Source organism: Streptomyces sp. NPDC006872, assembly GCF_040635845.1.
In the GTDB taxonomy this organism is placed as follows: Bacteria; Actinomycetota; Actinomycetes; order Streptomycetales; family Streptomycetaceae; genus Streptomyces.
Window position 1 is genome coordinate 1 of sequence record NZ_JBEYIL010000030.1, and the last position, 57,671, is coordinate 57,671.

Genomic DNA, 57,671 nt, shown 5'->3' on the forward strand with positions numbered 1-57,671 from the left:
ACCCGCTGGAACAACTCCCAAAGCCCGTCCGGTACCAGGCGTTCGACCATCAACACACAACCAGGCTACCGGTAACCCCAAATGAGATGGCCTCTAAGGCTTCCGCAAGCTGGACTTCTGGCACTGCGATCTCCACGCCGGCCTCCCGTGCCCCCACGGCGTCCGCCGCTGCGGCAAGTACCACGCCACGCCCGTCTCCAAGGATGTCCTCTTCGACGACCTGGTCCGCGACACCGCAGCCGGCACCGTCGTGCCGGTTCAGTTCCGCACCCCCAACAAGACCCACCGTTTCTGGGCCACCCGCGCAGACCACAACCGCTACCAAGACCTCCTCGACGACGACGGCCAGCTCCCCGCTGTCCCTGAGGACGTGCGAACGCCGTCATGGGCCAGTCACAACCGCCCCACCTGTCGCCCCGAACTCATGGCCACGTCATCCGTGGCAGTCACACCGAAGGCGCCAGAGACGCCCACCGTCTGTCCTCCGTCCTCCTGGCCGCACAGCCCACTGCTCCAGCCCTGGAAGCGATCGCTCCCCAGGCCGCCGGAAAGACCGCGCTCCAGACGCCGAACCGTGTGCCGACGCAAGCCCCGAGTCGTGGGAAGCGCTCGTTGAACGCCAGCGTGCGGCCAACGCTGCGCGGGACGCCCTTCACCAGCTGAGCGATCACGAGGAGCGCAAGCGGCAACGGCACGTCACGTCTGGTTCGAAGCCGCCCAGGCCGCGCAGGCCGCTGTCACGCGATACGCCTTCTCCCGAGGCCTCAACCGGTTCGACGTCGAGCAGGCCGTGCGAGGCGCAGCGCGCGATCCCCAGGCGTGAACGGATCCGACGGCCCTGCACAAGTACGAGTACGTCACCCACGTCGGATTCGCCTTACGGTTCGCCGCTGCCAGCCGGAGCGCTGCCGAGGCGTGCGATCACCAGCTGTATTCGTCGGGTTCTGTCTGACCTACGATGACGCGGTGAAGTTCGTGATGGTGCCGGGTGGCTGGCAAGGCGGATGGGTGTTCGACTCGGTGGCCGCCGAGCTGCACCGAGACGGTCACCGAGTCGAGGCGGTGACCCTGTCAGGGTTGGAGTTGGACGGCCCAGCCGATTGGGACCGTCCGCCGAACCTCGACACCCATATTGACCAGGTAGCCGAGATCATTGACCGTAGCGACGACACGCCCCTCGCACTGTGCGGGCACAGCTATGGCGGGATGGTGATCGCTGGTGTCGCGGATCGGCTCGGCGACCGCCTCGATCAGCTCGTCTTCATCGACGCCTACGTCCCGGACGACGGGGATTCGTGTTGGTCTTTGACCAGCGACAGCTTCCGGGAGTTGTTCATAGCAGGCGCCCGCGCCGACGGTCGATGGGTCGCAGTCCCTGATGGGCTCGACCCGCGCGCGCGACCGCATCCAATGGCGAGCTTCGTCCAGTCGATCAGGCTGGGAGGCAACCCCGGCCGCGCGCTCGGCCGAACGTTCATCAGTGGTGGCGCGTGGGCAGGCAGCCCGTTCGTGACCCTGACCGAACGGTTGCGCAGTGACTCAGGCTGGCGGGTTCACGAGATTCCCGTGGGTCACAACATCGCCCGTCGCGACCCGCATAGCCTCGCGGCCGTTCTCGGCGCATTGCCGCCCGACTCCTCCTGACGCACAGCCGCTCACTCCTCTGTGTCGTCGTCCTCGTCGAGGTGCACGTCGCCGGGTCGCGCCGGGGCCGCAGGCCCTCGCGCCGCGGGCCGGCGACGAAGCTGTAGCGGCCCAGGCAGTTGAGGTTGGCGTGCTTAGAGGCCATCTCATTTGGCGAGTCTGCGGTAGCAGATGAGGGTGCAGGCGATGCTGGTGAAGGCCAGGAAGTGAGCGGCCTTGCGTTCGTAGCGGCGGTGTAGGCGTCGGCATCCGGCGAGCCAGGCCATCGTGCGTTCGATGGTCCAACGATGCCGACCCAGCCTCTTCGAGGACTCGATGCCTTTGCGGGCGATGCGATGCTGGATGCCGCGCTGGCGTAACCATCGGCGCAGGTGGTTGTAGTCGTAGCCCTTGTCGCCGTGGAGCTTGGCCGGTCGGCGTCGGCGAGGTCCGCGACGGGAGCGGATGGGCGGGATACCGCGCACGAGTGGTTCGAGGGCCTGGCTGTCGTGGAGGTTGGCGCCCGAGATGCCGATGGAGATGGGCAATCCGGTCCGCTCGGTGATTAAGTGGATCTTCGAGCCCTTCTTGCCCCGATCCACAGACATCCCACGCGGGTAACGCGTCAAGCGGCTTGTGCTGGGAGGTCTCCTCCAGGTTGGTTGGGAAAGGCCTTCTCCTCGTCGTAGTACTCGCTGTGTTGGAGGCAGTGGAAGAGCATCCCCATGAAGCGGTTGAAGAGGTTGCGCTGGGCGGCGGTGTGGCGGTCGCCTGCTTCTTTGCGACGGTCGTAGTGGGCTCTGGCGCCCGGGGAGGCGGTCAGGGAGGCAAAGGCCCAGACGTAGCCGACGGCGGCCAGCCGCTGGTTCTTGACCCGGCGGGCCATCACCGTGCAGCTTTTGCCGCTCGCCCGGGTGACCGGTGCACTGCCGGCGTATGCCTTCATCGCTCCGGCGGTGGTGAAACGAGCCCGGTCATCGCCGATCTCGGCCAGGACCCGGGCCCCGGTGAGGGACCCCAGGCCCGGAAAGCCGGAGACGATCGGGGCGTCCGGATGCTGCTCGAAAGCCTCCCTTGTGGCGGCTTCGAGCTGGTCGGCATTGGTGCATGCGGCTTCCAGCTGACGCAGCAGGGCGGTGGTCTGCCGGCCGAAGGCCTCCTCGACCCGAAGTGGGTGGTGGAGGTAGTCGCGGTGGAGGACCTCGTGCAGCCGGTCGGCCTCGGCTTCGATGCCGCGCAGGCGTCCGGCCTGTCTGAGCAGGGACTGCAGACGTCGGCGTGTGAGGCGGGCCGCCGCTGTGGGCGTCGGCGCCGCAGCCAGGATGGTCCGGGCCTCAGACGAGCAGATGCCCTCGCGTTTGCTGGCGAAGGCAGTAAGGATCGCGGGGTAGAACTCACGCAACTGAGAGCGGAGTTTGTTGTGTGCCTGGCCCCGGTCCCAGACCGCGTCCTGCTGGGCTCGCGCCAGCACCGCAATCGCCTGGGCCAGCTCGGAATCCTTCGGCAGAGGCCGGTGGGCGGCCATGTCGGTGCGCAGGATGTTCGCCAGGGCAGCAGCGTCGATGGCGTCCGACTTCTTCCTCGCCACTGAGTGCCGGTCGCGATAGCGGGCCACGGCCAGCGGATTGATTGCGAACACTGGATGTCCCGTCGCGCGCAAAGAGGCGACCAGTAATCCCCGGGATGTCTCGATCGCGACCGGGATCGGGTGATCCTTGCTGTCTCCGTGCTCGGTCAGCAGAGCCGTGAGCTGGGTGAATCCAGCGGCATCGTCGTTGATTCGCAGCTTCGCCAGCCGTGTTCCGCCAGCGTTGACGAGAGCGACATCGTGGTGGTCTTCTGCCCAGTCCACCCCGCAGAACACCGGCAGTGGTAACCCTGCGATTTCCATCATGGCCTCCCTGAGATTCAGCTGTTTCTGCAGGCCAGAGCCTGTGCAGGGTGCGCGTGCTCCCTAATGGAAGTGCTCGAGGCACAACATCCCACCAGCCGTTCGCAACCCCAGCGAACTGCACGGTCCTTTGTCTTCGTGAGAGCTCTCAGACTCGCGACGCGATGAAAGGTGCTCCGTGCGGTTGGCTCAGGCCACGACCATTGAAGCGCTCGGTGCGTACCGTCTGGTGACGTGATCCGACCTGGGCCTGCTGAGACCCGCTCGGACGGTCTTTCGTCCTCGCGAGATACTGCTGTGCTCGCGAAGTGGGAGGCTGTAAACGGTGCCGGCCGGAACCAGATCGCTCTCAGTAAAGAACTTCCTGCCCAGGTGGCGGATGAGATCTTCGTCCTGACCGGAACCGCTGCTGAAGCGAGCCTCGCGGTCTGTCGAAAGAGCTCTCGCTCCGGATTCGGATAGCGATGACTCGCTTCGCCGCCCATTAGGATTCGGACCTGTCAGGTCCCCCCTTTCAGGGCCCGCATGTTCACCGAGTCGATCACGCATCGAGACCAGTCCAGCTCGCCGCGCGAACCGAGCTCGTCCAGGACCAGGCGATGCAGCTTCGCCCACACCCGGGCCTTCGACCACTCCGTTAAACGCCGGTGAGCCGTGGCTCCCGACGGTCCGAACGAGGCGGACGGCAGCTGCTGCCACGTGCAGCCCGACGTCGCCACGAACACGATCGCAGCCAGCACCTCCCGGTCACCGGGCCGACGCCGGCCGCCTCCCTGTGGCCGGCTCGGCACCTCCGGCACCACCCGCTGGAACAACTCCCACAACTCGTCCGGCACCAGCCGCTCAACGATCCCCATCCCGGAAGCCTACCGAACCCTCCAAATGAGATGACACACGACCAGCACGGTTCTGTGCTTGGCCTGGAGTTTCGCGAACAGCTCGCGGAGCTTGGGTTCGGTGTTGGGCAGCCGTTTGTCGAAGGCTTTCTTGCCGGCCGGGGTTACGGCGGTGGCCTGGTGTTCGCTCTTGCCGACGTCCAGACCGAGGAAAACGTCGATGTCGCCGGTGTCGATCACGCGCAGGCCCCTCCATCACGCTTTCGTCCGGCCTTGCCTGGGCACCGAGCTGCCACATCCACGTTACGGAGAGCTCTTCCGGCCTTGGGCGAGGCCGGTGCTCAAGCCCCTCATCAGCGGTCCGTCGATGCCTCCGGACCCGGTGACACCACCCCCCCCGGATCATGAACAACAGGAGGGGAAGTCATACCGGACCCGAAGGCCGGAGGCCCGTTGCGGAGCCACGAAAACGGTAACGGGGGGCGGGTCGTTGTCGCTGGGTGGCTACCCGATCCAGATGATGTCGAGGACGGACAGGTGCCGGGTGAGCCGGTTGGTCACGTAGACGACGGAGAGCTGCCCCATCGACGCGGCGCGGACGTCTTCACCCTCCGGGTCGCCGGTGTTCCACTGGGGCCAGCCCCACGGTAGTTACCCCCTGCGCGCGGCCACGACAGAAGGTGTGCGAGCGCCACCGGGGCCGGGGACCCTAATTTCTTCAAGGCCAACGGGAGCCACCTCTCCGCCGACATCCGGAGCCACCTCAGCCGAGGGCTTCCTGCAGACGGCAATGGTCTGAGCTGGGCACCTGCCTTCTCCTGCTGCCGGCTTGAGGTTCGGAAGGTGGCTCCCGAATTCGCCGGAGAACTGGCTCTCGTTCGTGTCGATGAACTCAGGTCCTTGATCCAGCACGGCATCCGAGACCCTTGATCACCACTTGGGCCATGGCCTGACTGCGCGTGTTCGCCGTGTGTCGGCGCGGCGTGTTCCGGGCCCGGCCGTGCCTGCCCGCGTTCCGGTGAGCGCCGCAGCGCTCGCGACGCCGAAGGGCGGCGCCCGGCCGCCGGGCGCGACTGGGCTCACGCGGTGAACCTCGCGTCACAGCGCACGGCGACTTCCGCGGACCGACCGGAGTCCGAGTGCCTTCTCCGGCCCGCCGCCCGCCGGGTGGGGTGGGACAACCGCACGCCGTGCGCCGTACGAGAAGGCAGGTCGGCCGTCACTGCCGTGCGCCGCCGTCGCCGTCGCCGTTCTGATTCCGGTCCTGTCGGGATGCTCTCTCAAACCGGACGGACATGGGCGACCAACCGGTCGGCGTTCCGCGCCTCGACCGGGCTGACCTGGGTGTTGATCAGATCCCCCCGCTCCACGAGACCGGTACCCGCCAGGTCGACGTGGACCCGGAGCCCGTAGGTGTCGCGCGGGTCGAGGTCAGGGATGACGACGGTGAAGGGGATGCGCCCCCCGGGTGTCAGCGGTACGCCCGTCTGGACCTGCGAGCCGACGACGACGGAGGGCGCGTCGGCCACGGACGTGTTCCGGACTTCGACCAGGACCCGGGCCGTCCTGCCTCCCGGTGCGTCGACGGGCAGGACGATGACGCCCCGGACGGTGCCGGTCATCCCGTGCTCCCCGCCAAGTGCCGCGGCGCCGCGACCGGTTCGTGGTCGAGGCGGTCGAGGCGTGAGAGGAGTCCGGCGACCTCGGCTGTGATGGGCAGTCCCGTCCGCTCCTCGACGAACAGCCATTGCCCCGCCGGATTGACCTCGAGGAAGACGTACTCCCCGTCGGGGCGTCGCCGGAGGTCGATCGCGCCGTACACGAGTCCGAGGCGGCGCATGAAGCGCAGGAGGGTGTCGGTGAGCGACGGCGGGAGCGTCCCCCGCCGGACCGCCGCCTCGTCCAGGACCATCCGCATGTCGACCGGATAGCTGGTGGCCGAGGCGTCGATCTCGGCGGCGAACACCCGGTCGCCGACGACCGTGACCCGCAGGTCCACCCCCGGCACGAACTCCTGGAAGATCACCGGGGCATAGCGCACGGTCTCCAGGTGCGCGAGATCCTCGGGCCGTACGAGACGGGTCTCCCGCCAGGCGTCGGCACGGGCGAGGAAAGCCTTGAACACCGTGCGGCCCAGGCCGGTTTCGCGGATGAAACCCAGGGCCTGCTCCGGCTCGTTGGTGACCAGGGTGTGCGGCAGTGCCAGACCCAGGCGGCGCGCCACGTCCCACTGGTACGGCTTGTGGTGTGCCGCACCGTCGCACGCCGGAGGATTGACCCAGGCGCAGGTGAGCGAGTGGAACATGCCGTGCAACGCCTGTGCGGTCTCGGAGGCCGCGAATTCACGGTCCCGGGCGGCGGACAGGGTGTGCTCGACGGTGAACGGACGCGCCCGACGCCACCAGGCGACGCGGCACCCGTCCAGTCCGGTGGCGCCCGCCGCGGTGGTGAGCTCGTGATGCGACTGCCCCCCGTTGCCGTAGCGGAGCGTGACACCGGCATGGGCCGGGAAGTGGGCCAGGTCGACCCGGACCACCTCGTGCCCGGCCGCGTCCAGCTGGCGTACGACCTCGACGGTGTGGTCCTCGTCGTACGAGACGACCAGAATCACCGAGCGGGCCGGTTGCCGCTCGCGACGATCGCCCCGAGTTGGGAGGCCAGGAGGTTCTGGTTCGCCACCACGGTCGTCAGACTCTGCTGCAACATGCCGACGTGCCCGACCAGTTGACGCACCTGGTCGGCCAGGCCGTCGGGCTGGCCGGTGGCCGCGTGCGTCTGGTGGGGCGTGGCCAGGACGAACGGAGTGGTGTGCGCCGGTGAGGGGAGGTCCTGGAAGACCGGCTTTCCGGGCATTTCCACGAAGGGATCCTTGGACACCTCCTTCACTGTGGCGGCGGGCGCGGGATACATGGCGTGCACCGCGTCGATGTCGCCCTGTGACAGGCGGGTCCGCTGGCCCATCACCACACCGGGCGGCAGCGGTTGGCGTGCGATGACCGTCGGCCGGCTGCCGTCGATCGCGAACGCCGTCGGGGGGTAGTGCATGATCGAGCCGTAGTCGTACGAGCCCAGGTCGTCGCCGTCGCTGATGTGCTGCAGGAAGTTGTGCTGCATCGACGGATCGATGTTGGTGAAGTCGATCGTGACGAACAGGTCGCGGTCCTCCCGGCTCTGCTCGTGCCACAGCCCCACCGTGTGGCCGATCTCGTGAATGGCGTTTCCCATGGTGCAGTCGGGGCCGAGTGTCACGAACTGCTCGCCGCCTTTCCGGCCCACGGTGGAGGAACATCCGTCGCCGGGGACGAACGTCACGAAGTCGGGGAACTGCCCGGCGTTGGCGGGAGTGCGTTCCACGAAGCGGATACGGGTGTTGGCTTCCCAGTGGGCGGTGGCGGCGGCGACCCGCTGCGGGTCGGGGAGGGCGGGGTCGATGGCGAACGGCACGGTCGCGTCCGGCCAGCGGACGTCCTGTCCGGTGATGCCGACTCCGTGCGCGATCATTTCGTCGGAGGCCGTCGACGTCGTGTCCCGCAGCTCCGCAACGGCACCGAGCACGATGTCGCCCTCGTAGATCGCCTGCCCGTCGACGTCCGCGTACTGGAGTCCCTTGGCTCGGAACGTCGCCCCGCGGAGGATCGCGGTGCCCGCGACCGGGCCGGAGCGCCGCTCGCAGTCCGCCTTGCGTCCCCCACGACCTCGCGCCGAGGCGCCCGTGCGTCTGGCGCCGGCGGCGGTCGTCTTGCGGGCGTCCGGCTTCTTGGACCGGCTCTTCGGGGTGGGCGCACTCGGGGTCATGGTTCACCTGTCCGTACGGGTGGCGGCATGTCTCGCGTGATCTGTTCCCTCGCTGCCGGTGGAACCCCTACGCCCGTGCGGGTGGGATTCGTGCACACGGCCCGGGTCCCGCGGCGGTGTTCCGGAGCGCAGGCACGCGTCCGCCCTTGCGCCGGGGGCGTGCACGAGCATCCGGTGATGCCCTATGGGCGGGTGTGCCCCGGTCTCGCGGGTGCCGCATCGGGCGCTATCCGAGGGGCATCGGGATGAATCCGGGTCCGCCGGGATGCATCAAGAGTACGCAGTCAGTTACGGACAGCTATCATCGCAGTTCGGGGTGGTCTGCGAGGGCGACCTGAGTAGGCCCATGCCCCTGCGGAGGAGGAACGAACGGCGTCGGCGGACCGGCGGCACCGTGGCTGATTCGCCGTCAGTGCGCCACGGGCGCCGGGGCCACGCCGCCGACAACGGTGACGGGCTGGTGCCGGTGCGCCGGCCCACGCGGGTGCACGCGTCGCGCCCGGAACGGCCCGGCATCCCTGCCATCCACGAGCGAGACGGAGCTGATCATGACCGAGGTTGCCGGATGAAGGCGCGCCCGTGCCGCGCCACGCCATCACGTCCGTCCCCGACCGGGGAGGTCCGACCATGATCGTCGTGCTCGCTTCTCCCCGCGACATCGGGGCGCGCCGCCTGGTGGACGTCTGGGGGGCCGGACGGGCCCGGCTGCTGACGGTCGACGATCTGTCGAGGCCGGGCTGGCGCGTCCACACGGAGAACCCGGCCGCCTCCAGAGCCGTCGTCTCGGGCGAGGTGGTCGAAGCCGGCGAGCTCGTCGGCGTGGTGACACGGCTTCCCGCCGTGACCGCCGGGGAGATCAGGAGGATTCGGGCGCAGGACCGCGACTACGCCGCGAGCGAGATGTCGGCGTTCCTCAACTACTGGCTTTCGGTGCTCCCCTGCCCTGTCCTCAACCCGCCGGCCCCGTCCGGCCTGTGCGGGCCGGGGTGGCGGCCCGAGCAGTGGGTGCTGACCGCGCGTCGCCTGGGGGTGCCGGTGCGTCCGCGCAGCCGCGAGCTGCCGCCGTACCTGCCGGACGACGGCAACTGCGGTGGCTCCCCAGGCAGCCGGGCACACGGTTCGCCGTCGGGCGGCGCCGGGATCCAGGTCACGGTGATCGGCGACCGCTGCATCGGCGGGGAGGCGCACGGAGTGGCCGGCCCCGCCAAGGCGTTGGCGGCGGCCGCGGGCGTTCCGATGCTTACGACGGTGTTCGAGGAGCACGGTTCCGACGTCCGGTTCGTGGATGCCCATCCCTGGACCAACGCCTTCGATCTCCGGGTGACCGACGCCCTGCTCGACCACTTCGAGCGCTTCGGCGCCGTGTCCGTTCCCCGATCCGGAAGGAGCGTGACCCGGTGATCCTGCTGTGGGGACTGCTCGAGGACGCCCCGCTGGCCCACGTGCACGCGGAACTGCGCCGCCGTGACGCACCGGTGGTGCTGGTCGACCAGCGCGCGGTACTCCGGTCCGGGATCCGCGTCGAGGTCGGCGACCGGGTCGGCGGGGCGATCACCGTCGGCGACACCCGGGTCGACCTGGAGGACGTCACCGCCGCGTACGTGCGTCCGTACGACGCCTGGCGGATCGGCGCGGTCGCCCGCGCGGGGCGTGACAGCGACGAGTGCCGGCATGCCTGCGAGTTCGACGACAGCCTGTGGCAGTGGTGCGAGCTCACGGACGCGTGCGTCGTAAACCAGCCGAGCCGGATGGCCGGGAACAGCTCCAAACCGCGCCAGTCCGTGACGATCCGGGCCCACGGCTTCCGGGTACCGGACACCCTCGTCACCACGGACGCCGACGCGGTCCGGGCCTTCGCGGCCGACCGCGAGCGCGTCGTCTACAAGTCGGTGAGCGGCGTCCGCAGCGTCGTCTCACGGTTGCGGCCCGACGACGAGCGGCTCGACGACCTGGCCTGGTGCCCCACCCAGTTCCAGGAGTACGTCCCGGGCGTCGACTACCGGGTGCACGTCGTCGGTGACGACGTCTTCTGCTCGCGGATCGAGTCCGCGGCCGACGACTACCGCTACGCCGCACGGCAGGGCGCCGAGGTGTCGCTGGAGCCGGCCTGCCTGCCCGACGACCTGCCCGACAGATGCCGGGAGCTCGCGGCCGGGACCGGCCTCCGGCTCGCCGGGATCGACCTGCGCCGGACCCCCGAGGGGGCCTGGTACTGCTTCGAGGTCAACCCCTCGCCCGCGTTCACCTTCTACGACCGCCATGGCCAGGGCATCGCCGGAACCGTGGCCCGGCTACTACATGAAGCGGAGGCCGTCTGATGGCCGGGAAGCCGACCGTTCCGCCCCGGCTCACCGGACCCCGGATGGCGGTCTGGGGCTACTTCCCCTTCGACGGGCGGGTGATCGACACCGCCGGCACCCACGCCGACTGGGACTGGGCTATGCGGCAGTGGGACCGCGTCGCGCAGGCGGGCCCGGTCGTCCGGCTGGTCGTCGCCGACCAGCCCTACAGCCGTATCGATCCGGGTACGACGGACGGAGCGAACAGGCTGAGCCAACTGCTTGCGCGGTTCGACGCGTGCCGGGCCGCGGAGCAGCTCGTCTTCGGGCGCGTCTACGTCGCGGGCGGCAAGCTCTCCCTCGGGGTCGTGGGAGCACACCTCGACGACCCGCTCAGACCGGGACACCAGGTCGCCACGGTGGCCGAGCAGATCGACGCCTGGCACAGGCTCCACGGCGACCGGATCGACGGGATCTACCTCGACTCGGGCCCGGTCGACTGCACCGACCCGGCGCGTCCCGGAAACGTGCCCGGGATCCCGGACAACTACGTCGGTTACCAGCGGTTCGTCCGCCAATTCGACACCGGGTACAAACTGTTCGCCCAGGTCGCGCAGTACCCGGACAACCAGCCGGGCAATGCCTGGGTGCGCGACAGGCTGAAAGCCGACTTCCTCGAATTGTGGGAGGCGGGCGTCCTCACCTATCGCACGAAGTTCCAGGCGCGCGACGCCTGCAGTCCTGGTGCGAACCCGGGGGTGCCGGGATGGTGGGACCCGGGCACCGCGGGGCGCTGGAGCAGGGTGCACGTGATCAACGACTGCCGGGACGCGGACACGATGCGGACGGTCGCCGATCTGGCCGTCCGCGAGCGGGCGGCGGGGACGGTGTGGATCACCAGACCGCGCCAGGATCCGACTCTGGGGTCGGTCTTCGACGTCCTCCCGCCCTACTGGGACGACGAGGTCGCCTTCTTCCGCGCGTTCCTGGACCAGGACGAGAAGGAGGCCAAGGACGGCAAGGACGCCAAGGACGAGAAGGAGGCCAAGGAGGCCAAGGAGGCCAAGGAGGAGAAGGAGGACAAGGACGACAAGGACAGCAAGGACGACAAGGAGGCCAAGGAGAACAAGGACGCCAAGGACGAGCCCGACGCCGCCGAAGCGCAGAAGAACGCGAAGGACGAGAAGGACGACCCCGACCAAGTCAAGTTCAACAAGGACGACAAGGACGACAAGGACGGCAAGGAGTCCAAGGACGAGGCCGACGCCAAGTTCGACAAGGACCAGAAGGAGGAGAAGGAGCGCAAGGACAGCAAGGACCAGATGTTCGAGAAGGAGGGAGAGACGTCCCTCAAGGGATTGGAACACACCGGCCCCGGCGACCCTCCGCGGCACGAATCGCTGCCGGAGGCCCCGGAGGAGGCCCCGGAGGAAGCCCCGGCGGATGCCCAGGTGCCCCTCGGCCGGACCTTCATCCGCCCGGAGGAGCGTCCCGAAGTGGGTGCCACCATTGTCGCCGATCCCGCAGCCCCGGCCGGATCCACGGGCTCCGAGGCGGGCCGGTCATGACATCCGCCGTTCCGGAGCAGATGCGATGCATGTCGTCCTGGCGCACCACGTCCTGGGGCGGACACCCGACGCGTCCTGGTGCCCCTTCGAGCGCGGACCGGGCCTCACCGGGCCCGTGGCACGGTCGCCGCGAAGGGTGGAGGCCGCCTGATGGTCATGAGTCCGACGATTCCGCCGCGGCTGACGGGCCCCGCACGGCTGTGTGGGGGTGGCAGTTCCAGGCCGCCCCCGTCACTCCGGAGAAGAAGCAGCAGTTCGACGACGTCGACATCACTGCGGATGAAGAGCACGTGTTGATCGGGCGGACATTCATCCGCGCCACGGAGCGCCCCCAAGTGGGCGCCGGCATCGTCGCCGACCCCGCCGACCCAGAGGAGAGACCATGAATCCCGCTGAGCCAGCGCCGCTGGCCGACCGGCGTCCGGTTGCCGAGGGCCGGGTGTTCGCCCCGGGCCGCAACGGGTCCGCAGGGCTCTTCGTGGAGATCGTCGACTGCCTCGTCGGGCAGGACGTCCGCGTCGGCACCGGGGTCACCGACGAGAACGGCGCCTTCCGGGTCGAGGTCGCGGACACCGCACGACGCGCGCCCGATCTCCAGGCCCGCGTGTGGACGAGCGCAGACGGGACGGCGACGTTCATCGGCGAGTCCCCGGTGGTCTACGGGACCACGGCGCCGGTGGTGCAGCTGGACGTCGAGGTGGAACCGGACTCGACCGCGCTCGACAGCGAGCACGAGGCCCTGGAACGCTCGATGCGGCCGTTCGTCGCCGGTCGCATCGGTCTCATCGAGGAGTCGGACACCAGGCAGGACGTCACCCACCTGGCGAACAAGACCGGATGGGACGCACGCGCGGTGGCGATGGCGGCACAGGCCGACCAGTTGGAGGCGGCGAGCGAGGGCTCCATCGGGGCGCCGCTCTTCTACGCCCTGCTCCGTGCGGGGCTTCCCGCCGTCCCGGACGTCCTGTACCGCACCGACATCCGTAAGGTCGAGGCTGTCTGGCGCGAGGCCATCGGCCTGGGCATCGTGCCTCGCTCCGCCGAGGCCGGACTTCCCGGTGCGCTGTCGGCGTTCGCCGAGCACGCGGTGAGCACGATGCTGCGGGGGGAAGCCGGTTCCTCCTTCGTGGGCGAGCTGCTCGACCGTACGTTTCCCGGTGACGAGGACGGCAAGCGCGCCTTCGCCGGGCTCCGGGTCGCCATGCCCGAGGGTGGGGCGGCCTTCTGGGAGCAGGTGGAGTCCTCGTTCGGCCCGGAGAACCGCCGACGGCTTCAGCTCGACGGGCGGCTCGGCGTGCTCACCCTGAACAACGCCCCGCTCGTGAAAGCCCTGCACGAGGCAGAGGAGCGGCACCCCGACGGTCCGCTGACAGACACCGAGGACCTGGCCCGGCGTTCGTACTTCCGGGACGAGCGCTGGCTGGATCTTCTCGACGACACCGTGCCGGACGGTGTGCCCGGCGCAGAGCCCGGGGAACGCAAGGCCCACTACGCGAACTTCCTGGCCGCCCAGGTCCGGCTGAGCCACCCCGCCACCGTCATGGCGGCGAAGGTGTCCGCGGGCGACCTGGCAGTGGCCGCCGACCCCGACGTCAGGGAGAACGTCGCCAGGTTCCTCTCCGCGCATGCGGGCCGTTTCGACCTGGGGGCGGAGCCGGTCGAGCGGTTCATCGCCCGCAACGACGATGTGACCGCGCCCGACGACGCACGGACGCTCGAAGCGATCAAGCGACTGCAGCGCGTGTACCAGCTCACCCCTGACGACGACGCCCTCGCGGTATTGCTCGCCGATGGGCTCGACTCCGCAACCAAGGTCGCCGGGATGAGCGAGGCGGAGTTCATCGCGGCCCACGCCGGCGATCTCGGGGAACGCGGTGCGCGCGCCGTCCACGCCCGCGCCGTGCAGATCTCCGACACGGTGGCCCATATCGCCACCGGATTCCTGGCCACACGCGGGGCGCCCGCACTCGGACTCCACGCGCCGATCACCCCGGCCCCGGACACCTCCGACGCGCCGGTGGGCGTGGTCGCCTCCCCGACCCTGGAAGGCCTCTTCGGGTCGCTGAACGTCGGAGCCTGTGAGCACTGCGGGTCCATCCTGAGCCCGGCGGCGTACCTGGTGGACCTCCTCCATTTCATCGATCTGCCCAAGGCGCCCAAGAATCCGCTGGACGTGCTGTTGGCGCGCCGACCTGACATCGGACACCTGCCGCTGAGCTGCGAGAACACCGAAACCCCCCTGCCGTACATCGACCTGGTGAACGAGACGCTGGAGCACTTCGTCGCCCACACGCTCTCGCTCCAGGGATTCGAGGGCCACAGCACGCCCGCCGACCGGCCCCCCGAAGAGCTCCTGGCACAGGCGGAATTCGTCGACGAAGCGGCATACGAGCCGCTGCGCACCGCGCTGTTCCCACCCCCGCTGCCGTTCCACGGACACCTGGAGACCCTCCGGGCGCTCTTCACCTGCCTGGGGGTCACCTTGGCGGACGCCATGCTCGCCTTGCGGAAGAACGACCAGCCGGTGAACGCGGACGGCTACGGCTTCCGGGAGATCGCCCACGAGCAGGCCGGAATCTCGCCCCCCGAGGCGCAATTGCTGACCGACAGTTCGGTGCCGCTGCCGAAGCTGCTCGGATACCCCGACGACACCCCTGCGGCCCGGATCCTGGACGACTTGTCCTTCGTGCGGACCTGGGCCACCCGCCTCGGACTGACGTACGACGAGGTCGGCAGAGTCCTCGGCACCAGGTTCGTGAATCCGGGCGTCACGCTCAGGCCGCGCATCGCCCGCCTCAACGTCTCCTTCACCGACCTGGAGCGGCTCAAGAACGGCACGTTGTCGGCCGCGGACTTCACCGCCATGCTCCCGCCCGACCTCGATCGCAGTGCGTACGGCGGCGATGTGGTCGCATGGGCCACCGACGAGGCGAACCACAGCCGGATCATGAGCTTGCTCGTCACCGTGCCGCCCACACCCGCGACGGGCGGCGGAAGCGCAGCCGCCACTCCGGCGTTCGACGAGTTCCGGGTGCGCCGCGCCCACCCCGATCCCGCGGCTGCGGCCCTGCAACCGGTCGACGTGGTCCGCCTGGTCCGCTTCGTGCGGCTGTGGCGCACGCTCGGCTGGACGATCGAACAGACCGACAGCGCCCTCACCGCCCTCTTCCCCGCCGGCGTCGAGGGAGAGCAGAACGGTGCTGTGACCCTGGCCGGACTGGACACCGGTGTCGCCACGGTCCTGGACCGGCTCGGCACCGTCGTGTCGGTGCTGAAGCGGCGCTCGCTGAACCCCGACGACCACCTCCCGCACCTGCTCGCCTGCTGGGCCGACCTCGATACGTACGGCCCCGGCGCGCTGTACCGACGGCTGTTCCTGACCGGCGGCGCCGACACCGAGGTGTTCGCCGACAACGGCTTCGGCGACGTCCTGCGCGATCCCGCCCAGCGCCTGTTCCTGCACGCGGACGCGGTACGGGGTGCGTGCAACGTGTCGGCGGACGACTTCAAGACGCTGGTCGACGATCTGGGTTTTGACGACCTGACGCCGCTCACCCTGGGAAACGTGAGCGCGGCGTACCGCCGGGCCTGGCTCGCGCGGGTACTGGGACTGGGGCAGCCCGAGTTCACCCGGTTCCTCAGGCTGACCGGCATCGATCCCTTCCAGTGGGACGGCCGCCCTCAGGCGGGGCTGATCGAACTGCTCGACCGCCTGGACGCACTGGCACTGGTGGGAACGACGGCGGAGGCGGTTGTCGCGGCCCTCTGGCCGACCGGGCTTCCCGCGGAGGGATCCCGGCCCGACGACACCGTTCTCCCGCTGCTCCGTGACCTCCGGAGCCGCTGGGCCCTGGTGGACGGCGAGTTGCGCACCGACGAGCCGACCTCGGACGACCGGGTACAGACGCTGCTCGCCACTCGGTACGGGCCCGAGGCCGCCCAGGTCTTCACCAGCCTGCTGAGCCGGTCGGCCGTGGTCGAGGTGCCCTACCGGCAGGAGGCTCCGGCGCTGCCCGAGGCCGTGGTCAGGGCGGCCGGGTGCCGCATCGCCTACGACGCCGACCGCGAACGCCTCTCCTTCGCCGGGCCGCTCGCCGCCGCGACGCGCGATGCGCTGAAAGCCGTACCGGACACCCCCCAGGGTTTCGCCGGCGCTGTTGACGCGCTCTTCGCCTCGAGTGAGGACAAGCGGTCCCACGACACCGTCTTCGCCCAGGCCGGACCGGCGATCGAAGGATCTCTCGGACGGTATCCGGACTTCGAGGCACTCCTGCTCGGCTACCTCACCTCGCCCGACGCACCCTCCGCCCGGCGGAGCACACTGCTGCGCAGCGTCGTGAAGCCGGTGCGCGAGGCACGCCGGCGGGCCCAGGCTCTGACGGCTGTGGTGGCCGGGACGGGAACCCCGCTCGCCCTGGCCGAGGCGCTGCTGACCGACGCGCGGGCCGTCCACGCACCGGCCAAGAGCGACGAGGCGGCTCTCGCCGTGCTGCTCCAAGCGGGTGAACCGGGCCTGGACGCCGATCCGGGCGGTGACTCGACGACCGTGTACAAGGGGTACGTCGATGTCGCGGAGACCGGCCGGTACCAGATCCGCGTGCGCCCCGGCCCGGGAACCGGCGTCACCCTCACCCTCGACGGAGCCGACACGGTGCTGGTCGACGAGGGGGGCTCCTTCCGTACCCGGGACGCCGTCGACCTCCAGGCGAACCGGCCGCTCGCCGTCAGCCTGACGGTCGGCGCCGCGGAGACCGGGCCGCCTGCCCTGGAATGGCAGCGAGCCGGGCAGGAATGGCAAGCCGTACCGCCCGGAACGCTCTACGGGAAGGCCGCGGTCGCCGGGCTGAGCGAGGTCCTGACCCGTTACCTGGCGGCCAAGGCTCTCGTCGAGGAGTTCTCGCTGGGGACCGGAGGAATCACCTATCTGGCCCGGCTCGACCGGCTTGCGGTCCAGGGGGTGGGCTGGCTGAACACCCTGCCCGTGCTCGCGGACTCGGACAAGCCGCAGCTCGGCGCCGTCCTGGACGCGCTCCTCGACTTCTCCCGCCTGCGCACGGCCCTGAAACTGGACGGCGACGCACTGGCGGCGCTCCAGTCGCCCGGGGACCGGACCCGGAACCGCAGGCCCACGCTGACGGACGTGAGCGGATGGAACGAGGGCTCCCTGACGGCGCTGCTGCGGCATCGCGGGCTCCAGCCCGGCGACCTGGGTGACGTTTCCGTGCTGCGGCAGGTCGCCGACTCGATGACCCTCGGCGCCACGCTCGGCACGTCCGTCGACACCCTGATCGCAGCCGTCACCCCGGACCCCGGTGCCGAAGCCGTGCAGCTCGTGCAGTCCGCGCTGCGCGCCCGACACGGGGCGGGCTGGCTCGAGGTGCTCACATCCGTCAACAATCCCCTGCGCGCCCGGCGCCGGGACGCCCTGGTCGCGTACATCCTGCGCGAACTGCGATCGAGACCGGAGACCGCACACGTCGACACCGCGGACAAGCTGTTCGAGTTCTTCCTGATGGACGTCCGGCTGGAACCGTGTGTGCGGACCTCCCGGGTTCGGAACGCGATCTCGGCGGTGCAGCTGTTCGTCGAGCGAGCCCTCATGAACCTGGACCCCGACGTACCCGCGGCGACGTTCGACACGTCACGCTGGAACTGGATGAAGCGGTACCGGCTGTGGGAGGCGAACCGGCAGATCTTCCTCTGGCCGGAGAACTGGCTCGAGCCCGAACTGCGCACCGATCAGTCGCCCGCGTCCCGCCAGGCGCTGAGCGAGTTGCTGCAGAGCGACATCACCGAGGAGACCGCTGCCAACGCGCTGCTCGGCTACCTGTCGCGGCTCGAGGAGGTCGCCAAGCTCGAACCGTGCGCCATCCACTACGACGAGGGCGACAAGGACCTCGGGGACGAGGTCGCCCACGTGATCGCCCGGACCGCGGGTGCCCAGCGCAAGTACTACTACCGCCGGCGAGAGGCCGGTTCCTGGACGGCATGGGAGCAGATCAACCTCGACATCGAGGACAACCCGGTGAAACCGGTGCTGTGGAAGGGGCGGCTGCTGCTGTTCTGGCTGAAGCTCCTGAACACCGCCCCGCCCGCCCAGCCGATGTCCCCCGACCTGGCCGGCACGTCTCTCACTGATCTCAGGGTCGGCCAAGTGCAGGGCGAGGGTACGCAGAACGTCAAGCTCTTCCCGCAGGCCGCGCTGTGCTGGAGCGAGCACTACAACGGACAATGGCAGCCGCCGAAGACCTCCAACATGACCATGCCGACCGGATTCGGCAGGCCGTTCGACATCTCCGGTGACGGCGCGTTCCGCCGCGACCTGCTCGTGCTCGGCGAGACCCTGGAAGGCGAGACCCTGGAATCGGACGCCCTGCGGATCCGGATCCAGGGACAGGGCAACGGGAGTTCGTTCCTGTTCTACAACACCCACAGCCTCCCCGAACGCCAGGAGGACCGGTCACAGGAACCCCTGGACGTCGACAGCTTCGCCCGCTTCATCCGTCACATCGAGGCATCGTCCCCCACCCTGCGGATCTCCTACGTGGGAGCCGAAGAGGGAGAGATCCCGCAGGACGTCATCACCGTGCGGGACGGCACGTCGTACCGCGTCTCCTCGCCGTTCCACGTCAGCTACTTCCCCGACGGCGATCAGCAGAGCCTGATCCAGAACCCGTGGGAAGCACCCTTCCTGTACAGCGACAACCGACACGCCTTCTATGTGACGCCCCTCCGGCGGACCACGCCGTTCTCCGACAGCCCGCATTTCGGGCTCCCCCTGCCGGAGGCGATCCCCCAGAGGATCCCCACGATCTCGACGCCGCCGGACACCGCGACCGATGCCCCCCTGAAATTCCTGATCGACTCGCCGCGCAGCCTGGTCCACGGCGACGTGGAGATCGTCGCCACGGGACGGGTCGGCGGACCGACGCCCGCGAACCGCACGAGGAGGCCGAGCCATGCCTGATCCCGGACGAAATTCCGGATTCCACGAGCACGGGGACAACCGGCTCGGTGCCTCCACCACCCTCGCCGATGCTTCCGCCGGTGAGTTCTCCTACACCTTCGAGAACTTCTTCCATCCCTACGTGGGGGAGCTGATCGAGCGGCTCAACAAGGGGTCCGTCGCGGGCATGCTCGACCCGGAATACCAGGAGCAGAAGCTCACGGCACCCGGCTTCTTCGAGAGCTTCTACACACCTGCCGCGCCCGGTCTGGTGACGTCGTTCTCGAAGGACATCGACGTCCGGCCGGGAGGGCCGTACGCCAACTACAACTGGGAACTGCTGTTCCACGTTCCCCTGTCGATCGCCGTCCACCTGAGCAACAACCAGCGCTTCGCGGAGGCGCAACGGTGGTTCCACTACATCTTCGATCCCACCAGCAACGACACCAGCGTCGAGGGTCCCGCACGCTACTGGAGATTCCTGGCCTTCCGCCACAACGCCGGGACGCAGAACATCACCCAGGTGGTGAACCTGCTCAGCACGCCCGACGCCGAGCTGTCGGCCGAGCAGCAGCGGACCAAGAACACCCTGCTGGAAGGCTATGGCGCCATCAGGCGGTTCCCCTTCGAACCGCACCGCGTCGCGGCGACCCGCGTGATCGCCTACCAGTACCAAGTGGTGATGAAGTACCTGGACAACCTGATCGCCTGGGGTGACAGCCTGTTCCGCGAGGACACCGCCGAATCGGTCACCGAGGCGACGCAGCGCTACGTGCTGGCCTCCAACATCCTCGGGCCCAGGCCCCAGGACCTCCCGGCGCCGGGCGAGCGGCTCCCTCAGAGCTTCCTCCAACTACGTGCCGCCCGGCTCCAGGAGATCGGGAACGTCCTGGTCGAGCTGGAGAGCCAGTTCCCGTTCAATCTCGCCCCCGCGCCGCCGTCGGCCACCCCGGGCGACTCGGCGGCCTCACACGACTGGATCGCCCGCGCGCCCTACTTCTGCGTTCCGCGCAACCAGCGGATGCTCGCCTACTGGGACCGGGTGACCGACCGGCTGTACAAGATCCGCAACTGCATGAGCCTCGACGGTGTCGTCCGGCAACTCTCCCTCTTCGAGCCCGCGATCGAGCCCGGTCTGCTGGTCAAGGCGGCCGCGGCCGGCGTCGACACCGGTGCCGCCACCGCCGGACTGGCTAATCCCGCAGGTTCCGTGCGCGGTCACACGTTCCTCCAGCTCGCCCGCGGCCTCTGTGACGACGTGCGGGCGCTCGGCAACGCACTGCTGGGCGCGCTGGAGAAGGGCGACGCCGAGGCGATCGCCCTGCTGCGGCAGGGACATGAGCTGAAGGTCCACCAGCGAGCCCAGGACGTGCGCTACCTGGCCTGGCGGCAGGCTCAGGAGACCACGGACGCGCTGTTGCGCAGCCGGGCGATCGCGCTTGAGCGATTCCGGTACCACGTGCGTCTGCTCGGCCTCGATCCCGGGCTCGCCGATGTCGGCGATTTGGTCGTCCCGCGGCCGGCCGCACCTGACCAGGCGCCGAAACTGACCACCGAGAAGGATTTCGACGAGGCTTATCGGCAACTGGTGCTCCAGTTCGACCTGCCGTTCTCGCTGCAGACGTATCCGCAACTGCGACTCGCGGGAGGCGGCCCGACGACCAGCGCCGGTGCATCGAGCCCCGGAGCGCTGAACCTGACCGTCAACGAGGACAAGGAGCTGAACGAACACCTCCCGGCGGCCCGAGACCTGAACCTGGCGTCCTCGATCCTCGACACCGTCGCCTCCGTGGTCACCCTGATCCCCGAGATCGACGTCGACCTGCACTTCTGGGGCTTGGGCCTGCACAGCAACGTGTTCGGCGGCAGCAAACTGGCGGCGATCAGCAAGATCGCCGCGGGCATCGTCCGCACGAAGGCCGCCTGGGAGCACGACCAGGCCGGGATGGCGGCGCGCACGGCGTCATTCGAACGCCGCGCCGACGAATGGAGACTGCAGAGCAACCTCGCCGCGCACGAACTCATGCACCTGGGGCGCCAGGTGCTCGGCGCGGTCATCGCCGAACAGGCCGCCCACCGTGAATACCTCAGCACCCGGGCCCAGATCGCAGATCTGTCGGAGCTCGATGCCCTGCTCAAGGACAAATACACCAACCAGGAGCTGTACGGCTGGATGCAGGGGGAACTGACCCGCGTCTACTTCGACTACTACCGCTTCGCGCTCGACGTCGCCCGCAAGGCCGAACTGACCCTCAAACGGGAGCTGATGCAGCCCGACTTCGATGCCGTGCAGTTCGTCCGCGGCGACTACTGGAACGCTGGGCGCAAGGGCCTGCTCGCGGCCGACTCCCTCGCACTGGACCTGCGCCGGCTGGAGGTGGCCTACCAGGAGAACCGGCATCGCGAGTTCGAGCTGGTGCGGCACGTCTCGGTCAACCAGCTCGACCCCTTGGCACTCGTGCGACTGCGGGAGACCGGCACGTGCGAGATCACGGTCCCGGAATCCCTCTTCGATCTCGGCTGCCCCGGGCACTACATGCGCCGCCTCAGGCACGTAAGCGTGTCGATCCCCGCCGTGGCAGGCCCCTACACCAGCGTCAACTGCACGCTCTCCCTCCTGCGCAGTTCCATCCGCACGGTCGCGACCGGCGCCGACTACCGGCGCCTCGATGGCGACGACGAACGCTTCCAGGACTACTCCGGCGCGATCCAGACCATCGTGACCAGTACGGCCCGGGATGACGACGGCATGTTCCCCGCCTCGGCATCCGACGACCGCCCCCTGCCCTTCGAAGGCGCGGGCGCCATCAGCACCTGGCGAATCGAACTCCCGGGAGAGCTGCGCCAGTTCGACTACGACACCGTCTCCGATGTCGTCCTGCACCTCAAGTACACGGCCCGTGAGGGCGGCCAGGTGCTGCGTGACCAGGCCACCGGTCATCTCAGGCAGTCGATCGACCGGGCGGAGGCGAGTGGCACGGCACGTCTGTACGCGATGCGCATGGAGTTCCCGAGCGAGTGGGCACGCTTCGCCGCGGAGGCGGGAGATCGCCCCGGGCTGACCGTCACCTTGTGCGAGGAGCACTATCCGTACTGGTCGGCGGGACGCGGCCGGGAGACCACAGACGTTGTGCTGTTGGCCCGCGGGCCGGCGGACGCCGACGTGATCAACGTGCACGCGGGGCCGGAGCCCGACTCGGCCAGTGACACGCTCAGCCGGGACGACTCACTGGGCGGCCTGTTCAGGGGCCGGCTCGTCAACATCCCGCTGCCCGCGGCCGTCGGTGAGACGACACTGCACTTCGACGCGGGCACCGTTACCGATCTGTGGATGATCCTCACCTGGAAGGGCAAAGCGACCTGACCGCGAACGAGATCGCGTGCCCCGGCCTGCGCCGATCGCGGCCGGGGCGCGGCCCGACGGTCCTCGGCGCGGACGACGCCCCGCGAACCCGTCCGGTCCGGACGAGCGCTACGTCGAGTGCCACGATGGCTGATGGCCGTAAGCAGGGCAGTAGTGCCGCGCGGCCGGAGCACGGGTGAGGAGGATCAGGACAGCCCGTCGGCATCGGCGGTGAGCACGCACCCGCGTATGGAGGTGTCGAAGTCGGCTGCCCTGCTCGTCCAGGACAGGAAGACCTTCTGCGACGTGTCGCTGCCGAACAGGGCTGCGACGCTCAGGTCGGCACGGTCCGTCGCGACGCCGGGGGAAGCCTGGACCTTTGGCCCGATCAAGGACCCGGAGTCGGAGCACAGCTGTGCCATGACCGTCGGCACGGCAATGTCGAGGTTCACGCTCTGCTCTATCCATGCGAGGACGAAGCGCCCGCCCGGGAGCACTGTCAGTGCGGTCGTCAAGGGGAAGCTCTGCGGTGAACCTCCCAAGATGCTGGCTGGCCACGGCGGCGGTCTGGATCGCGTCGGGGTCGCTGGCCAACTCGGTGTCAACGTGCGAGGCGACGAATCGTCCGTTGTCGAGGGCCGTCAGTACGCTTCGGCCCGTGAATCCGAATCCCGTGACGTCGGTGTGGATCTCACCGGTTCGCGGTGTGCCGTCGAAGGTGAAGACCCGGTAGACGAATCCGCCGCCGCCCGACATCTGGCCATCGGTCCAACCGACGACGAAGTCCCCGTTGCTCAGCAGCGTCACGGTGGCCTCGCCATGGAGGGCCTCGCTGGTGTTGACGGCGATCTCGCTGCCCTCCTTCCGGCCGTCGGGGCCGAACCGCTGGGCGCGGATGCGCTGCTGCGCGCCGCCGCCCGTCCAGGTGACCAGGCAGCCGCCGTCGATCGTTCGGGTGACCGTCGGCGGCCACGCGGGATCGATGGAGCCGGTGCCGACCTGCACCGGCGGTCCGACCGGCTGCGAGTCGATGATCCGTCGCAGGACGACGTGCGGAGCCCGGAGGGGCTGGTTGGACGGCGGCTGCTCGATCCAGACCACAAAGGTCTGCACTCCAGTGGAGTCCGCGAAGGGCCACCGTCGCTCCGTGTCGTCGGCCGGTGATGTGTCGCTGACCGGGAACTCCTGCCCGACTGCCGTGCCGGTGGGGTCGACATGCCGTCCCTTGATGCCGACGCCGCTGTCCGCCCAGGCCGCTGTGAACAGCGTGCTGCTGAGCAGCGCATCGGCACACGGCTGCGGTTGACCTTTGATGGGGGACATGTTGAGGGCGAAGTCGATCATGATCGTCTCCAGGTGAGGCGAGCGGCCTCAGGCGCCGCCGTGCGAGTCCGGGCCTGCGGCCGGAACCCGCCCCCGGACTCCACGCCGACCGCGTGGCAGGTGGTGTCCGTCGGAAGTCGCCCTTCCCAGAGGACTGGTCGCGGTTGTCGGGGTCACCGGTGCCCGGCTCACACTCGGAAGCTCTCGATATCCGACCTCGCACGGGTGAGGCCATGGGCCGAGATGGCCCTCAGCCACGACGTGCGTCTGAGCAGTCGCAGCGGACTCCCTGGACGGACGTTTCGTCCCTTTCGGGCTATGCCGGGCGGGAGTCGCCCGCTCGCTCGGCTCCGGCGTCTCCCGGACCTCAAATGCGCCGCGCGCAACGACGGGCCTGGTACTGCGGGGGCGCACCGACAACCCCCGCGGAAGGCTGATCGACCGCGCGCGGGCGGCAATGCGGCAGGCCTTTTCGCGATGCGGCCGGAGCCTCCGGGCAAGTGGGCGCACTGCGCCCCGCACTGGAGCAGTCGCCCGTGTTATCCCGGGCGTGTCGCCGAGGGGTACCGGATGGGGGATGTGCTGTGGGCGCCGGCTTCGCAACCCAAGTATTCTAATTCCGGCAATTAGCGCAAAAGGGTAAATCCTCGCGTCGGTTGAGGATGCGGGCAGCCGTTCGAACGAGACTCGACACCGCAGGAGAGGTACATACCCTGATGAATCGCGACGTGGCGGCGGCAGCTCCGGCGGCGGAGGCGGTGCGGGCCGTCGGCCAGCGTGGGCCGGCCGGTTCCCGTGAAGCCGGTCTTCAGCCTCCGACGGTGAGCCTGCCCAAGGGCGGTGGGGCGATCAAGGGGATCGGCGAGAAGTTCGCCGCCGATCCGGTGACCGGCGCCGGGGCGATGAGGGTCCCCGTCGCCGTCAGTCCGGGCCGTGCCGGCTTCGGCCCCCAGGTGTCGCTCACCTATGGCTCGGGCAGCGGCAACGGCCCGTTCGGGATGGGCTGGAGCGTCGACCTTCCCGCGATCACCCGGAAGACCGACAAGGGTCTGCCTAGGTACGACGACGCCGCCGAGTCCGATGTGTTCATCCTCTCCGGCACCGAGGACCTGGCCCCGGTCCTGGTCGAGCAGGACGGCGGGTGGGTACGCGAGCAACTGCCGGCTCGCACCGTGGGCGGCACGCGGTACCACGTCCGCCGGTACCGTCCTCGCGTCGAAGGCCTCTTCGCCCGGATCGAGCTCTGGATGAGCGACGCCGACCCCACGGACGTCTTCTGGCGAACGATTTCCCGCGACAACGTCACCACCTGGTACGGCAGGACTCCTGACTCCCGGGTCGCCGATCCGGACGACCTGTCGCACGTCTTCGCCTGGCTGGTCTGCGCGAGCCACGACGACAAGGGCAACCTGATCACGTACGGCTACAAGCCCGAGAACGACGAGAACGTGGACCTGGGAAGGGCCGGTGAGCGCAACCGGCAGCGCCGTGCCAACCGCTATCCCAAACGGATCCGCTACGGCAACCACGCCCCTTATCTGCCCACGCTCGCCCCCGAGGCCGACTGGCCCGCGTTGCCCGCCGACGACCAGTGGTACTTCGAGCTCGTGTTCGACTACGGCGAACACGACGCGACGACTCCGCTGCCGCAGGACGCCTCCGGCTGGCAGGCGCGTCCCGACGCCTTCTCGACCTGTCGCCCCGGTTTTGAGGTGCGGACCCACCGGCTCTGCCGACGGGTGCTGATGTTCCACCACTTCCCGGACGAGCCGGAGGTCGGCGTGGACTGCCTCGTCCGCTCGACCGACTTCACGTACGCGCACGACGAGACGCCGGCCGACCCGCGCCATCCGGTCTACGCGAAGCTCACGGCGGTGACGCAACGCGGCTACCGGCGCCAGGGCACCGGCTACCACGTCCGGTCGTTCCCCCCGGCGGAGTTCGGTTACACCGAGGCGGTCGTCCAGGACACGCCGGGCGAACTCTCCGCCGACAGCGCCGCGAACCTTCCGGCCGGTCTCGACGGCAGCCTGTACCGATGGGTCGACCTCGACGGCGAGGGACTGTCGGGGGTCCTCACCGAGCAGGGCGGAGCGTGGCTGTACAAGCGCAACCTCAGCCCGCTCGGCCCGGCGAGGGGTGACGGGCGTCCCGAAGCCCGGCTCGGCCCGGTCGAGGTGGTGACCCCCGTTCCCGGGCTCTCGCCTTTCGAAGGCGCGGAGTTCCTCGATCTGGCGGGCGACGGGCGACCGGACATCGTACGCCTCACCGCCCCCGTCCCAGGATTCCACCAGCGGTCGGAGACCGGAGGCTGGGAGCCCTTCACCGCGTTCCGCGCACTGCCCAACCTCGACTGGGACGACCCGAACCTGCGCTTCGTCGACCTCGACGGCGACGGTCACGCGGACGTCCTGATCACCGAGGACGACGCTCTGGTCTGGAACGCGTCCCTCGCGGGCGAGGGATTCGGGCCGGGGCGACGATCGGCCAGGACACGGGACGAGGAACGCGGTCCCGCGCTCGTCTTCGCCGACGGCGAGCAGTCGGTGCACCTCGCCGACATGACCGGCGACGGCCTGACCGACCTGGTCCGCATCCGCAACGGTGAGGTCTGCTACTGGCCGAACCTGGGCCACGGCCGCTTCGGGCCGAAGGTGACGATGGATGACGCGCCCTCCGACCGGCCCGAGCACTTCGACAGGCTCCGGGTACGCCTGGCCGACATCGACGGATCGGGCACCACCGACATCATCTACCTGCACGCCGACGGAGTACGCGTCTACTTCAACCAGTCCGGCAACGGCTGGGGCCCGCCGCTGACACTGTCGGCGCTCCCCCCGGCGGATTCCCTGACCCAGGTCGCGCCGGTCGACCTGTTCGGCAACGGCACGGCGTGCCTCGTGTGGTCGTCGCCGCAGCCCGCCGACGCGCGTCGCCCGCTGCGCTATCTGGACCTGATGGGCGGACAGAAGCCGCACCTGCTGATCAGTGCGGTGAACAACCTCGGCGCGGAGACCGAGATCCGGTACGCGCCCTCGACCAGGTTCTACCTGCGGGACAGACTGGCCAGCACGCCCTGGGTGACGAAACTCCCGTTCCCGGTGCACGTCGTCGAGCGCGTGACGGTACGCGACAAGTGGCAGGGCACGAGTTTCTCCAGCACCTACAGCTACCACCACGGCTACTTCGACGGGCCGGAACGCGAGTTCCGCGGGTTCGCCCGCGTCGAGCGGGTGGACGCCGAGGACTACGGTACCTTCGGCGGCGCGAACGCGGGCAGCCCGTTCGTGACCCCGGACCACCGGCTCTACCAGCCACCGGTCAAGACCGTCAGCTGGTACCACACCGGCGCGTGGCCCGACGGCGAACGCGTCCTGCACCAGTTGCGGCGCGAGTACTTCCCGAGCCGGCTCGGACAGCGGCCCGCCACCGGGGAACCCGCCGACACCTTCCGTGAGCACGACCCACCGGATCCGGACCTCGACGCACACGGCCTGCCCCCGGACGAGCAGCGCGAAGCGCTGCGGGCCTGCCGTGGCCTGCTGCTGCGGGAGGAGGTCTACGAACTGGACGTCGCCGAACTGGCGGAAGGCAGGCAGACGCCGATCAGACTCTTCACCGCGACGTCGCACTCCTGCCACATCCGGCTGGTGCAGCCGCGGAGCGGCAACCGCCACGCGGTCTTCCACGTGACGGACAGCGAGGCGGTCGGCTACCACTACGAGCTCGATCTGCGCACCGCACCACTGACCCCCGACCCGCGGATCACCCACACGCTCCACCTGAGAACCGACGAGTACGGCAACGCCCTGCAGACGGTGACGGTCGGATACCCGCGACGGCAGGCGTCACCTGACGACCCGCTGCTGACGAACGGGGCTGCCGCACTGATCGCCGCAGTACAGGGCGAGCTCCACCTCGCCTACGCCGAGCAGGACTACACCCGTGACCGGACGGACGATCCGGACAGCCACCGCCTGCGCCTGCCCTGCGAGAGCCAGACCTGTGAACTGACCGGGATCCGGACCGCCGACGCCGGGGACGGCCGCTATTTCACGCTCGACGGACTGCGCGCGTTCAAGCTCAGCGATCGCCATCAGACAACCGGGACGCCGGTGGGCGCCATTGCGTACCACGAGCTGCCCGACCGGACGACGCCACAGAAACGACCGGTGGAACACACCCGGTCGCTCTTCTTCGACGAGGCCCTGACCGGCCCGCTGCCGCTCCGCGACCTGACCGCCCTAGCCCTGCCGTACGAGACCTACACACTCACCCTGACCGACGCCCTGCTGACGACCGTCCTCGGCGACCGGCTGACACCCGACGTCACAGCGGTCCTGGACCGCCAGCCGGTCGGCGGCTACCTCAGCGGCCCGGACCTGACCCAGCGGCTCGGCGCGGACACTGCGGGGCAGTACTGGCGCTGCTCGGGAATCGCCGGATACCGGGCCGACGCGCGGCTGCACTTCCTGCTGCCCGAGCGCTACACCGACCCGTTCGGCAACGTCACCCTGCTCGACCACGACCCGCGCGACCTCTTCCTGTCGGCGAGCACGGACGCCCTGGGCAACCGCACCGAGGTCACGGCGTTCGACTTCCGGGTCCTGGCGCCTCGTCGCCTCCGCGACGCCAACGGCAACCGGACCGAGGTGCTCTTCGACTCGCTCGGCATGCCGGCGGCCACGGCGCTGAGCGGCAAGGGGGGCGAGGGCGACGACCTCACCGGACTCGACGGCACCCCGCTCGACCCGGACCTCGACACCCTGACGGCGTTCTTCGTCACCGACGACTACGATCCGGCGCGGGCGGCCGGACTCCTCGGCCGCGCGACCGCCAGGCACCTGTACCACTTCGGCGAGACAGCGCACGACGGCACGGTCGTATGGGCGCAGCATCCACCGTGCACCGCCGGGATCGTCCGCGAGAGGCACACCGCCGAGCAGGCCGACAGCCCCGTGCAGACGACCTTCGAATACTCCGACGGCGCCGGAAACCTCGTCGCCACGAAGGTCCAGGCCGAACCCGCCGTGCCCGGCGGACCCCTGCGCTGGGTCGGGCGCGGACGGACGGTCCTCAACAACAAGGGCAAGCCCGTCAAGCAGTACGAGCCGTACTTCAGCGCGCCTGAGGTCGGCCATCGCTATGAGGAGGCGCCGGAAGCAGGCGTCACACCGGTCCTCTTCTACGACGCGGTCGGGCGGCTGGTGCGCACAGAGTCGCCCGACGGCGCGTTCAGCAGGGCCGAGTACTCGCCCTGGCAGGTCACCGCCTTCGACGCCAACGACACCGTGCTGGAACCGGGAAATACCTGGCACGCGCGGATGAGCGCATCCGCGGTCGACGCGGAGCGACGTGCCGCTCGGCTCGCCGCCGCCCACGCCGGTACGCCTGCCCTCACCCTGCTCGACAGCCTCGGCCGGTCCGTGGTGACCGTCGCGCACAACCGCACGGACGGCGTGGAGCAGAAGCACGTCACCTTCGTACGGCTGGACGCCGAGGGCAAGGAGCTGTGGACGCAGGACGCCCGCGGCAATCGGGTGGTGCAGCACATCACCCCGCCCGTGCCCGATGGCACGCGCCCGTTCGACGACGCCCGCAACATCCTGCTCCAGGGCTTCGCGCCGTGCTACGACATCGCCGGGCACCCGCTCTTCCAGCACAGCATGGACGCCGGGGAACGCCGGATGCTCCACGACGCCGCGGAGCGACCGGTCTTCACGTGGAACAGCCGGGGTTTCCGCTCCCGCACCACCTACGACGCGCTGCACCGCCCGGTCGGTGTGTTCGTCTCCGCGGCCGGCGATACGACCCTGTCCGGCGCGCCGCGCGATCCGGCGCTGCCGCCCGACCCCGAAGCCCTGCTCGAGTACCGGGTCTACGGCGAGACGCATCCCGACAGCGGCGCGAACCTGCGGAGCAGACTCCACCGGATCTACGACGGTGCGGGCGTGACGACCAGCGAACGCTACGACTTCAAGGGCAACCTCATTGAGGGCAATCGCCGCTTCACCCGTGACTACAAGGCCGTGCCGGACTGGTCGGCACTGGCGGGCCTCACCGACCCGGGCCAGCTCACCGCCGCCGCGGAGCCGTTGCTCGAACCCGCCCCGCCACTGGGCACGCAGACGCGGTACGACGCCCTCAACCGCCCGACGACGGTTACGACACCCGACGGCAGCATCCACCGCGCGGCGTTCAACCCCGCCAACCTGCTGGAAAGCGTCGAGGTCAGCCTGCGCGGCGTGGCGGCCGGGACGCCGTTCATCACGAACATCGACTACAACGCCAGAGGCCAGCGGGTACGGATCGACTACGGCAACGGCGCGAGCACCGCGTTCGACTACGATCCGGTCACCTTCCGGCTGAACAGCGCGCGCACCACCCGGCCGCCCGTCGCCGACGTCACCGCCTCCGTGCTGTTCGCCAACGCGACCGTGGTACAGGACCTGCGTTACACCTACGACCCGGTCGGCAACGTCACGCGGATCGAGGACACGGCGCTCCGCACCACCGTGCAGGCCGGGGCCGCCTGCGACTACACCCATGACGCCCTCTACCGTCTCGTCGCCGCGAGCGGCCGCGAGCACAGCGGCCAGACCGACTTCGCACTCGCCCCGAGTGACACCAGCCGCCGCGACCATCCCTTCGTGGGCGCCCGCATCCACCCGAACGACCTGCAAGGGCTGCGCGACTACGTCGAGCGGTACCGGTACGACGCGGTCGGGAACCTCATGGCGGTGGCCCACCACACCGGCCAGGACGTTGACCAACCGGGCCAGACCCTGTGGCAGCGCCACCACCAGTACGCTCTCGACAGCAACCGGCTGCTCTCGACCAGCCTGCCCGGCGAGCCCGCCGACCTCCCCGACTACGCGGCCGAGGGCGGCCACGCCGCGAAGTACGGCCACGACGTGCACGGGAACATCACGCAGATGCCCCACCTGCCGTTGATCCACTGGGACCACAAGGACCAACTGGCCGCGACCGCACAGCAGGTGGTGAACGACGGCACCCCCGAGACGACCTACTACGTCTACGACTCGGCCCACCGGCGGGTGCGCAAGGTGACCGAGACCCAAAGCGGTGCGATCAAGAACGAGCGGAGGTATCTGGGCGACTACGAGATCTATCGCGAGCACGCCGGGAGCTCCGTGACGCTGGAGCGCGAAACCCTGCACATCAGGGACGGCAGGCTGCGCGTCGCCATCGCCGAGACCGCCACCATCCCCGCCGAGCCCCCGCGCATCCGGTTCCAGTTCGGCAACCACCTCGGCTCGGCCTGCGTGGAACTCGACCAGGGCGGCGCCCTGATCGCCTACGAGGACTACCACCCCTACGGCACGACGGCCTTCCAGACCGGGCGCAGTGCGGCCGAGGTCGGCCTGAAGCGCTACCGCTACACCGGCAAGGAACGCGACGACGAGACCGGCTTCGGCTACCACGGTGCGCGGTACTACGCGCCGTGGCTCGGCAGGTGGGCGAGTGCGGATCCTCTGGGGATCGGCGGCGGCGTCAACGTATACGCGTACGCCTCGGCCAACCCCGTGACCTACCGCGATCCGAGCGGGCTTTCGATCGAGCAGAACGTACTCAACGAACTGAAGGACACGTTCAAACAGAAGGGGATCACCTACGCCGAGGAGGTGAGTTTCTACGTCCTGGACGAATCAGGGAAGCGAGTGATCAACGCCGGGACCGGCAAGCCGCTGGAAGGAAGGTCGGATCTGGTCTGGGAGGACCCCGAGACGGGGAAGATCAAGTTCCTCGAGGGAAAGGGAACGGCTTCCTCATCGAAGACGGTGAACCAGGAGCAGTACATCCCGGAATTCGAGAAGGGCGGCGGTTGGGAAATCAAGGGAACCAAAGGCGGGAACCTGGGACTGGGCAAGGGGGTTCGTGGATCCGTCAAAGGCGGGGGGTTCAAGTTGGTCCATTCCGGAGACCTCAAGCAGTTCATCGCCGACAACCTGGCGAAATTCAAAACTTCCCCCGGAAAGAGCTTCCGCTTCGTCACCGTATCGGCGAGTGGCGAGCGGTCTGTGAAGTTCTTCAACAGCGCGGAAGAGTTGGCGCGCTTCCAGACCGCCCGAGGCTCCGGGACGCCCGGCCAGATCGAGCCTGCCGCCGGTGCGCCCGAGCGGGTGCCCTCACCGGGCAAGCCCGCCGGCGGTACCGGTACCGAACCACGACCGGCCGCCCAAGGGGCACCGAACGCCGGAGCCAAGCCTCCCGCCTCCGTTCGCTTCACCAACGCCGTGGGAGGGTTCTTCCATGTCCTGAACGTCTACGCTGCCTACAAAGAGATCCAGGCCCTGGCCCAGGGGAAGGACCTGACTCCGAACGGCTATTACGACTACGGGCTCGGAGGCCGTGTCATCAACGACTTCAAGAAGCTTCCCGAGGGATTCTCCAGTTCGGTCATCTCTGCGCCGGACGGCTACGGACCGGGTTTCTACGAGAAGCGAAATGGCGACATCTACAAGGACGGCAAGCTCCTGCACATCATGCAGGAGGGCCGACTTGTGTCAGGAGGCGCCTGACGGATGTCCGACACCGCCGGGACCGCGCGCAAACGCCGCACCGTTACTCGATCGACCACCGGTCCGTCCGCCTCGCGAAAGCGGGGACGGAGAGAAGCCGCACGCGGACTCCGCGGACTCACCGCACCGCCGACAAGAGGCTGCCGGTGGCGCGCCCGTCAGACCGAGGCGAGGCGGGCCAGCAGCGCCTGACCGTCCGGGACGCCGAGTCCCGTGCAGGCGTCCCAGCCGGGCGTGGTCGCGAAGTCGCCGATGTCGCCCTGGACGATGTCACGGAAGCCGTCCGGGCTCACCCCCGGGGCCGCGCCGGCGTACAGCACGGGCTGGAGCATGCCGAGCGGGCGGCCGAGCGCCTCGGAGAGCCGGACGGTCAGCGCGGCCCAGAGCGGGGCCACGGCGCTCGTGCCGCCGATGACCTCGTCCCGGCCGCGGATGAGTACCCGGTACCCGCTCGTCGGCGAGGCGTTGGCGGACACATCGGGCACGCCGCGCCGGCGGCCCTGGCCGTTGCCGTCGGGCACGCCGACCTTCGCCTGCCAGACGGGCTGCTCGAACTTACGGCTGACGCCGCCGGAGGCGGACCCGTTGCGGTCGTTCCACACGGTCTCGGAGTTGACGGTGCTGGTGGCGGCGTCGGCGTCCAGACGCGTACCACCGCAGGCGAGGGCTCGAGGGCTCGAGGCGGGGAAGTCGGTGTGCGCCTGGCCCGTCGGGTCGCCGTCGCTGCTGCCGTCGTCTCCGGCGGCCACGCAGACGGTCACGCCCATCGCGGCGGCGTCGGCCAGCGCGGCGTCGAGGATCGCGCGGCCCTGGGCGGTCCACGAATCCTGGCTCATGCCCCAGCTGATACTCACCACCGTGGGCGTGGGCTGGGCGAACACCGCGGTGCTGATGGCGTCGGTGAAGCCCTGCGCACTGTTCTCCGCGAAGTACACGACCTGACGCGCCCCGGGCGCGAGCGCGCCGATCACCTCGATGTCGAGCATCACCTCCCCGTCGGCGCGGAGGCCGCGCCCGGGGTGTTGCTGCCGGCGCCCACCTCGACGACGTCCACGGTCGGCGTGGGGATGCCCAGTTCGGCGAAGTACGCGTCCAGGTCGCCTTCCGGGATCCCGCCGCCGAGCTCGACGACGCCGATCGTGTGGCCGCTGCCGTCCGTGGCCTGGGGAAAGCGGTAGACCTTGCCGAGGTCGACGGGCGAGTACGACGTGTGGGCGGCATGGGCCTCGATGCGCTGGATGTGCGGGCGGGCCTGCGGCCGGTTGTCCAGGCCCGTCACGCCCGTCACCACGCCGTCCCACTCCGGCAGAATGCGCAGGTCGCCGGTCCGCTGCCGGTGCTCGAGAACGTGTCCCTCGTGCGCCGGGTCGGGGGTCGTGACCTTGGTCAGCGAATCGGCCTCCACCACGGACCGCAGCTGACCGAGCGTCCCGGAGACCTTGACCCGGCGAGAGGCCGGATCCGCTTCCGTCACCGTCAGTCCGTGCTGCTCCGCCGACCGCTTCACCATGTCGATGTCGGCCGGGTCGGCGCCGTACCGGGCCGCCAGTTCCTCCCGGGTGGTCGTCTCGGGCCCTTCGACCAGTGCGTCGGGGATCTCGTTGCGACGGCGGAGGACCAGCGTGACATCGATGCGTTCTGAATCGCTCACCGCTCCGGCCGAGCGCGCGTCCGCGTGGGCGCTGCGCTCACTGCCTCGGAGGGGGATCAGGCGCGTGTTGTCCATGACTTCGAGCGTTTCACCGAAACGGGGATTCGCATCCTGCGGCATTACCGAGGGTAGTCGTTTGGCCGGTATGACGACCGTGGGATCGCCTCCGGCGCGCGGAAGCCGGTGTTGCACTCGCGGTCCGGTCGTCCGCGCGCCTCGGGGCGGCACTTCCGCTCGCGCGGGCCGGCCTTCCGGTGAGGACCGTCCGGCAGAGCCCGTCACTGAAGGACTCTGTCGGGGATCTTGGAGTTTCCCGGTGCGCCGGCTTGGTCAGCGGCATGCTCGGGACTGTTTCGAAGACCGATGCAGTTGTCGAGGTGTCCGTTGTCGCTCCGCCCCCGTTCCGGTGAGCAAGTCCCTTCTCTGACCGCGCAGATCGCGGGGGGAGGCGACCCGGGCGGGACGACGGCGATGTGGGTGAGAGACCGGCTGGACGGGCTGTGGTGCGACGAGGACTTCGCTCCCGACCCCTCGCCCACCGCCGCCCCGCTGATCGTGGCACGGTCCACCAGGTCCGGCGGGCAGGCGAGTGCCGCAGCGGGAGCCCGCCCAGCAGGTACAGATAGCCCCTTCGTTCTCTTCGGCTTCGGCTCAGTCATCGGGGAGTGCGCGGATGGTGAACTTTTCCGGTGGCATCAGACCGATGTGCTCCGCGGGGACGAAGTCCCGCTCACCGAACCGGAACAGCCGGTCGCATGTTCTCGCTGGATGGTCCAGATACGGCTGCAGGACGCGTGATTGATACACCGTCAGCTTGCCTGTGGCTTTGAGGTCTGCGCACCACTCGCCGGAACGCAGCTCCTTTCCCAGCAGGCCGAGGTCGGCGTCTATACGCGACAGGTGGCCGCCGACGTCGGCCCATTCGGTGAACACGTCGATCAGCTCGCGTGCGGTCTCCCGAAGGTCGTCCGGTTCGAGGTGCACGTGGCGGACTTGGAGGCGGGCGCGATGGATGACGTAGCGGCAGTGGATGAAGCGTTCCAGGACGCGGGTCGCACGCGCGTGGTCGGGTACGCCGAACTGGGCACAGAGGTAGTCCTGGGGGGATGTCGATCGCAGCATGGGGACGACGGGCGTGAAGGCGGCGGGGACGTCGGCGCCCTCGTCGCCGGGGATCAGGCCGCTGTAGGCGTGACGTACGTCGTCGACGGTCAGGATGCCCCATGGCCGGTGCAGCCACCGCAGTACGACTGCTTCCGCGTTCGGCTGCCGGGGCCTTTCCAGGAAGTACAGCCATCGCCAGATCGTGTTGCTCGCGGTGAAGACGCAGTCCGCGTCGTCGTCGCTCAGCTCGCCCTGACGGCGTAGCGAGAAACCGATGTGCCGGAGCGTCTCCGCGGTCCGCTCCGCCGACGGGTCCGGCGAGCGATCGGGCAAGCAGTCGGCGAGCAGCTGCTCGGCGTGGCGGGTCAGGCCGTCGGCGTCGATCCCGAGCCGCACGATGCGTTCACGCAGGCCCGGTATCCGTGACAGAAGTGCCGTCAGCACCGCTTGGGCATAGGTGAACCAGAAACCCGCGCCGTTCGGCACCGAGGAGCGGGCGATCAGTTCGTCGAGCAGGAACCCCAGCATCACGGCGAACGCGCCGCCCTCGCCTGCCTTCCGCGTCGCTTTCCGGTGAGCGCGGAGCAGCGCCGCCACCGACGAGCGGATCTCCGTGATCTGCTCCTCGTCGAGCAGTTCGCCGATCGAAGCGGCCAGGCGTTCGAAGGGGACGAGCCGGTCGTTCGCACCGTCGTTCCCGGTGAGCGCGAGGAGGAAGTCACCCGTCGACCAGACCTCCAGGTCCTGGAGCATGTCCCGGAACGGTTCGTGATGGATCGAGGCGACGCGGTCACGTCCGTCCAGCCGCAGCCCGGGACGCAGACTGTTGCGCAGGGTCTCGTCCATCGCGTACGTCAGCTGCTCGCCGACACCGTGCGCGATCCGACGGCCGCTGCTCTGTTCGTACATCAACAGGCAGTCCCCCGGTTCCGCGAACATGCGCTCGTCCCCGTCGGGGTGGTGGCGGCCCGACTCGGTGACACGCGTGGCGAATCCGTCCAGGGGCAGGCCGATCTCCTCGGCGTACGAGCGGAAAACCCGTGTTCTCGGCACGGTCACCGACCGGCTCGGCACGGCGACCTCGGCGGCGTAGAGCAGTGCGCGCACTCCCCGCAGCGAGTCGGGGCCGCTGTCCCGGTGCCACTTCCACCGGTAGAAGTGGCTCGCGCGCAGTCGCTGGTACGCCTGGTGGTGCCCGGGGGACAGCCGGGTGCGCAGAATCTCGTCCAGGTCGGTCTCGACGCCGTCGGGCATGACCGCTCCTCTCAGGCGCCGGTGAACTGGAACGCCGCCCAGAAGTACGGGTCGGCGAAGGGCGGTTCGTCCGGGTCACCGGCGACAGTGGCGACGATGCCGCACTCCGTGAGGAAGGCCGCCAGCTCGGTGGTCGTGGAGTCACGGAGCCACAGTTGCGCCCCGTGCAGGGCCTGGGCCGGAGGCAGGCCGACGGTCAGGTGGTTGTGGTAGAAGCGGGCCATCAGGATCGCCGTGGCATGGTCGTTGACCGGCCAGAGCGTGCTGATCACACCGCAGGCCCCGCCTTGCAGGAACCCTGTGGGCAGGCCGATGAACTCGTCCGGTGCGTACTCGGGGGCGATCAGCCCGGTCTCGCACGCGCTCAGCGTGACCAGACGCGCCCGGCTCAGGTCGAACTCGGGCGCCAGCACCGTCCGCAGGTCAAGGTCCCAGTCGGCGAGCTTCAGCCCGGACCGCAGCGTGTCCTCGCGCGAGTGGACGCCGTGGCACGCGAAGTGGAGATGGGTGTGTTGCGATACCGCTCGGCGGACCTCGTCCTCGGTGGCGTCGTCGAACAGGACGGTGCGTGCCTTCGGCATCCGGCGCAGATACTCCCCTTCGGCCCGGGCGAACGGCAGGTCCCGGGTGGGGTCGGCCACCGCGAAGAGACGGGTGTCGCCGATGGCCTTCAGGCGTCGGCTGCTGGTCCGCAGCGCGTACACACTGGGCACGTAGGAGACGACGAACCGGTCTAGCAGGCGCCTGCCGTGCACGGTCGAGGCATGCAGCGGCAGGAAGGCCAGCGCCCCGCCGAGCACGATGGTGACCGGCGCCCGGTCCGGCAGGCGGGCGCCGAGGACGCTCTCGATCGGCTCCGCGAGCACCGTACCCAGACTCTTCAGGTGGAGGTCCAGCGTCGTGCGCCACTCCTCCTCACGGACCCGCCCGGCCCGCCACCCCCGGTACTGCGGGATCCAGCCCGGGACCTCCGAGGTCCCGTACAGCAGCGCGCGCAGATATGCCGTGGTCAGCCAGCCGATGGAGACCTGCAACAGGACGGGATCGTCGTCCGCGGGCTTGATCAGGCAGTAGACCACTGAGCCGGCGGACGTGATGACGGGCAGCACGATCGCGCCGGACTCCGGTATGGCCTCCAGCATCTCCGACATCTGCAACCGGTGCCGCAGCAGGTCGGGGTCATGCGCACGGCCCGCCTCCACCTCCGACGCGAGATCCTGGCGTGCCGTTCGCAGCTCGTCGATCGCGGTGCTGGACGGGTCGTCATCGCGCAGGTCGGCCTCCAGCCGTCGAACCCGGTGCCGCGCCGCCCTCAGCCGCTCGAACAGATCTGCGGGCAGATCCGCGATGTCGAGGTCCCGCAGCGCCAGGGTCTGGGCCAGCGTGCGGCCACGGCCCCATTCGGCGCAGGTCAGCGCGGCATGTCCGTCGTTCAGCCGGAACAGGCAGTACGCGGCCCGATCGTGGATCCAGTCGCTGGTGCCCGCGGCCGAGAGCCGTCCGGCCTCGCTGTACATACCGGCCAGCATCCGGTCCGACACCCGCATCGCGTCGACGAAGACGGCCAGGGCCTTGTCCCATTGCTCGTTGGTGAAATAGACGCTGCTCAGCAGCTTCAGTGTGTCCAGGCACCCGACCGGGTCGGATTCGCCGGTGCGCACGTCCAGGACCCGGCGGAAATGCTGGACGGCCCGGTCGGCGAAGCGGGTGCGGTCCTCAGGGGTGTCGGCGCGCTCGGCACGCCACAGGTCGATCTCGCCCAGGTTGCGGTGGATCATGGCCCACCGATGGGGTGCGCCTTCGCGGGTGTACACCTGGAACGCCTGATCGAGGTGGGTGACGGCCTGTTCGTCGGCGCCCTCGGTGCCGGCCCCGTACATCAGGCTGTACAGGTTGCCGAGGTTGACCTGGACCTTGCCCCAGCGCTCCGGATAGTCGTTGCGGGTGTAGACCGCCTGTGTGGAGGCCATCGCGTCGACGGCCCGTTTCAGTACGTCCAGGGACAGGCCGTCCGGGTGGCTGGTCATCAGCGAGGCGACCGCGAGCTGGTTCTCGGCCCACAGTTCGGGGTAGCGGTCGGCGGGGCAGGCGCTGGAGATCCGTGCGAGCAGGTCCAGTGCGGCGTCCCAGTTGTCCGCAGGGACGCCCCTGTCGCGCCGGAGGTAGGCGGTGGCGAGGGACCGGTGGCAGTGCACCCAGGAGATCATGTCGACGGCCGGGTCGAGCGTCGGGACCGTCTCGGTGAGCAGGGCGATCGCCTGCTCGCCGTCGGCCGCGTCGCCGACGGACGCACTGTCCAGCATGACGATGCCGAGCGCGAGCGCGGTCCGTGCGCGCAGCTCCGGATCGGCCCGCACATCCGGCCGCTCGGCACAGGACCGCAGCACGGCTATCGCCGTCCTGATGTTCTCCCGTTGGCTGCCGAGGACCCGCTGGCGCAGCGCGTCCGCGTAGGAGGTCAGCCACTCCGAATGGACCTGGGTCTCGGGAACCGACGCGATCAGCTCACGCAGGATGTCCACGGCGCTCTCGACGTTCGTCGCGTGGTCATGGCGTACGCGCTGCAGATAGGCCAGGGCTAGGTGGTGCTCGTTGCTCTCCCAGCCCATGGCCCGCTCCGGTTCGAGCACCTCGCGTGCCAGCAGGTGGTGGCGAATGGACAGTTCCAGGTTCTCCGCACGGTCGCCGTGAGGCGTGCGGGAACGTCCGGTGCCGGCGACGTTGTGGGCAGCCGCCCAGGCATAGGGCTGTTCGTCGCGGGAGAGCTTCGCCAGGGCCGACTCGGCGAGCACGCTCACGCGCTCCCACTCGCCGCGTGACCAGGCGAGCCGGACCTCCTCGGCCATCTCACCGAAGAACGAGTAGTCCCGAGGCTTCAGCCAGACCGCGTCGCCCGACTCCAACCGGCCCCGAAACACGTCCGCGAGCTCCGGTCGGCGGTCGAACAACGTGCGCAGGTCGTCCTCTTCGACGTAGCCGGACGAATTACGTAACGCCTCGATCTCTTCGCCGAACTCGTCTTCCAGGTGCTGCGGCGCGGGGTGCTCACCGGGTGTCCCCGCCGGTACGAGGCCCGCCGACCAGCCGTCCGGGACGCTCCTGTCGAACACCGTGGCGACACCTTGGGTGCGGCAGCGCCGGATCAGGGTGAGCCGCTCCCGCATCAGCACCATGAACGGATCGTCCTCCGCGTTCTCCGCCTGGCGTACGACGAAGTCGAGGAAGGCTTCCGCCTCGTCGCTCAGCAGTAGTTCGCCGTCCCGTTCCACCATGTTGCGGAGCTCGGCGTACGGGCACTGGAGGAAGGCGGCCACCGCGTCACCGATCGGCTGAGGGACGGTGATGATCGTGTCCTCGAACGCCGCTGTCACTCCTCGGGTGCGGGCCGTTTCCAGGCGTTCCCGGCATTCGGCCAGGTGATCGGTCAGCGCCGGATCGTCGCGGTACCGGGCGGCGATGTAGCGCAGCACGCGGTCGGCTTCCGCGCTGAGCAGCACGTCCTGGTGGGCCTCCAGGTAGGTGAACCCGTCGCCGGAACCAGCGGCGTTCACGAAGCCCCGCACGCTGGTCAGAAGTTCGGGGGGCATCTCGCGAAGCCAGGTCAGTGATCCGTCGATGCCGTGTTCCCGGCAGGTGTAGAGCTTGGCCCGGACGCCGCGCAGGTACTCGACGCTCTCGGCGTCGTCCTGGTACTGGTCGATGAGCCCGAGCATCACCTCGTCAGCTGCGTCGGTCAGCAGTAACGCATGGTGGGTGCGCAGCACGTGCTCGCTCTCGGCGGGGCCATGGCTGTTGACCAGCTGCAGGACCGCAGTGGTGATCGCGTCGTCGACGGGCACCGTGGCTCCTCAGGAGGTCAGTGAGTCGTGGATGCGCTGGGCGACCTCTTCGTCGTCCAGGTAACCGACGATGCCGTGCCGGTTCTCGGTGTGGTTGAGCACGTCGGTCTTGTTGGTGATCGCGGGCTGCTCGGGATCCAGAGGGAAGCTGCCCGGGGTGAGCGGGCGCAGTGCGACGATGTCCCGGCTGTCCAGGGCGTTGAACCACTGGTCCACGCACGGTGGGCACCGCGTCGGCTGGAATCTCTTGAGCGCCCTACGGATCGCGAGAACCGCCAAGGGCGAACCGAGGGTGACGTACAGCGGCACCCGCCAGCCGCGCAGGTGGCCCTCCCGGCGCAGGAGGTTGTACGTGACCACGGAGCCGAGCGAGTGCCCGACCACCACCACCTCGGCGCCCGGCGAGAACGCCGCGACCACGCCCGACTCGATTTCCTCGCGGATCGTGGAATTGCGCAGGTACTGGTACACGTCATGGGCGAACAGGGCGATGCTCGTACCGCTCGCGCCCGGCACCCGGTCCAGTGCCAGGGCCATGGCCCGGATCCAGCTCCAGTCGAGCGGGCCACGGCCGACGACGTCGGTGTCGGCCGCCGCCAGGATCTGCTCGTCGGTCACACCGGCGTTCCGCCGGAACTCCTCCAAGACCGCGCCCGTGAAGGCCCGTTCGTCATCGTCCGCTCCTGCGCCGCGCAGGACGACGTCCGCCGAATCGCCGTCGAGCATCGCCGCCAAGGTGTTCCCGTAGTACGGGAAATGAACGGCGGTCTCCGGAATCGGCAGGCTCAGACCGCTCTTGGCGAGCCCTTTGGCCAGCGCGGCGAGCCATTCGGCCTTGAGGGTGTCCGGGTCCTTGCCTTGCTGGGCCCGGCCGTGCACGAGGATCAGGTGGCGGCTCATCGCACCCCTCCCAGACGCAGCGCCTTCTCCAGCAGCTCGACGCCCGTCTCGTTGTACAGCGACCAGACCGATTCGCGCAGGGTCCGGTCGAGGCCGTCGAGCGCCGGGTGGAGCCGCACCTGGCCGGCGCCCAGCAGCGCCCAACCGCGCGACATCATCGGCACGAACGGCAGGACTCCCGTGGCCTGGTCGACGACCTGGCCGGTCAGCGACCGGCCGAGCAGGGCGATGTCGAACAGTGGCGTGCCGAGTTCCCGGATCGACCTGACTCGCTGCTGTTCGTACAGCGCGTAGGCCGCGTGGACCGCGAGAGCGGGGTCCGGTCCGGCGGGGCCGTGGATCTGGCGGAGGAAGGAGGAGGAGGCGTCACCGGAGAGCCGGAACCGGTCGTAGCGGCTGCACGCGGCTGCGATCGCCCGTAGGTCCCGCATCCGCCGTGCCGGGTGGTCCGGCTGGCGAGGGGTGCCTGGACAGGGCTCGATGGCGACGTCGGTCATCTCGTCCCGGTCGACCGTGACCGTGGTGACGCATTCGGGCAGGGCCGGGAGCACCGCACCCAGGCCGTTGCCGAACCTCAGCACGACACTGAAGCCCGCCGTGCCGTCCGGCTGCAGCCGCAGCGAGCGGTTCGTGGTGTCGAGGGCGCCGGAGGCGCTGACCGCCAGGAAGCCGTCGATGGTCGTACCGACGACCCTGACGCCGCAGTCTGAGTCGAACCGCTCGTCGTCGACCGGTGTTCTGGCGCGTTCGATCGCGTCGGCCAACTCCGCGGCCCGCGCGTCGCCGGACAGCCGCACCCTCCAGATCTCGGGGCCCAGGGTGTCCGTCTCGACTGCCTCCACGAGCCGGTCGGCGAGGGCGCCCGGGTGTGGGACGAACGTCCGGGAGGCGTCCGGCGTGACGGCACGGCTCGGTGGCCGTTCGGTGTGCGGAATCCGCGCGATCCAGGGGGAGTCGGCTATGACGAGGGCGTCCGGCCGCTGGTGCACGCGGTACTGGTGGCCCATCCTGCGTACCCGTTCCGGGATCTCGGCTCTGAGGTAGTCCTTGAGCCGGAGGGGATGGACGTACCACGCCTTGTCGTCGGGATCGGCGGCCGGATCCAGCACGTCGGCGCGCTGACCGGTGACGGCGTCCAAGACGGCGTCGGTGTAGACGGCCCGATAGTTGCTGATCGCCTCGGCGGGGTCGCGGATCTCGTGTGCCGCCCGGCCGAGTTCGCAGGCGAAGAACTGGTCGACCGGCATCATCGTGCCGCCGGGGCCGTCATTGGGGAAGATGTCCTGTCCTCGTACGTTCTGCGCCTGGATTCCGTCCGCGGCGATGCGGCAGGCGTCCGAGATGAACACGACGTGCCGGACGCCGCAGTACCGGGCGAGGTCGGCGCTTCCGGACACGTTGATGGCCGCGCTGGACCGCCGGGGCGCGTCCGTCAGCAGCCAGTGCTCGTTGCGGTTGATGTTCACGCCGTGCCCGGCGAAATAGACGATCAGCTGGTCGGCTCCGGCGCCGTCGACGATCTGCTCGATCGCGTCGTAGACCCGGTCTGGGCTCACCTTGCCGCCGTCGCCGTCCGTGATGACCTTGGCGTGGCTGCCGTCCCTCATCCCCTGCGACAGCGCCCAGGCGTGCATCCGGCGAGCCCCCTCCGCCGCCGCGGTGAGGCGCGCCAGGTCACCGGATCGGTCGACGCCGATGAAGACACCCGCCCGCACGGGCTCCGAGTCCGTGATCACACAGTTCCCCCGTCTCCGGTATGCGCCACCCAGAGGCATTATCCGTCTCTTTCTACTGCTTCGGTCATCTTTCAGTGAGCACCAGCGGCGTATTGACGCAAACACCGGCGCGCGCTGACAGACGGACCAGGTGAGCGTCCGGCCGAGGCGTGCCGGACGCTCCCGCAGCGAGCGTGGCGCGGGTCAGCGCCCCGCGCCGGTGCGGGGCTGCGAATAGCCCAGTACCCGGGCCGTTCCCACGTCAACGGGCTGGCCGGAGGCTGTGGAGATGGGGCTGAGTTGGGCGGGTACAGCGAGCGGGACACCAAGATGCCGTAGCCGGTGACCGTTGGAATAATGGTGATCACCGGTCCTCTCTGAAATACCGCTGCCGCTGCGAAGCGGTCTGAGTGCGTGTCACAGGAAAGCGGCAGCCTGCACACGCGCACTCGTGTGCACGTCCCAGACGGAGTCGCTGACGTACGGCCACGCAGCGCCGGTGAGCCAGTCCAGCTGAAGGCGCTGGTCGCGCCCGAGACGCAGGCCTTGGCGCAGGCAGGCGACCAGCAGCAGCCGGCTGGGGCCGTCGGCGGCCTGATGCTGCTCGCCCCGGGGCGGTGAGGCGCGCTCGGCGGCCTGCCGCCAGTCGGTCTCGGTCCAGCGGTCGTCAGCGGTGTCGGCGGCGTTGCGGACCAGGGCGGGGGAGTCGTGGTCGAAGGCGCCCGGGTGCGGGGTGCGGCCGTTGCAGCGCAGTTCCAGGACCCGGGCGACGGACAAGTCGAGGTACAGCGGCACGCCGTGCGAGCGGGCGGTGATGACCTGCCGGAGGGGCTCGCCGATCAGGGGCCGGCCGTCGCGGGTGAGGCGGCGGGCGAGGTAGTCGTCGCAGTCCTCGGGGGAGAAGTCGCCGACCAGCACCTGCCGCGCCGCGTCTGCGCGGGTGGGGGTTCGGGCTGCTGGCGCAGCCGTGTGGGTGAGTCCGGGCCAGGCTGTGGGGCCGGTGTAGTCGAGCCGGCCCTGCAGGGAGCCGGGTCGGCCCACTGCAGGCGGGAGCGGCCGGTGATCACCCAGAAGGCGTTCGGCAGGAGCCACACCGTCCGCTGGATCAGCCGTTCCAGGTCGCGGCGGGTGCGGTCGCCGATGTCCTCGAATGTGTCGAGCAGCACGACCGGCACGACCTTCTTGCCTTCGGGGAGGCGGGCGAGCTCCCACGCCAGCAGATGCGGATAGAAGGCGAGGGCGTCCAGGTCGGGTTCGGCCTCGAGCAGGTCCGCGAGCCGGGCGCAGCCGGGCAGTGCCCGGACGTTCTGGCGGTGTTCGCGCAGCGCGCTGGTGAGGGTGCCGGTGACCTGGCCGACGGTCGAGCCGATGGTGCCGGGCGGCATGAGCGCCTGGGCGACGTCGGCGAGGGCGGACTGCATCTGTTGCGGCGGCGCTTGGCCGAAGCGGAAGCCGAGTCCCGCGCGGCGCAGGTACTCCTCTAGCGGTTCGCCGGGGTGGGTGGCCTCCCAGTATCGGGGCAGCGCCAGGCCGAAGGCGGTCAGCGGGCGCCCGATCCTGGTGAGGGCGGCCCGGATGGTCAGCACGATCTGTTCGAAGTCGGTGCCGGCGGAGCGGGCGAGGTCGATGCGTACGGGCAGGATCCGGTCGGCCGGCCAGCCCGGTGCGCCTCACTGGGAGGGGCGGCGTCCGGCGTCGGCGAGCGCAGCCTCCAGCGTCCGGGACAGGGTCGTCTCGCCGATGCCGCCCACGCAGTGGGAGACGAGCACGTGGTTGCGGGGCGCCTCGAGGTCCTCCGGGTCGAAGCCGGGGGCACCGACGCGCTGGAGGTGCTTGGTGAGCGTGGCCGCGACCTGCTCCCACGGCGAGGACCGGTGCGTGAACGCCTCGTCTGCCTGCACGCTGTGGTCGTTCGTACTGAACAGGTCCCTGAGATCCCGGCCTGCCACACCCACCCCCGAAATGATCACCTGGGAGCCCAACCCATGTCCCGCCACGGAGCTTTGAGGAGTCGGCCTTCCGCCATGGTGTCGGCCACCGCTAAACGCATCGGTAGGCGCCACCCGACAGTCGACAAGGACCGCCGCTGTGCCAGTAGGAGATGATGTCGCAACTATCACCGCTGCCTGGCCGGCACCACCCCACACCACGACGGTCGGGAACCTGACACACGATCAGCAACAAGGAGCTACACCCAACCTAGAATTTACTCATGCGTGGACCTGAGCATCGTCGGGAAACCAGCCCCGCTGTCCGAACTGACCACTCGTCTCCGATTTCGAACGACGCCGGAGCCAACCTGCGGGCGCCTCTGACGGAGTCGCGGGTGCGGGCCCTGCAACAGTCGTACGGGAACAAAGCCGTCAACTCCCTGTTGTCAGCCAGTACCGTTCAGCGAGCGAATCCGCCCGTCTCGACGCCCGCCCCTGCGACTGCGGCCGCGGAACCGATCGTGATCGGGCATGTCTACACCGTCAGGGGCGAGATCGACGGGAATGCCGTGGTCTACACCGGGTCGACGGCGCGAGAGATCGCTCAGCGGCTCTTCAAGGACAAGCACACCTGGTCGACGCTGATCAAAAACAAGTCGACGACCATCGAGGTGCACGAGGTCAAGGCGGTCCTGAACGTCGAGAAATCCGGCGGCGGGAGTGTGCGATCGGCTGAGAACGAGGCACTGCGGGCCGCAGAGCAGGTGGTCATCAAGCGCCGACGGACGGATGTGGGCGGGGGCCGCGAGCTGAACGCGCGCCAAGCCGCCACCGAGGAGAACGTCGAAGTGTGGGCGGAACTCCACCAGGTCAGGCTGGGCCCCAGAGTCGTCACCTTCCGCGCCGGCGTCAAGGTCGCCGGCGTCGCCTTCTTCCAGTTGCTGGACTTCTTCCTGATGTACCGCGACATGAAGCTGTCCCAGTACGCGATGGCGCCCTACCTACTTGAGGACACGAACGGCATCTTTACCCTGCAGGAGACCGACCGGGGTATCTTCCGCTCCAACTGGTACTGGAAGAAGTACCTGACCGGGACACTCGCGGGCCAGAGGGTGCAGATCACCAAGGTCGAGTTCCGGGAGCTCAAGGAAGAGGCGGAACTCCTCTGGGGTACGACCGACTGGAAAGGCGACTTCGTACCGGGCCTGCTGCGCCAGGAGTTGCCAGTTATCGAGGCTCAGGGCGAATCCGCTGACTGGGCCTGATCAACCGGAGTGGCACCCAGCGTCGGTCTGAGCGAAGAGCGCTGACCTCGGGTCAGTGCACCGCCTTGCCGGACGGTCTTTCATGGCAGCGGCGGCGGGCAGAGGACGGAAGGGTGGTCTCCAGTCCCTCACCCCCGGTTCCTGAAGCCACCCGAATTCGCCCCAACAGGTGACGTTTCAGGCGGGCAGAAGAAGGCCCGTCGCACACGCCACGGGCCTGCTGCCCAGGCACGGCGCCCCCCGGGGGCTGCACGCAGAGCGACGAGGGTCCCGAAGGGCAATGGCCCAGCGATCAGCGTTCAAGGAGGTTGCCGTGTCCGGCACACCAGAGGAGCCCGACTTCTCCGGCCTGAACGGGGGGCGAGGACCAGCAGGCGGACGACATCGTGCGGGAGGTGGTGGGCTGGTACAACGCCGCGATCATCGCCGAACGCCGCGCACCGGTGCCCGACGATGAACGTCTCGAGAAGCTGAAGGCCGGCCGTGAGGCCGCGCTCGCTGACCAGCCGCAGCTGGCGACCGCCGACCCGGAGGAGGCGGTCCGGATCGCCGCCGTCTACGCGGCCCGGCTGAGAGAGCTCAAGGAGTCGTAGTGGGGGGTCTGCTGCCGTGCGGGGCCAGACGGGCGGGTGCGGCCGGTCGATGCGAGCCGGCTGCATGCGAGGTGGTAGCAGGAGCCGGGCGAGCGCGGCGATGTCGTCCACTTTGCCGCGGTGGCGGGGCAGCGCCCGGCGCAGCGCATGGTGGAGCTGGAAGAACGCCACGGCCTCCTGCTCGGTGTATGGGCGGAGCCGTTCCGCGGCGAGCGCCCATGATGCCCGGCCGGAGCCGTCGGCTTCGTGGCGCAGCAGGCCTGCCCGTCACGGCGGACCACGGTGATGGCCGCGATCTGCGGGTGCCGCTCGGCGACGGCGACGATATCGCCAAGCGCCCGGAAGCAGGTGTCGTGCCCGGAGCGCGTGGTGAACCGGCCGGTGCCGCCGATCTGCAGCGCCCGGGCGTAACGCAGGGCGGTGGCGAGCCGGCTGTCGGCTGCGCGTACGGCCAGGACGACGAGCTCCATCGGATAGCCGTCGGCTGCTAAGGGCAGTGCGCTGTCGAGAAACTCCTCCACGCTGCCGGGGACGGCCCCGATAAGGACGATCGTCAAAAAAAGCGTTCCTGGCCGGGCAGGCGCCAACCCCGGCGGCCGCTGCATCAACTCTGGTGCGCGGGCGTGTGGCGCCTGAGATCCAGGTGATCCCCGGTCAGCGGCGGCCGGTGGCCAGGATGACGAGGAACTGGCCGCCGCCCGCCTCGATGTCGGCGGTCACCGGCAGCCCCGGTACCAGTCGGGAGAACCGGTCCACCAGCCAATCCGCCGCTTCTTGGGCGTCCTGCCTGGTCGGACAACGGCCCACCATCTCGCGGCCCCCCTTGCGCTCCAGCCTCGCGGCAACGGTGATCAGCGGCGCGGGTTCGACCACGTACAGGCGGTCCGGCCAGGCGATGACCACCTTGACCGCGCCCTTGCGGCTGTTGCACCCGCGGTGCGCGAGCCGCTCGGCGACCTTGGCCTTGCGGTCGGCGGTCCGGCTGTCAACGCTGGGCCCCTGCGGGTCGTTCACCGACTTGTCGGGGTCGACCGGTTCGTCGCACACCCAGCACTGCCAGCCGTCGCGCTCAGCTACATCATCAAGGAGACTCACCCGAGCAAACTAGCCTGTCCAGCCGTCACCCCGCGCACCAGGGCCTCGGCAATCACGCGAGCCGTGGTCCCTGCTGTTCCTGGACGACGTGAGAATGATCAAGAATCCTCCGGCCGCCCGACTTCGCCGGCTTCTGGGTGAAGGTCACCGTGCTGACCGTGCCCGGGAGGCTCACCTGCCCCATGCGTCCCAGGAGTTCCGTTCGCTGAACGGTCACTCAGGGGACGAGGAAGGTGTGGACGACCCTCGCAAGCCTGCGTGCCTCTTCGACCAGGTGCCCGTCCATGGCCACGTCGGCAGGCATCCGTGCGAACCTTTGCAGTTCTCCCCGGAGTGTGGCGGGAAGCTCCAGATCGTCGGCAAGGTGGAACAAGGCGTCGCGTTGGTCGCTGAGACCTCTGTCGCCGCCCGGGGACGTACCCGCGTAGGTTCCCTGGTAGGCGATCTGGAACAGCAACTGCCCAAGGGCGAACCATGTGAACTGACCCGCTGCGCAATGTTCTCGCACCAAAGTGTCAACGTTCCACATGGCCGAGGTGTACGTACCGAGGAGGTCTGCCGCCTCATCCCGGGATGTGGCCTGAGAGAATCCGTCAACTACTGCCCTGAACGGTGCCACGTCGCCCTCATCCAGCCCGACAGCCAGCAGAGAGTCGATGAATTCCGTGAGAAGGCCGACGGGGTCAAAAGGAGAGTTGAACAGCGGCGCCATGATGAGCTTTGATCCGACGCCGGAACCCGCCGCGAACAGGTCTCCTCTCGCGGGACCACCGGCTTGCTGACCTTCCTGTACGCCGTGCGAGGCATCTGGGCGCGGGGACGGCTGGGTTGGGAAGGAAAGTGAGAGCCCCGCGAAGCCTGCGCCCTCTTCGGCCACAAGAGTCAGGGTCGGCCCGTTATAGGTGTTGTGCTCGCTGTGCTCCACCCACGTCTCGTTGTGCTCGACGTGGCTATTGGCACCGGTGGCGGCGTGGGTGATGTCGCGTCCGGCACCGACGCCGTTGGACGCCGTGACCTGTGTCGAGGACGACGTCCCTGCGGTCCGTTCCGATGCATCCGGCCCGGGCATCTGCTTGTGACCCGGGCGAGAATCTCGGCTTGTCAGCGGCGCATGGGCGTCTCTGTCTGCTGCTGTGCTCTCTTCGGCCTCGCCATCGCTCGGTTCGGCGCCGCCACGCAGTCCGCCGCTTCCGTTGCCGTGCTGGCTGGCGGTCCCGGCCTGCTTCTTGGCCCAGGGCCAGGGCGGGGTCACGACCAGTGTCCGTTCAGGCCGATACCGGCGATGTCGCCACCTGCGGCGACTGAGCCAGGGCCGGTCGCCCGGATGTCTCGCTTGTCGATCCGGGGTGGGGCCGTCCCGCCCTCCAGAGCCGGGCCCGGTGCAGAGGCGGCCCCGGCTGAGGTGATGCTGCCGCCGGCGCCGATGCCGCCGTCCTCGGCCTGCACCCGCACCTCCCGCACAGCACCGGCCAAGCGGTCGAGGGCTGCCGGATCGGCCGCGGCCCCGTTGTCATCGGGCTGCCCACCCGTTCCTGCCGGCATTCCGGCCGTACGTTCCTGAAACAGTCCGCGGACCGTGAACGCCAGGCCCACCAGTGCTGCGATGCCACCGCTCACGCCGGCGAGCTGGTCCGCAGTCCCGAGGTCGGCAACGACCGCGACCGCCACCAAACCGATCCCGGCCGCCATGCAGAGCGCGGCCGCCGTCCACCATGCCCATCGGCGCATCCGCGCCACCCCCAACTCCCGCTGGTCCGGCTGTGGCAGCACACTCATCTCCACGGCCTCGGTCTGATCACGTACGTCCTTGGATCGGAGTACAGGATCAAGCCGTGGCCACCCGCATGTCCGGCGAATGCCCAGGTAAGCGACCAAGTTCGAGGACCATTTCGGACCGGGACGTTGAACGACAAGCTCAGTGCCTGTTCTTCAGCCTCCTCATTGAAGATCCGCCATCTTTGAGGATGCTGGTCACGGTGCTGGTGTGAGTCGTTGTTCGTGTACTCGTGCTGGTCGTGGGCGGTTGTCCGGCGGGAAGATCGTTTGCCCTGTGTGTCACCGTTCGCTGTCATTCAATCGGGCGTTTGACGGTGAACCCAGTCGTTTCGGCTTCCTTGCTGGCGAACCTGGTCGTACGAGGTGACGCCGGGGGTGCTGGGCGGCCCTGCCGGTCGGAGTGGTCCTGCGCTCCGTGTCCAGTCTGGGCGTGGTGCGCGGATGCTCGTGTCGGACAGGCGGAATGTCGCGGGCGACGACTCGCCCGCGACAGTTCGGGACTCCGCGTGGCGGGGTCAGAGTGGCGGGGTCAGAACTGGTTCTCGCCGCCGTTGACGTGCAGGGTGGTGCCGAGCACGAAGCTGCTGTCCGCGGAGGCGAGGAAGGCCACCGCGGCGGCGACCTCCTCCGGGCGCCCCCTGCGGCCGATCGGCACTCCCGCCGCGAGTTCCGCCTTGACGGCGGCCGCGTTCTCCTCGCCGATGGCGATGTCGACTCCGGGGGTGTCGATCGCGCCCGGGGCGACCGTGTTGACCCGGATGCCCCTGCCCTTCAGCTCGTTGGCCCAGGTCCGCGCGAGGGACCGGATCGCGGCCTTCGACGCCGCGTACAGGCCGAAGGCCTCCCGGCCGTCGTCGGCGCGGATGGAGTCGTTCAGAATCACCGAGGCGCCGTCGTTGAGCAGTGGCAGCGCCTTCTGCACGGTGAGCAGTGTGCCCCGGACGTTGACGCCGAAGATCTGGTCGAACTGTTCCCCGGTGGCCTGAGCCAACGGTGCGAGCGTGGCCATGCCCGCGTTGGCGAAGAGCACGTCCAGGCCCCGGCCGCGGTCACGGATCGCGTCGTACAGCCGGTCCAGGTCGGTCGGCTCGGATATGTCGCCCGGCACCGCGGTGACCGCGGAACCGATCGACTCAACGGCCCTGTCGAGCGCATCCTTGCGCCGGCCGGTGATGAACACATGGGCGCCCTCGGACGCCAGGCGCGCGGCGGTGGCCAGGCCGATTCCTGTGCTCCCGCCGGTGACGACGGCGGTCTTGCCTTCCAGCTGTCCCATTGCTTGAACTCCCGAAATTTAGATACCGATCGGTGCAGAATGGAACCGTAGCACTTCTGCACCGATCGGTATCAAGGCCGTAGGATGGGGTCATGGAGATCACCCGGAAAGCGCCGCTCGGCCGGCCGAGAGGCTTCGACGCCGACGAGGCCCTGGAGCGGGCGATGCTGGTCTTCTGGGAGCAGGGCTACGAAGGCGCCAGCCTGACCGACCTGACCAGCGCCATGGGCATCACCCGCAAGAGCATGTACGCGGCCTTCGGCAACAAGGAGGAGCTGTTCCGCAAGGCCCTGGAGCGCTACACCGAAGGTCCCGCCGCCTATGCGGCCCGCGCGCTGGAGAAGCCGAGCGCCCGGGAGGTGGCCGCGGCGTTCCTCGCCGGCTCGGTCAGCACGACCACCCGCCCCGGCTGCCCCGCCGGGTGCCTGGGCGTGCAGGGCTCGCTGGCCGCCGGCGACTCCGGACGGGCGGCCCAGGATGCCCTGATCGCCTGGCGCGACGACGGCCGTGCTCGCCTCCGGCACCGGTTCCAGCAGGCCGTCGACGAGGGTGATCTGCCCCCCGGCGCGGACCCGGAACTGCTCGCCCGATACGTCATGACCGTGGCGAACGGCATCGCCGTCCAGGCTGTCGGCGGCGCCACCCGCTCCGAACTCCAGCAGGTGGCCGACGCGGCGCTGCGGAACTGGCCACCCGTCTGACAGCAGGCGCCCGTGGGAGCGTGTCGCGCCACCCGAAGCGAGGAACCGCACCCAAATCAGCGACATCGCCGGCCATCAAGCCCTCCGCTTTGGCATGAACTATCAACTGCCGCCGGGGGCACGGACGTTACGGCCCGAGCCGCACAGCGTGACCCTTGCGGCGTGTTCACGGCATGGTGGTGAACTTCCCGTCGGTCGGCTTGCGCCGCCGGCCGCGCTCGGCCAGTCGGTTCAGCTTCGAGCGCAGTGCCTCCGAGCGGCCGGCTCCAGGGAAATCCCCAGCTCACCGCAGACCTGGTTGACCATGACCGGCCCCTCCGCCCGGCGAGGAACTGCGATCACCGGAGCGGCAGACGATCTTGAGCTCCGACAACCGCCCACGACAGCACGAGTACACGAACTGCAGCCCTGTGCCGGGTGGTTACGGTTGTACGTCTTCCGCGCCTGTTCGGCTGCCGCGGGAAGGAGCCTTCGCTTATGTTCACCCCGCGATGAGTGGGCATGTACACAGCGAGAAGGGAGTTTGATGACTGCTGAGGGCGTGGAGCAGGTGTTCCGGCCGCTGAGGGCTGGTGATCCGGCAGCCATCGCGGGATACCGGATCACTGCTCGGCTGGGCGAGGGCGGCATGGGCACGGTGTACCTGTCCTATACGCCGGGCGGGCGGCCGGTGGCCATCAAGGTGATACGTCCGGATCTGGCCGGTGACCCGGAGTTCCGCCGCCGCTTCGGGCAGGAGGTGCAGGCCGCGCAGCTCGTGCAGGGCCTGTACACCGCACCGGTCATCGACAGCGACACGGAGGGAGAGCGCCCGTGGCTCGCCACGGCCTATGTGGCGGGTCCCTCCCTCCAGGCCGCCGTGACCCGGCACGGGCCGCTGCCGGTTCCCGCCGTGGTGCTGGCCGTCGCCGGGATCGCCGAGGCGCTGCAGGCCATCCACGGCGCCGGCATCGTCCACCGCGACCTCAAGCCGTCCAATGTGCTGCTGGCGGCCGACGGGCCGCGTGTCATCGACTTCGGCATTGCCCGGGCCGCCGACGCCACCTCACTGACCCGCAGCGGCGTCATCGTCGGCACTCCCGCCTTCATGACCCCCGAGCAGGCGTCCGGTGCGGCCTGCACGCCTGCCACGGACGTCTTCGCCCTCGGTCAGATCGCCGTCTACGCCGCCACCGGCACCCCGGCCTTCGGCGAGGGCACCTCGCACACCGTGCTCTACCGCATCGTGCACGAAGAGCCGGGTCTCTCCGGCTTGCCGGAAGAACTGAATGAGCTGGTCACTCGCTGTCTGGACAAGGACGCCGGCCTTCGCCCCTCGCCCGCCGAGATCATTGACATATGCCAACGGGCCTCGCCGCAGACGGAACTGCGCCGCCCGGACGGCTGGCTGCCGCCCGCCGTGGCCGCCGACATCGATCGCCACACCGCCGCGTCCATCCCCCCACCGCAACCCGCCAGGCGCAAACGGATCGCGCTGGCCGTGGCGGCCGTCCTGGTAGCCGCTCTCGCAGGCGCCGGCGTCACCGCTCTCCTGGGCAACGACGACGGCGGGAGCAAGGATCTCGGCCAGGACACAACCAGGCAACCAAGCCGAACCAGCAGCCCGAACAGCCCGAGCAGCCCGTCACAGGCGAACACGGGCAGCGGCCCGGAAACGACGGAGCCACCAGCAGACCCGAAACCTGCCAAATATACACTCAACATCCCGGTGGACTACAGCATCAGCCTCGCCGACGAACCACCCCGCCCCTACTCCGGAAATGGCGCCCTCTACGACGGAGACTTCGGCTACGACGAGGGATACTTCGCCACCGACACGGGCGCCGGCAGCGAGAACACTCTCGTGCTGCTCAGGAGCGGACAGACGGGATCCTTGGACACATGCCGAACGGACACCCGCTACACGACGCAGATCTCGCGGGAGAACGTCGGCAAGGGGAGCCAGATCTGCATCACCACGGGCGCCGGCCATATCGGACTCGTCACCGTACGAAGCTACTCACCGGACGACGAGCCCGCGATATACGTGACTGTAGACCTCACCGTCTGGCGCAACGCAGTGGAACCCGAGGACGACTCGTGAGCCGGCCGCGTTGGTTCAGAGCTCTGGTCAGGTCCCGGCCGATCGTCCGCGCGGCATCGAGATCGCCCCGGGCTCCTGCGACTGAGCGGCATTGTTCACGAGATTGGACAGCAGATGTCGACCGCTCTGGGAGACACGAGAGTCTGGCGCTGTTCGATTGCCGGGCGGCTAGAAAAGGTCGGCCGAGGTGCCCTGCGTGAGGTTCTCGAGGATCGTGCGCAGCCACGGGCTGCGCACGGCTGGTAGCCGCACCAAGGTGTGCTGGAACGTTCCCCGATCGGCCCGGAACAGGTAGTTGGGGAGCAGCGGGAGCGGGTCGTCGCGGAGGACGTCTTGGGGTATGCGGCCCGATGCGGGAACCGGCAAGTACGACTGGGGAGAGACCAGCCACAGCCACACCCCCAGCGGCAGGGGCACCAGGTATGCCGACGCAGTCGGGCCGGCGGGGGTCCAGGTCTGACCCGTCTGGGGATGGACCGGCGCGAGGAGGATGCCGACGCCCGCGTCCGGGGAGGGCTGTCCCGGTCCAGCCAGGACGGCGCGTCGCTTCGGGCGGCCTGCCGGCAGCAGGGCGTCGAGCGCGCGTTGGAAGATGTCCGCGGTCAGACCGCCAGGGACCGTCACCGGCTGCCCCTGGGAGGCAACCAGCAGGTGGGCGAGCGCCTGGCCGGCTGCCGCCTCCCACTGCGGACTCCACGACCAGTAGTGGTTCGACCCCAACCGTCCTCCCCACGTGGCAATCGGCTCGAACGGGGGTATTCTCTCCCCCTCCTCTGCCAGCTCCGCCCAGGAGAGGGGCGTAGCGTGGATACCGTCAACGGGAACTCGGCGCACGGCGTCCGAGCTGAGCCGCACTGCCTGCCAGAGCGAGCAGTCGTCGACCCTGGTCGCCACGGGGAGGTCGCATGCCTCGCAGGCCATGTTGGGCCCGTCTGCTCCGTCGAGGCCACAGCAGGCACCGCCGCGCTTCTCCGGAATCAGTCGGGTTCCACGGATATCGCCGGGCGCGATGACACTCGCCCCGGGCGTGCTGTCGGAAAGGGCGTAGACCGGCGCGTAGATGCCGCGTGCCTCCGCCTCACCCGGATCGATCTCGTCCCACATTCGCCACGGCCCTCCCCAGGGGTCGGGGTCCACGGCAAACGTCCCTGACTGCAGGAGCACCGGAAGCTGGGCCCCGTTCCCGTACTTCTGACGGGCGTGGACCGGCAGTGAGACCTGGGACAGCGGGGTGGTCAACTCGGCGCCGCACCCCGCACATACGAGAACGAACAAATGTCCTCCGCCTGGGAAGCAGACGCATCTTCGCAGCTCGCCGACAGCCGGCCAGCATGTTTTCTCATCCGTTGCGGGAACGGCACCTGCCCCGTCGTGGAGTATCAACGCAGTGCGGGCAAGTGCCAGCCGCCGCCTCTGACTGCGGCAAGCGACTCACTCGGTGTTCGAATTCCCAGTGTGGTGTGGCGCCTCCCGAAGTGGTCAACATCTGCTGCCCATTCTCGTGAACGAAGCCAAAGGAGCACTTCAGTCGGCGAGTTTCGTCACGTGCTGTGCGCAGGCTGCAACGCCCTGCCCGAGCTGTTGTGTCGTGTGGCATGATCGGCCGCATGATCGAAGCTTCAGCACGGAAGGGCGGCCTCCGCCCCGCCCGATGACGTGGCCGGACGAGGCCGTGGCCGACGGCACCGCCACGACACCCGCCCACCCTTCCCGTATCGCGCTCTTCGAGGCGATACGCGCCGACCGCGCCGGCCCCGTCGCCACCCGGCTGCTCCGGCTTGCCCACGCCGACACCCCCTTCGTGCGCCGGGAGGCCTTGGACCTCCTCCATAGCCTGGCCCGCGAACGGCCCTGGCCAGAGGCCGTCAACGCCGCAGTGGCCCGGCTCAGTGACCCCGACGAGGAAGTACGGCGCCGAGCCGCATGCCTCTTCGGCCACCGCGGGCGGCCCGGCCTGGTTCTCGCGGCCCTCGGCGAACTCGCCGATCCCGTCGTGCGCACCATCCTGGCCAGGGCGCTTGGCCCGACCGCCGCCCACCTGACGGATGACGACCTCGCCTCGGTCCGCTTCCTCGCCCACCTGGAGACGCTGCGGGCAGCGCCACCCACGCGATGGCGCTCCCTGGACGCCGCACTCCTCGACGACGTCCGGGAGGCCGCGCACCACCTGGCGGACATCGGGCACATCTGGGGCCAGGCCCTGTACGGACTGAGGCGCGAGCACGACACGTACGCTCTCGTGGCCCGCCTCCTCGCCGACCCGGCCACCCGGGACATCGGCACCGACCTGGCCCGCGAGGCGTGCCACGACTGGCGGGCGGCCCCGGTCAGGCTGCTGCCGCTGCTCGTCCAGCACCGAGGCCAGAGGGCCACCCCGGCTCTTGGTGCGGCCCTCGAGACAGCCTCGATCTCCGAGGCGGCGATGCGGACGCACGGAGCTCTCCTCGCCGAAGCCCCCTTCACGCCGTCCCCGAGGGCCCGCCGGATCCCGTCCACCGCGACGGCGTACGACAGCGCATCCGCCGCCGCGCTCCTCGCCGCCAAGCCTGTGGGCGTCACCCGCCTCGCTCACGCCTCCGAGATTTTCGAGGCCCTGCTGGACGCCGGCCCGCTGACCTTCCGACAGGCGGCCCAGCTGTACAACCTGACCTTCCGCCGCCCCGGCCGCTCACAGGCCGAGTGCGCCCCGCTGTGGCTGCGGCACGCCGGTCCTTCCGCACTGTCCCGGCTGCTCGCCCTCATGACACCGCACCTGGCCGACTACGCGGTCGGCGAGTACTACCTGGCGGGTCTCGCCCGGATGGGCAGCCACGCGCGCCCCGCGCTGCCGGCCGTGACGGCGCTGATCGACAGGCGTACCCGCATCCCCGTCAACGACTCCACCCGCGACGCCGAGATGAGACTGGACGAAAGCCTCCTGGCCGCCGCTCTGAGCACCCACCGCGCAATCCTCGCGGACGCCGCTGCGCCGCCTCCTGCCCCGCCGTCTCCCCAATAGCCGCCAACTCAAGTCCTTCCCCCGCCAAGTGAATCGCTCAGCCACAGCTCCCTGGAGCGCGGAGGTGTGCTCGACCCGCGACCGCTTCGCACGGTCCTTCGTCGCCTCAAGCCTTTGACCAGCAGAAATAGGATGTGACACAGCTTCTCGCTCGGCGGCTGCGCGCTCGTGATCCTCAAGGAACGGACGAGTGGCGTCAATGGGGGCTGCGAGCGTTGCCGCTGCGGCACCTGTGCGAAGTGAGCACCCCATGCGGCTGTGTGATGCGGATCGACGGCGTCGGCGACGGCCAGGTCGAGCCGTCCGGCGGGTGCGGCCGTCATCCTGGCGGCGGGCGGAGGACTTCGTGCGCCTGAGTCGTGAGGCGGCACGGCGGAGTGTATGGAGAGGATGCCGAGCCTCGGGTGCGCCACCCTCGGGAGACGGTGCTGGAAGACCCGGAGCCAAGGAGCCCTCACCTGCCCGGGCCAGCAGGTCGAGAGCCTCGCCGTCGTACCGGACGGCCTGATCGCGCAGCAAGGGCTCCAGGGAGGCACGCCGTTCCTCCTGCTCGACTGCGGCCTGCTCGGCCTGTTCCGCCGCCTGCAGGGTCTGAACGTAGTGCTCCAGGCGGCGGATCCGATCGGCGATCGCACTTTGCGCTGCGTCGAGGGTCTGGGCCGGAGCGCTCGGGAGAGCGCTCGCGCCGACGCTGTCGGCCTGCCCTTCCAGCGAGGTGACCTTGGCGGCCAACTCGGCATGGGACCAGAGCAGTTGTGTGAGCGCCCACACCTCGTCCCGCACGCGCATGGGCCGCCTGCGCCGGGTGGGGTGCGCCTTCGCGACCGGCAGGATCCTCCGCACGTGAAACAGCGCCCACGGGCAGGTGAGCTCCTCCTCGAACTCGAAAGCGGCGAGGACGGGGCGGTCCGCGGTCCGGCCGGGGGCGAACTGCTCCAGCAGGCTGCGGCGGCCGAACAGCTTAGCCTGGGGTTGGGGCTGACTGAGGTGTACTCCAGGCGCAGCACGCGTCCGGCGATCTCAGGGTGGGCGCGCATCCGGTCCAGGTGGTCAGCCATGGCTCCCGTCGAGACCGGGAAGCGGCAAGTCGTTGAGGATCGAGGCAGGTTCGCGACCTTTCTCTATGGGGATGAAGGGGCGCGACGGGCACGCGATACGAAAGCCCGGAGAGCTGGAGCTTTGCCCGAGGGCGTATGGACCGCGGACTCTGAACTGCCGGTCTTCTGGGGCGGGTTGACGGACTGTTGCTGCCCGGGGCGGCCAGGGGCGGCATAATCCGGGCGTGATCCTTACTGCGCGGCAGCTTGCCCTGGCCACCTTGGACCGTCAGCTCCTGCTCGAAC

Annotated in this window: 35 protein-coding genes and 2 pseudogenes (1 of these 37 running past the window's edge); 14 read left to right on the top strand and 23 right to left on the bottom strand. The window is 69.4% G+C overall.

Going from position 1 to position 57,671, the window contains the following annotated elements; genetic code table 11:
* Positions 1-966: 966 nt before the first annotated feature.
* Complete coding sequence (locus ABZ725_RS48765) at positions 967-1,644, top strand: alpha/beta fold hydrolase (protein ID WP_358808831.1); 678 nt, start codon at positions 967-969, stop codon at positions 1,642-1,644.
* Positions 1,645-1,790: 146 nt separating this feature from the next.
* Here ABZ725_RS48765 and ABZ725_RS48770 read toward each other — a convergent pair whose 3' ends face one another.
* From ABZ725_RS48770 to ABZ725_RS48800, 7 genes and pseudogenes are all read right to left on the bottom strand, one after another.
* A complete protein-coding gene (locus ABZ725_RS48770; protein WP_358808832.1) occupies positions 1,791-2,231 on the bottom strand; it encodes an IS5 family transposase in 441 nt (146 codons plus the stop codon).
* 17 nt (positions 2,232-2,248) lie between these two features.
* Positions 2,249-3,517, bottom strand: a complete 1,269-nt coding sequence (locus ABZ725_RS48775) for an IS110 family transposase (RefSeq protein ID WP_358808833.1) — start codon at positions 3,515-3,517, stop codon at positions 2,249-2,251.
* Between the two features lie 483 nt (positions 3,518-4,000).
* Positions 4,001-4,371: pseudogene (locus tag ABZ725_RS48780) on the bottom strand (transposase); the annotation flags it as partial.
* Between the two features lie 36 nt (positions 4,372-4,407).
* Positions 4,408-4,590, bottom strand: a pseudogene (locus ABZ725_RS48785) (transposase); the annotation flags it as partial.
* 1,040 nt (positions 4,591-5,630) lie between these two features.
* Positions 5,631-5,972 carry a hypothetical protein gene (locus ABZ725_RS48790; RefSeq protein ID WP_358808834.1) on the bottom strand — a complete coding sequence of 114 codons (342 nt, stop codon included), beginning with the start codon at positions 5,970-5,972 and terminating at the stop codon, positions 5,631-5,633.
* A complete protein-coding gene (locus ABZ725_RS48795; protein ID WP_358808835.1) occupies positions 5,969-6,961 on the bottom strand; it encodes an MvdC/MvdD family ATP grasp protein in 993 nt (330 codons plus the stop codon). Before ABZ725_RS48795 ends, ABZ725_RS48790 begins: the two co-directional genes overlap by 4 nt.
* Positions 6,958-8,145, bottom strand: a complete 1,188-nt coding sequence (locus ABZ725_RS48800; RefSeq protein ID WP_358808836.1) for a M12 family metallopeptidase — start codon at positions 8,143-8,145, stop codon at positions 6,958-6,960. The genes ABZ725_RS48795 and ABZ725_RS48800 overlap by 4 nt, the downstream gene beginning before the upstream one ends.
* Positions 8,146-8,772: 627 nt before the next feature.
* Between ABZ725_RS48800 and ABZ725_RS48805 the strand changes: the two genes are divergently transcribed.
* From ABZ725_RS48805 to ABZ725_RS48825, 5 genes are all read left to right on the top strand, one after another.
* Positions 8,773-9,546: a hypothetical protein gene (locus ABZ725_RS48805; protein ID WP_358808837.1), complete on the top strand. Its 774-nt coding sequence runs from the start codon at positions 8,773-8,775 to the stop codon at positions 9,544-9,546.
* Positions 9,543-10,463 carry a glutathione synthase gene (locus tag ABZ725_RS48810; RefSeq protein ID WP_358808838.1) on the top strand — a complete coding sequence of 307 codons (921 nt, stop codon included), beginning with the start codon at positions 9,543-9,545 and terminating at the stop codon, positions 10,461-10,463. The genes ABZ725_RS48805 and ABZ725_RS48810 overlap by 4 nt, the downstream gene beginning before the upstream one ends.
* Positions 10,463-11,992: a hypothetical protein gene (locus ABZ725_RS48815; RefSeq protein ID WP_358808839.1), complete on the top strand. Its 1,530-nt coding sequence runs from the start codon at positions 10,463-10,465 to the stop codon at positions 11,990-11,992. The genes ABZ725_RS48810 and ABZ725_RS48815 overlap by 1 nt, the downstream gene beginning before the upstream one ends.
* 382 nt (positions 11,993-12,374) lie before the next feature.
* On the top strand, positions 12,375-18,959 hold the full coding sequence (locus ABZ725_RS48820) for a neuraminidase-like domain-containing protein (RefSeq protein WP_358808840.1): 6,585 nt from the start codon (positions 12,375-12,377) through the stop codon (positions 18,957-18,959).
* The gene (locus ABZ725_RS48825) at positions 18,952-22,302 is read left to right on the top strand and encodes a hypothetical protein (RefSeq protein ID WP_358808841.1); all 3,351 of its coding nucleotides are present in this window, start codon (positions 18,952-18,954) and stop codon (positions 22,300-22,302) included. The genes ABZ725_RS48820 and ABZ725_RS48825 overlap by 8 nt, the downstream gene beginning before the upstream one ends.
* 185 nt (positions 22,303-22,487) lie before the next feature.
* Here the strand turns inward: ABZ725_RS48825 and ABZ725_RS48830 are convergent, their stop codons facing one another.
* Positions 22,488-22,733, bottom strand: coding sequence for a hypothetical protein (locus ABZ725_RS48830; RefSeq protein WP_358808842.1), 246 nt, complete (start codon positions 22,731-22,733; stop codon positions 22,488-22,490).
* Positions 22,734-22,824: 91 nt separating this feature from the next.
* On the opposite strand from ABZ725_RS48830, the gene ABZ725_RS48835 reads away from it, so the two are divergent.
* Both ABZ725_RS48835 and ABZ725_RS48840 read left to right on the top strand, forming a co-directional pair.
* Positions 22,825-23,445 (top strand): hypothetical protein, encoded by a 621-nt coding sequence (locus ABZ725_RS48835; protein ID WP_358808843.1) that lies wholly within the window; start codon positions 22,825-22,827, stop codon positions 23,443-23,445.
* 875 nt (positions 23,446-24,320) lie between these two features.
* Complete coding sequence (locus tag ABZ725_RS48840) at positions 24,321-32,147, top strand: SpvB/TcaC N-terminal domain-containing protein (RefSeq protein WP_358808844.1); 7,827 nt, start codon at positions 24,321-24,323, stop codon at positions 32,145-32,147.
* Between the two features lie 158 nt (positions 32,148-32,305).
* On the opposite strand, the gene ABZ725_RS48845 is transcribed toward ABZ725_RS48840, so the two are convergent.
* The 9 genes from ABZ725_RS48845 to ABZ725_RS48885 form a co-directional block, all read right to left on the bottom strand.
* The gene (locus tag ABZ725_RS48845; protein ID WP_358808845.1) at positions 32,306-33,133 is read right to left on the bottom strand and encodes a S53 family peptidase; all 828 of its coding nucleotides are present in this window, start codon (positions 33,131-33,133) and stop codon (positions 32,306-32,308) included.
* Positions 33,133-33,873 carry a protease pro-enzyme activation domain-containing protein gene (locus tag ABZ725_RS48850; protein WP_358808846.1) on the bottom strand — a complete coding sequence of 247 codons (741 nt, stop codon included), beginning with the start codon at positions 33,871-33,873 and terminating at the stop codon, positions 33,133-33,135. The genes ABZ725_RS48845 and ABZ725_RS48850 overlap by 1 nt, the downstream gene beginning before the upstream one ends.
* Positions 33,874-34,449: 576 nt before the next feature.
* Entirely contained in the window at positions 34,450-36,156 is a 1,707-nt protein-coding gene (locus ABZ725_RS48855) for a hypothetical protein (RefSeq protein ID WP_358808847.1), read from the bottom strand.
* An 11-nt stretch (positions 36,157-36,167) separates the two neighbouring features.
* Complete coding sequence (locus ABZ725_RS48860) at positions 36,168-39,995, bottom strand: CHAT domain-containing protein (protein WP_358808848.1); 3,828 nt, start codon at positions 39,993-39,995, stop codon at positions 36,168-36,170.
* Between the two features lie 9 nt (positions 39,996-40,004).
* Positions 40,005-40,895 carry a hypothetical protein gene (locus tag ABZ725_RS48865; RefSeq protein WP_358808849.1) on the bottom strand — a complete coding sequence of 297 codons (891 nt, stop codon included), beginning with the start codon at positions 40,893-40,895 and terminating at the stop codon, positions 40,005-40,007.
* On the bottom strand, positions 40,892-42,631 hold the full coding sequence (locus ABZ725_RS48870; RefSeq protein ID WP_358808850.1) for a hypothetical protein: 1,740 nt from the start codon (positions 42,629-42,631) through the stop codon (positions 40,892-40,894). Before ABZ725_RS48870 ends, ABZ725_RS48865 begins: the two co-directional genes overlap by 4 nt.
* A gap of 396 nt (positions 42,632-43,027) precedes the next feature.
* Positions 43,028-43,528 (bottom strand): hypothetical protein, encoded by a 501-nt coding sequence (locus ABZ725_RS48875; protein ID WP_358808851.1) that lies wholly within the window; start codon positions 43,526-43,528, stop codon positions 43,028-43,030.
* Positions 43,450-44,196 carry a hypothetical protein gene (locus tag ABZ725_RS48880; protein WP_358808852.1) on the bottom strand — a complete coding sequence of 249 codons (747 nt, stop codon included), beginning with the start codon at positions 44,194-44,196 and terminating at the stop codon, positions 43,450-43,452. Before ABZ725_RS48880 ends, ABZ725_RS48875 begins: the two co-directional genes overlap by 79 nt.
* An 84-nt stretch (positions 44,197-44,280) precedes the next feature.
* Entirely contained in the window at positions 44,281-44,511 is a 231-nt protein-coding gene (locus tag ABZ725_RS48885; protein ID WP_358808853.1) for a hypothetical protein, read from the bottom strand.
* 425 nt (positions 44,512-44,936) lie between these two features.
* On the opposite strand from ABZ725_RS48885, the gene ABZ725_RS48890 reads away from it, so the two are divergent.
* On the top strand, positions 44,937-45,806 hold the full coding sequence (locus ABZ725_RS48890; RefSeq protein WP_358808854.1) for a hypothetical protein: 870 nt from the start codon (positions 44,937-44,939) through the stop codon (positions 45,804-45,806).
* A gap of 386 nt (positions 45,807-46,192) precedes the next feature.
* Positions 46,193-46,399 carry a hypothetical protein gene (locus ABZ725_RS48895; RefSeq protein WP_358808855.1) on the top strand — a complete coding sequence of 69 codons (207 nt, stop codon included), beginning with the start codon at positions 46,193-46,195 and terminating at the stop codon, positions 46,397-46,399.
* Here ABZ725_RS48895 and ABZ725_RS48900 read toward each other — a convergent pair.
* The 5 genes from ABZ725_RS48900 to ABZ725_RS48920 all read right to left on the bottom strand — a co-directional run bounded on the left by ABZ725_RS48900 (position 46,363) and on the right by ABZ725_RS48920 (position 50,546).
* Positions 46,363-46,956, bottom strand: coding sequence for a zeta toxin family protein (locus ABZ725_RS48900; protein ID WP_358808856.1), 594 nt, complete (start codon positions 46,954-46,956; stop codon positions 46,363-46,365). The genes ABZ725_RS48895 and ABZ725_RS48900 overlap by 37 nt on opposite strands.
* 97 nt (positions 46,957-47,053) lie before the next feature.
* The gene (locus ABZ725_RS48905; protein ID WP_358808857.1) at positions 47,054-47,494 is read right to left on the bottom strand and encodes a hypothetical protein; all 441 of its coding nucleotides are present in this window, start codon (positions 47,492-47,494) and stop codon (positions 47,054-47,056) included.
* Between the two features lie 217 nt (positions 47,495-47,711).
* Positions 47,712-48,746 (bottom strand): hypothetical protein, encoded by a 1,035-nt coding sequence (locus ABZ725_RS48910; RefSeq protein WP_358808858.1) that lies wholly within the window; start codon positions 48,744-48,746, stop codon positions 47,712-47,714.
* On the bottom strand, positions 48,743-49,231 hold the full coding sequence (locus ABZ725_RS48915; RefSeq protein WP_358808859.1) for a hypothetical protein: 489 nt from the start codon (positions 49,229-49,231) through the stop codon (positions 48,743-48,745). The genes ABZ725_RS48910 and ABZ725_RS48915 overlap by 4 nt, the downstream gene beginning before the upstream one ends.
* Before the next feature lie 568 nt (positions 49,232-49,799).
* Complete coding sequence (locus ABZ725_RS48920; protein ID WP_358808860.1) at positions 49,800-50,546, bottom strand: SDR family oxidoreductase; 747 nt, start codon at positions 50,544-50,546, stop codon at positions 49,800-49,802.
* A 92-nt stretch (positions 50,547-50,638) separates the two neighbouring features.
* On the opposite strand from ABZ725_RS48920, the gene ABZ725_RS48925 reads away from it, so the two are divergent.
* Both ABZ725_RS48925 and ABZ725_RS48930 read left to right on the top strand, forming a co-directional pair.
* Positions 50,639-51,247 (top strand): TetR/AcrR family transcriptional regulator, encoded by a 609-nt coding sequence (locus ABZ725_RS48925; RefSeq protein WP_358808861.1) that lies wholly within the window; start codon positions 50,639-50,641, stop codon positions 51,245-51,247.
* Between the two features lie 526 nt (positions 51,248-51,773).
* Positions 51,774-53,330, top strand: coding sequence for a serine/threonine-protein kinase (locus ABZ725_RS48930; RefSeq protein WP_358808862.1), 1,557 nt, complete (start codon positions 51,774-51,776; stop codon positions 53,328-53,330).
* A gap of 168 nt (positions 53,331-53,498) precedes the next feature.
* Here ABZ725_RS48930 and ABZ725_RS48935 read toward each other — a convergent pair whose 3' ends face one another.
* Entirely contained in the window at positions 53,499-54,605 is a 1,107-nt protein-coding gene (locus ABZ725_RS48935; RefSeq protein ID WP_358808863.1) for a hypothetical protein, read from the bottom strand.
* A gap of 376 nt (positions 54,606-54,981) precedes the next feature.
* Between ABZ725_RS48935 and ABZ725_RS48940 the strand changes: the two genes are divergently transcribed.
* Positions 54,982-56,328, top strand: coding sequence for a hypothetical protein (locus tag ABZ725_RS48940; protein ID WP_358808864.1), 1,347 nt, complete (start codon positions 54,982-54,984; stop codon positions 56,326-56,328).
* A gap of 1,282 nt (positions 56,329-57,610) precedes the next feature.
* Positions 57,611-57,671, top strand: the start of a protein-coding gene (locus ABZ725_RS48945; RefSeq protein WP_358808865.1) for a winged helix DNA-binding domain-containing protein. The gene runs 1,079 nt beyond the window's last position; the window shows 61 of its 1,140 coding nt (coding positions 1-61); the start codon lies at positions 57,611-57,613; its stop codon lies off the right edge, out of view.

Coding starts and splice junctions, on each gene's coding strand:
- ABZ725_RS48825 (WP_358808841.1), top strand. CDS start 18,952: ATGCCTGATCCCGGACGAAATTCCGGATTCCACGAGCACGGGGACAAC.
- ABZ725_RS48925 (WP_358808861.1), top strand. CDS start 50,639: ATGGAGATCACCCGGAAAGCGCCGCTCGGCCGGCCGAGAGGCTTCGAC.
- ABZ725_RS48930 (WP_358808862.1), top strand. CDS start 51,774: ATGACTGCTGAGGGCGTGGAGCAGGTGTTCCGGCCGCTGAGGGCTGGT.
- ABZ725_RS48850 (WP_358808846.1), bottom strand. CDS start 33,873: ATGGACAACACGCGCCTGATCCCCCTCCGAGGCAGTGAGCGCAGCGCC.
- ABZ725_RS48865 (WP_358808849.1), bottom strand. CDS start 40,895: ATGAGCCGCCACCTGATCCTCGTGCACGGCCGGGCCCAGCAAGGCAAG.
- ABZ725_RS48835 (WP_358808843.1), top strand. CDS start 22,825: ATGCTGGCTGGCCACGGCGGCGGTCTGGATCGCGTCGGGGTCGCTGGC.
- ABZ725_RS48790 (WP_358808834.1), bottom strand. CDS start 5,972: ATGACCGGCACCGTCCGGGGCGTCATCGTCCTGCCCGTCGACGCACCG.
- ABZ725_RS48775 (WP_358808833.1), bottom strand. CDS start 3,517: ATGATGGAAATCGCAGGGTTACCACTGCCGGTGTTCTGCGGGGTGGAC.
- ABZ725_RS48770 (WP_358808832.1), bottom strand. CDS start 2,231: ATGTCTGTGGATCGGGGCAAGAAGGGCTCGAAGATCCACTTAATCACC.
- ABZ725_RS48805 (WP_358808837.1), top strand. CDS start 8,773: ATGATCGTCGTGCTCGCTTCTCCCCGCGACATCGGGGCGCGCCGCCTG.
- ABZ725_RS48845 (WP_358808845.1), bottom strand. CDS start 33,133: ATGCTCGACATCGAGGTGATCGGCGCGCTCGCGCCCGGGGCGCGTCAG.
- ABZ725_RS48800 (WP_358808836.1), bottom strand. CDS start 8,145: ATGACCCCGAGTGCGCCCACCCCGAAGAGCCGGTCCAAGAAGCCGGAC.
- ABZ725_RS48920 (WP_358808860.1), bottom strand. CDS start 50,546: ATGGGACAGCTGGAAGGCAAGACCGCCGTCGTCACCGGCGGGAGCACA.
- ABZ725_RS48820 (WP_358808840.1), top strand. CDS start 12,375: ATGAATCCCGCTGAGCCAGCGCCGCTGGCCGACCGGCGTCCGGTTGCC.
- ABZ725_RS48855 (WP_358808847.1), bottom strand. CDS start 36,156: ATGCCCGACGGCGTCGAGACCGACCTGGACGAGATTCTGCGCACCCGG.
- ABZ725_RS48840 (WP_358808844.1), top strand. CDS start 24,321: ATGAATCGCGACGTGGCGGCGGCAGCTCCGGCGGCGGAGGCGGTGCGG.
- ABZ725_RS48940 (WP_358808864.1), top strand. CDS start 54,982: ATGACGTGGCCGGACGAGGCCGTGGCCGACGGCACCGCCACGACACCC.
- ABZ725_RS48815 (WP_358808839.1), top strand. CDS start 10,463: ATGGCCGGGAAGCCGACCGTTCCGCCCCGGCTCACCGGACCCCGGATG.